A 40,903-nucleotide genomic window follows, 5' to 3' on the forward strand; every position below is an offset into this window, starting at 1 on the left:
CCACCATGCGCAAGCTACTCACAATCCTCAATGCAATCATTCGCGATCAACAACCATGGCAAACCGCTTGACATCCAAGACAGTCGCTCTCCCCGTAAACGGGGTGAGGAGGCTCGCGCGTTGAGCCTCATCTCCAACGCGACCGCTTCGCTCAACTCTTGAATTATCGCCCATGGACGAATGTCCGCGCTCCCCTTGCCTTCCTGCCCCGAACCCGGCAGGAAGGCGGCATGTCCTCTCCCCGACTCACTCTCGTCCTCGGCGGCGCGCGTTCCGGCAAGAGCCGGCATGCGGAGAGCCTGATTTCGGCCCATCCCGCGCCCTGGACCTATATCGCCACCGCACAAGCCTTCGACGACGAGATGCGTGAGCGCATCGGCGAGCACCAGGCCCGGCGCGACGCCAATTGGCACACGGTCGACGCGCCCCTGGCCCTGCCGGAAGCGCTGGTGGCGACGCAGGGTCCCGTGCTGGTCGACTGCCTGACGCTCTGGCTCACCAATCTCATGCTGGGCGGCCATGACCTCAAATCCGCCTTTCTCCGGCTGCAGGAAGCGATCGAGGCCGTATCCGGTCCGGTGGTGATGGTCAGCAATGAGGTGGGCCTGTCCATCGTGCCGGATAATGCCCTTGGCCGGGCCTTTCGCGACGAGCAGGGCCGGCTCAACCAACGGATCGCTGGCATCGCCGACCGGGTGATCTTCATGGTGGCCGGCCTGCCGATGATGGTGAAGTGATTGGATGCTGAGATGACCGACGATGCCGCACGCCACAAGGCGAAGATGGAAAAGCGCAAGGCCGTGCAGGATGCCGAAGTCGCTTCCAAGACCATCACCGAAAAGGGCCTGCTGATCGTCAACACCGGCCCCGGCAAGGGCAAGTCTACGGCCGCCTTCGGGCTGATCATGCGTGCGCTCGGCCATGGCTGGCCCATCGGCGTGGTGCAGTTCATCAAGGGTGCCTGGTCGACCGGCGAGCGCACGGCATTAGAGCGCTTCAACGATCTGGTGACCTGGAAGAGCATGGGCGAGGGCTTCACCTGGGAGACTCAGGACCGCGAGCGCGACGTCGCCGCCGCCGGGCGGGCCTGGGACGCGGCCAAGGCGATGCTGGCGGATCCCGCCATCCGCCTCGTGGTGCTCGACGAGATCAACATCGCCCTGCGCTACGATTATCTCGACCTCGCCGAGGTGGTGGAAACGCTGAAGGCGCGCCGGCCGGACCTGCATGTCGTGGTCACCGGCCGCAATGCCAAGCCTGAGCTGATCGAGGCGGCCGACCTGGTGACCGAGATGACGCTGGTGAAGCATCACTTCGCCGCCGGCGTGAAGGCCCAGCAGGGCATCGAGTTCTAGAGCAAAATGACTTTTTCCCGAAGCGTCATTTTGCTCTAACCATTTGTTTTGACGCGTTTTTTGATCGAAAAGTCTATCAGCTTTTTTGGAAAACGCTCTAAGGCCCGGCAGCTTTCATGATCCAGCCCCATCCCGAGCGCTCGGCGCTGGTCGCCATCCTCTGCGTCGCCGGCGCGGCCCTGATCTTCGCCGTGCTCGCCGGCCTGGTCATGCAGGGCGGCACGGAGGCCTTCGACCGCGCCATCCTCCTGATGATGCGCAATCCCGCCGACCTTACCGATCCGCTCGGGCCGGGCTGGCTCGAGGAGATGATGCGCGATTTCACCGGCCTGGGCGGCGTCGGCGTGCTGACGCTGACTACCCTCGCAGTGGCAGGTTTTCTCGCCCTTTCGGGATCGCCGCGCAGCGCGGTCTTCGTCATCCTCGCCATCGGCAGCGGCATCCTGATGAGCTCGCTTCTGAAATATGGCTTCGACCGGCCGAGGCCCGACCTGGTGGCGCATGGCTCGCGGGTCTACACGTCGAGCTTTCCGAGCGGCCACTCCTTCATGTCCGCCACCGTCTATTTCACGCTCGGTATCATGCTGGCCCGCAGCTTTCGCTCGCGCGCCCTGTCGGTCTACATCATGGTGGTGTGCACCCTGCTGACCTTCGGGGTCGGCGTCAGCCGTGTCTATCTCGGCGTGCATTGGCCCACCGACGTGATTGCCGGCTGGGTGATCGGGGCCGGCTGGGCGCTGTTCTGCTCACTCCTGGCACAGCGCCTGTCGGGTCATTGATCAGCTCGATTTTGCCGGCGGCGCAAAGACTTTGATGGCGTGGCGCTTGAGCTTGAAATGCGCCGGCGTCCAGGTGGTGAGTTCACCGTCGGTGTTCACAGGGCGCGGCCGGTTGGTGCGGATCACCAGTTCGGTGGTGCCGAAGGCGCGCACATCGTCCCACTGGCCATGGGTGCCCTTGCGCAGGCTGGGCAGCAGCTTGAGCAGGCGCCACCAATGGTCGACCTCCAGGCTGTAGAAATCGAGCTTGCCGTCGTCGGCCGTGGCGGTCTGCTCCACGCTCATGCCGCCACCGTAATATTTGCCGTTGCCGACCGAGACCTGCAGGGTCTTGATCTTCTCGGTAGTGCCGTCATGGTCGAGATAGGCGGTGAAGAGCTGCGAGCGCGCCAGCAGCCGGGCCGCCACGATGCCGTAACCGAGCTTGCCGAACATCTTCTTGGCCTTCTCGGAGAGTTCGGCGGCGAGATCGGCGCTGAAGCCGATGCTGGCCACGTTGAAATAGAGCTGGCCGTTGACCTCGCCCAGGTCCATTGGCCTCGGCTGCCCAGACACGATGAGCTCGGCGGCCTTCAGGGGGTCGGCGGGGATCTCGGCCGTACGGGCGAAATCGTTGGCCGTGCCGAGCGGCAGCACGCCGAGCGGCAGGCCCGTTTCCACCAGCCCCCGGGCGGCGGCGTTGAGGCTGCCGTCACCGCCTCCGACGATGACGAGATCGCATTCGTCCCGCCGCCGCAGGATCACATCGGCGATCTTCTCATCCCCTTCCGGGTTCGCTTCGATGAGATGGATGCCGCCCGTCTCCAGCACCTTGCGGATCGCTTCGGTGCCCTTGCCGCCATTGCGCGCGTTGGGATTGACGATGAAGAGCGCACGCCTGCCCTGCTGTGAACCAACCATACCCTGCCCCAATGCCCCTCGCGCCGAGCGCGAGACCCGAAGCGAAACTGCCTAATCGGCAATTGGGCGCATTCCATGGCCGTGGCACGGCAAGGTCGATGCAGGGCTCCGAATTCAGATTAGTGACGGCAGAGTTTGGAGTGCCTGGCGTGCGATCTTTCCGGGTGCACGGGCATCTTGCCCGTTCTTCCGATCCCGCAAGTACCGTGTTTCCAAGAACGGGCAAGATGCCCGTGCACCCGGAACCCGCCTGTCAGCGCCGGCGGTACCGCGCCTACTCCGCTGCTTCGACCTTCGTCGCCTCGTCTGCCTCGATATGGCCGGAACGAATGCGAATCATGCGGTCGCAGCGGGCAGCGAGGCTGAGGTCATGCGTCACCAGCACGAGGGTGGCGCCGCGCTCACGCTTCAGGCGGAACATCAATTCGACGATCCCCGTGCCCGTGCCCTCGTCGAGATTACCAGTCGGCTCGTCGGCGATCAGGATGGCCGGCTCGGGCGCCAGGGCGCGCGCCAGCGCCACGCGCTGCTGCTCGCCGCCCGAGAGCTGGGCTGGATAATGGGCCTTGCGGGCGCCGAGGCCCACGGCCTCCAGTTCAGCCTCCGCCCGGGCGAAGGCATCGCGCCGCCCGGCCAGTTCCAGCGGCACGGCGACGTTTTCGAGCGCCGTCATGGTGGGGATGAGATGGAAAGATTGGAAGACCACGCCGATGTGCCGGCCGCGAAACCTGGCGAGGCCGTCTTCGTCGAGGACGCCGAGATCCTGCCCGGCGATGCGGATGCTGCCGCTGTCGGGCCGCTCCAGCCCGCCCAGCGTCATCAGCAGGGTCGATTTGCCCGAGCCGGAGGGGCCGACGAGGCCGACCGCTTCCCCCTGCCTTATTTTCAGCGTAACGCCCTTGAGAATGTGAACGCGCGCCGCGCCGGTGCCGAGGCTGAGATGGACATCGGCCAAATCGATCGCTTCGTTCATTCGCATCCTGCCTGAAAGGTTCTCGTGATCGTGACCCGTATCTATGCATCGATTGTGGCAATTCTCTCATTGCTTGTCATGACTCCGTTGGCCGCGGAGCATGCCATGGCCGAGCCGCTGCGTATCGTGGCCTTCGGCGACAGCCTCACCGCCGGCCTCGGCCTGGAGGCCAGGGATGCCTATCCCGCCAAGCTGCAGGCAGCCCTCGCCAAGCTCGGCATCGAGGTCGTGATCGACAATGCCGGCGTCTCCGGCGATACCACCGATGGCGGCCTTGCCCGGCTCGACTGGTCGGTGCCCGACGGTACCAAGGCGGTGCTGCTCGAACTCGGCGCCAACGACATGCTGCGCGGGCTCGATCCCAAGCTTGCCCGGTCCAATCTTGCCGCCATCCTGGAGCGGCTCAACGAGCGCAAGATCCCGGTCCTGCTCATGGGTATGCGCGCCGCGCCCAATCTCGGCGCCGACTACCAGAAGGCGTTCGATGCCATCTATCCCGACCTCGCAAGCCAGTATGGGGCGGAACTCTATCCCTTCTTCCTCGATGGGGTCGCCGGCACGCCCGGCCTCAACCAGGCCGACGGCATGCATCCGACCGCCGCCGGCGCCGATGCCATCGTCGCCAGGCTGACGCCGGTGGTGGCTGAGTTCGTAAGGAAATTGCGATAAGGCTGTGAACCAAAGGTTGAGCGCGTCAGGCGCCGAAGCAAATTCAAGGGAGGCAGCACGAATGGGCATCGAGGGGCGAGCGAAAGGCGAATTGCGCCTCATCCCGGCACGCAAGGGCGTGGCGGAGCGGGTCAGGGCCGGGCAGACGGTGACCGTCATCAACACCCATGGCAGCCAGGTCGTCGACAGCTGGGCCTTCAATGCCCAGGATCCCGGCGAGTTCATGTCGATGGAGCACAGCCGCGGCGCCATGCTGCGCGTCAATCCCCAGCTCGGCGACACGCTGCGCAGCAATCGCCGGCGCCCCATGCTCACCCTGGTCGAAGACAATTCCGGCGGAATCCACGACACGCTGATCGCCGCCTGCGATCGCTATCGCTACGAACAGCTCGGCCATGTCGGCCATCACGACAGCTGCACCGACAATCTGGCGCACGCCCTGGCTTCGCTCGGCGTCACCGGCGCGGAGACACCCAGCCCGCTCAACCTGTTCATGAACATCCCGGTCGGCGCCGATGGCAGCGTCTCCTTCCAGCCGCCGGTGTCGACGCCGGGCTCCCATGTCCGTCTCAAGGCCGAGATGGACCTGATCGTCGTCTTCTCGGCCTGTCCCCAGGACCTGGTGCCGGTGAACGGCGCCGACTGCATGCCCCGGGATGCGCATTACACCATCGACTGATCGTCTCAGGCTCCCGGACAGGAACCAAAAAGTGAGCAGCAACCATCCCTTCCAGCCGCTCGATTCGGGGCTCGTGCCGCGCTTTGCCGGCCCCTCGACCTTCATGCGCCTACCCATGGCCCGACCGGACGAGATCGATATCGCCCTCGTCGGCATTCCCTTCGATGGCGGCGCGACCAACCGAACCGGCGCGCGGCATGGTCCCCGGGAGATTCGCAACCAGTCGAGCCTGGTGCGGCGGGTGCACCATGTCACCGGCATCTCGCCCTTTGACCGGATACGGGCCGGCGATTGCGGCGACGCACCGATCAACCCACTCGACCTGATGGCGAGCCTGGAAAGCATCGAGGCCTTTTATGCGCAGATCCAGGCCGCCGGCGCCCGCCCATTGACGGCGGGAGGCGACCATCTCACCACCCTGCCCATCCTGCGTGCCCTGGCGAAACAGGCGCCGGTCGGCCTCGTCCAGTTCGATGCCCATTCCGACACCTATGACAGCTTCTTCGGCAGCCGCTACAACCATGGCACGCCGTTCCGCCGCGCCATCGAGGAGGGGCTGGTCGATCCCAGGCGCATGATCCAGATCGGCATTCGCGGCGCGATCTCCGATGCCGCCAATTACGACTTCGCCCGGGCCGCCGGGGTCCGCATCGTCTTCATCGAGGAGTTCATGGCTCGCGGCGTGGCCGATGTCATGGCCGAAGCACGCGCCATCATCGGCGACCAGCCCGCCTATCTCAGCTTCGACATCGACGCGCTCGACCCTTCCTTCGCACCCGGCACCGGCACGCCGGAGATCGGCGGCATGTCGACGCGTGAGGCCCAGGCGATGATCCGCCTGATGGAAGGCGCCCATCTGGTCGGCGCGGACCTGGTGGAAGTCTCCCCGCCACTCGATCCGTCCGGCCTCACCGCTTTGACCGGCGCGACGCTGATGTTCGAACTGCTCTGCGTGATGGCGGGGCATAACGGACGGGCGGGTTGAAGTCCTCAAGGACGAGCAGCCACATCAAAGCCCCCCTCGCCCTGCAAAGCGGGGAGAGGGTAAGGGTGAGGGGCTACACAGCCTTGGCCAACCATAGCGCCGCCCCTCACCTTACCTCTCCCCGTAAGAACGGAGCGAGGAGGCCCAGGCGTTGCGGCTTGGCTGATTGCCGTTCACCCCACGCGAATCAAGAGCGCGCTCACACCACCACGCGCAGCGGCTTGTCGATGACCTGCAGCACGCGCGCCAGGTCATGTCCGCGCTTGAGTATCATGCCGGTCGGCGCCAGCACGCTATAGGCCCCCTGGCGCTGAGCCAGCGAGGGATCCTTGACGATACGGTAGAGCGGCATTTCCGAGGCGCGCCGGAAGATGGAGAACACCGCCTTGTCGCGCAGGAAATCGATGGCATAGTCACGCCATTCGCCATGGGAGACCATGCGCCCATAGAGATTCATGATCTGACGTAATTCATGCCTGTCGAAGGCGATGGCTGGGGGATCGGGGCGGCGCGAAGCGGAAAGTTGCGCGACATCTGCGCTTTCGCTTCGCGAAAACAGCGATCCCGGCGGATCGGCCTCCGTCATGACGCCTCCTGTGTAAACGGTTTGTCGTCACACTGTCATGATTGCGCCGATCCGCGTCGCGTTCAAGTTTTATCGCCTCACGAAACGGTCATCGCAGGGGAAGACTGCCATCTCCCGTAGCGATACGCCCGTAAAGCTCGGGCCTGCGGTCGCGGAACAGCCCCCAGGCTGCGCGTTCGGCGCGAATCGCCTCGAGATCGAAGCTTGCCGTCAGCACCGCCTCGCCGGAGCGCCCGGCTTCCGCCAGCAGTTCGCCGTGCTGGCCGGCAATGAAGGAGGAACCGTAGAAGGTCACCTCCTGCCCGCCGAAACGCTCGACGCCGATACGGTTGGAAGCCATTACGGGCATGATGTTGGCGCCGGCATGGCCGCGCATCACCGTGCGCCAATGCTCCATCGAATCAAAGCCGGTGGCGGGCTCCGAGCCGATCGCGGTGGGATAGAGCAGTGCATCCGCACCCATCAGGGCCATGGACCGGGCGGCCTCGGGAAACCACTGGTCCCAGCAGATGCCGACACCGATGGTACCGAAGCGGGTCGGCCAGACCTTGAAGCCGGTATCGCCGGGCCGGAAATAGAACTTCTCCTCATAACCCGGCCCATCCGGAATATGGGATTTGCGATAGAGGCCGAGGACGCCGCCATCGGCGTCGACCATGACGAGGCTGTTGTAATAGGCCTGGTTGGCGCGCTCGAACAGGCTGACGGGCAGGACCACGCCGAGCTCGGCGGCCAGGGCGCGCATGGCCTTGAGGGTCGGATGGTCCTGGTCCAGCGTGCGGGCCTTGGCGAAATGCTCGGCCTTCTCTTCCTGGCAGAAATAGAGATCCTCGAACAATTCCTGCACCAGCACGACCTGCGCGCCGGCCCCGGCGGCCTCGCGCACCAGGCGCGTCGCCGTGGCCACATTGTGGTCTACGCTGTCGGTGCAGGCGAACTGCACCACGCCGAATGTCGTGTTGGCCATCACACGCCCTCGAAGCCGGTGAGGACGCCGACGGCGTTCACCGCGATTTCGGCCACGGCATAGCCGCCTTCCATCACGAAGAGCGTCGGCAGGCCGAGCCTGGCGATGCGCGCGCCGATGAGCGGGTAATGCTCCGTCTTCAGCTTGAAGGCGCTGATCGGATCCTTCTCGAAGGTGTCGACCCCAAGCGAGACCAGCAGCACGTCGGGCTTGTAGGCCGCCGCCTTGGCGCAGGCATCCTCCAGCGCCGCGCCCCAGACCTCGAAGGTCGTGCCCGCCGGCATCGGATAATTGACGTTGAAGCCTTCGCCCCTTCCGGCACCCTTCTCGTCGGCAAAGCCGAGGAAGAAGGGATATTCATTGGCGGGGTCCCCGTGCAGATTGAGCACCAGCACGTCGTCGCGCTCGTAGAAGATCTCCTGCGTGCCGTTGCCGTGATGGTAGTCGACGTCGAGGATGGCAACCTTGCGGGCGCCATTGTCCAGGAACCATTGTGCTGCCACGGCCGCATTGTTGATGAAGCAATAGCCGCCCATGAAGCCGGAGCCGGCATGATGGCCGGGCGGGCGGCAGAGGGCGAAGGCCGATTTTTCCCCGCCCTGGACCAGGCCGGCCGCGGTGAGCGCCACCTCATAGGAGGATTTGATCGCGTCCCAGGTTCCCTCCACGAAGGTGGCGCCGGCATCGAAGGAATAATAGCCGAGCAGCGCCTCGATCGATTCCGGCGGCCTGTCGCCCCGCAGGCCGCGCGTCGGCCAGGTGAAGGGCATCGCCGTGCCTTCGCGCCCGGCGGCCTTCCACATTGGATAGGCCCGCCCGAGGAAATCGATGAAATCGGGTTTGTGCACCCGCCGGGCGGCATCGAGCGAATGGGTCTGCGGCGCCAGCACCGGGCCGAGCCCGACCTCATCGATGCGGGCACGGATGAACTCGGCGCGCGAGGGCATCTCGAAGGCCGGCACGATGGCGCCGGCCACCAGTTCGACATTGCCGGCATGGCCCTTGTGGCGCTCGGAATAGACGGATTTCATCGGACGGATCCCAGTGACTCATCCCGGAATTGTGATCACAAACACCCGGCCTTAGCAAGGGCAACGAAGCGAAAGCGACCATCGGGCGCGATCCCACCCCTATTGCTTTTGCCTGGGGGCGGTGTTTCATTCGCCCGACGGGATGACATTTGCACGACACCAGCCAAGAAGCATTCCGATACTATCCAGGGAGGTTTTATGCGTTTCGTAAAATTCGCCGCCGGTGCACTGGCGCTGATGGCCAGCATGGGCATGGCCCACGCCAAGGACTGGTCGACCATCAAGATCGGCACCGAGGGGGCCTATCCTCCCTTCAACAGCCTGACGCCTTCTGGCGAGATCGTCGGCTTCGACGTCGACATCGCCAAGGCTGTCTGCGAGAAGCTGAAAGCCAAGTGCACCGTCGTCGCCCAGGATTGGGACGGCATCATTCCGGGCCTGAAGGCCGGCAAATACGATGCCATCTTCGCTTCGATGTCGATCACGGACGAGCGCAAGAAACAGGTCGATTTTTCCAGGTCCTACTACCAGACGCCGGCCGTCTGGGTCGCCCCCAAGGACAGCAAGATTACGTCCTTCGACGCCGACGGCCTGAAGAGTTCCATCGTCGGCACCCAGTCCTCCACCATCCATTCCAACTTCCTGGAAGGTGAGATCGGCCCCGGCGGCGCGCAGGTGAAGCTCTATCCCGCCCAGGACGAGGCCAATGCCGACCTGGCCGCCGGACGTATCGACGCCGTGGAAGCCGACAAGAGCGCCATGATGGAGTGGCTCAAATCCGATGCCGGCAAATGCTGCGAGATCAAGGCCGAGATCGACATCAAGAAATATGTCAAATATTTCGGCCTCGGCGTCGGCGCGGCCGTGCGCAAGGAGGACACCGATCTTCGCGATGCCATCAGCAAGGCAATCGAGGAAATCCACGCCGACGGCACCTACAAGAAGCTGAACGAGAAATATTTCCCGTTCGACCTCTGGGTGCCCTGACGCCAGCGCCTGAGACGCGTCAGGCCTGGAGCAAAGCGCGCTTAGAAGGAAACGCTGCATTGCTCTAACTCTTTGGTCAGACGCGTTTTTTGCGATTCTTGGCGATTGCGCCAAATCACAAAACGCTTTTGGCCGGCGGCATCGAATGCAGCCACCGGCTTGAGCTGGCAGCGCTTTGATCGGCCTGGCACCGGCTTGGTGCCAGAGCCATATCCCGAAGGCTCAGCGGCGGGGGCATGGAATGGAACTTCTGGGATTTGGCGCAACGGGATGGGGCACCCCGCTGCTGCAGGGCGCCATGATGACCCTGGGCCTGGCCTTGTGTACCCTGCCCTTCGGCCTGCTGCTCGGGCTCGGCGTGGCGATGGCCAAGCATGGCGGCCCCATCTGGCTCGGCATCGTCTGCGGCATCTACACCTCGCTGTTCCGCGCCCTGCCCGAACTGCTCACCATCCTGATCGTCTATTTCCTCGGGCAGTCAGCCATCAATACGCTCCTAGCGGCGCTGGGGCTGGACATCCAGATCGAAGTCAGCGGTTTCGCTGCCGGTTTCGTGGCCCTCGGCCTGGTGCTCGGCGCCTTTTCCAGCGAGGTCTGGCTCGGCGCCCTGCGCAGCCTTTCCAGGGGGCAAAGCGAGGGCGCGGCGGCACTGGGCCTCAGCCGCGTTGTGACATTCCGCAAGATCATCCTGCCGCAGTTGATCCGCACGGCCCTGCCCGGCCTCGGCAACAATTGGATGGCGCTCCTCAAGGACACCTCGCTGGTCTCCGCCATCGCGGTCAGCGAATTGATGTACATGACCAACAGGGCCGTCTTCGCGACCAAGCAACCGCTGCTGTTCTACGCGGCCTGCTGCCTGCTCTATCTGGTAATGGCCATCCTGTCCGGCATCGCCCAGACAATGCTGGAAAGGCACTATAATCGCGGCCAGAAGCTGGCGAGGGCCTGAGCATGGAGACGCTCTGGTCCGGATTTCTTGCTCTAGTCGGCGATATCGGCCTCAACAGCGACCTGCTGGCGACCTATGGCCCGCGTTTCCTGGCCGGCCTGCGCCTGACACTGCTGCTGGTCGCCCTGGCCATGGTGCTGGGCGCCCTGCTGTCCTTTCCGATCGCAATGGCACGCATGTCGCGCAACCCGGTCCTGCGGGGGCTAGCCTTTGGCTATATCTACTTCTTTCGCGGCACGCCGCTGCTGGCTCAGGTCTATCTGATCTATAACGGCCTCGGCATCTTTCTCGGCGCCCACAAATCCCTCTTCGAGGACCTGGGCCTATGGTGGCTGCTGCGCGACGGCTTCTACTACGCAGTGATCGCCTTCACCCTGAACACTGCCGCCTACCAGGCCGAAATCCTGCGCGGCGGCATCGAGGCACTGCCTCGGGGCCAAACGGAGGGAGGCCTCGCCCTCGGCCTGCATTCAGGCCAGATCTTCCGCAAGATCATCCTGCCCCAGGCCCTGATGGTGAGCCTGCGCCCCTATGGCAACGAGTTGATCCTGATGCTCAAGGCGAGTTCGGTCGCCGCCCTCGTCGCGGTGCCGGAACTGATGGGCGTGACCCGTCTTGCCTTCTCGCGCACATTCGATTTCCAGGCCTATATGTGGACAGCAATACTCTATCTGATCATGGTCTTCGCCATCGCCCATGTCTGGAACCTGCTGGAGAAGCGACTGACCCGGCATCTGCACCGTACCATGCCGCAAACGGCGGCGACTGCGCAGGCGCATTGAGCCAGACCGGCACGCCAGACTAGATTCGGTCGACCAGGGTGGCTCCTGCCGCCTTCATGGCGGCAATCCCCGCCGCGACGGAACCGCCGAGGTCGATGCCCCGGCAGGCATCGAGCACGACGATGGTCTCGAAACCCAGCCGCCTGGCATCCTCGGCCGAGAATCGCACGCAGAAATCGGTGGCGAGGCCGACGCAGAACAAGCGACCGATGCCGCGCTCCCTGAGATAGCCGGCAAGCCCGGTCGGCGTCCGGCGGTCGTTCTCGAAAAAGGCCGAATAGCTGTCGATCGCAGGATTGTAGCCCTTGCGGATGATCATCTCGGCCCCGGGGAGGGCCAGGCCGGGATGGAACTCGGCCCCCTGACTGCCCTGTATGCAGTGATCGGGCCAGAGCGTCTGCTCGCCATAGGGCATGCTCACGGTCGTGAACGGCGCCTTGCCCGGATGGCTGGAAGCAAAGGAGGAATGGCCGGGGGGGTGCCAGTCCTGCGTCAGCACGCAATGGGCGAAATCATCAGCCATGCGGTTGATGCCGGGAACCACCGAGTCGCCGTCGGGCACGGCCAGCGCCCCACCTGGGCAGAAATCATTCTGCACATCGATCACCAGCAGGGCGTCGTTCGGACCGGTTTTCATGAAATCTCTCTCGTCATGCCTTTATGCCTCTATCTTGATCACGCAGGCAGGAAGATCAACTTGCCTTTGAATCTCAGGGAGCTACACAGAAGAACAGGCTGCGGATTGCGACTCGCGGCCGGCAAAGGCAGGACCCCATGCGTCCAGATTTCTCTCCCTCCATCGTCGGCGCCGAACACAGCTACTTGCTGCATGGCCAGCGGCTGACTGCTCCCTCCCTGCTGCCGGGGCTCCATGTGGTGGCGACGCCCATCGGCAATCTCCAGGACATCACGCTGCGGGCGCTGACCACGCTGGCCGCCGCCGATCTCATCGTCTGCGAGGATACGCGCGTCACCAGCCGCCTCACCAATCATTACGGCATCAGCGCCCAGCTCCTGGCCTACAACGACCACAATGCCCCTCGCGTGCGGCCCCAGATCCTGGAGCGCCTCACCAGCGGCCAGGGCGTGGCCCTGGTCTCGGACGCCGGCACGCCCATGGTCTCGGATCCCGGCTTCAAGTTGGTGCGCGAGGCGATCGAAGAGGAAATTCCCGTCTTCGCGGCGCCCGGCCCCTCCGCCGCGCTCGCGGCCCTGGCAGTCGCCGGCCTGCCGACCGACCGCTTTTTCTTCGAGGGCTTCCTGCCCAACAAGGACGGCGCGCGCTCCAATCGCCTCGCCGAGCTCAAGACCATCCCGGCCACGCTGATCTTCTACGAAAGCGGTCCGCGCCTCGCCGACAGCCTGGCCGCCATGGCGACGGCGCTCGGCGACCGGGCTGCAACCGTGGCGCGGGAACTGACCAAGGCCTATGAGACGGTTTATCGCGGCACGCTCGTATCACTGGCCACCGACTTCGCCATTGCGGACGAGCCGAGAGGCGAGATCGTCGTGGTGGTCGGACCGCCCGTCGAGGAAAAGGCCAGCGCCGACGACATCGAGGCTTCGCTGGCCGCAGCCCTCGAAACGCTTTCGGTCAAGGATGCCGCCGCCGCGGTTTCGGCCCGTCTCGGCCTGCCCAAGCGCGACGTCTATGCCCGCGCCGTCGAGATGGCCTCGGAGCGCCGTAGCAGGGCCTCTTGAGCAAGCCCGAACGCCAAGCCGCCTTCCGCGTCGGCCTCAATGCCGAGGCGCGGGCCGGCTGGCTGCTGCGCCTCAAGGGCTACCGCCTGCTCGCCCGCCGTTTCAAGGTGCCGGGCGGCGAGATCGACCTGATCGCCCGCCGCGGCGGCACGCTGGTCTTCGTCGAGGTAAAGGCGCGTGCGGATCTGGCGATGGCGCTCGAAGCGATCACGCCTGCCCAGCAGCGACGCATCGCCACCGCCGCCCGGGCCTGGCTGGCACGCCATCCCGACCAGGCCTTGCTGGTCCAGCGTTTCGATGCGGTCTTCGTGATGCCGCGGCGCTGGCCGCGCCACCAGGCCAACTGGTTCGAGATGGATCTGGGGTGATTTGGGGGGCGGGTCTTCGGACCCGCCTGAAACACAGCGCCTGAAGGCAAAGAAGGCGGGTCCGAAGACCCGCCCCCCAAAACTTACCGCCCCAGCACCCGGTTCAGCCAGTCGGCGATCGGCCGGCCGGTGTTGCGCGGCGCATTCGCCGTCATCACCGGCTCGACAGCCACAGGCTGGTCCTCCGGTGCGCCGTCGAATTGCGGCTGCGCCGCGATGACGTCCTCCGGCGGCGGCGCTTCGCGCACCCAGGGCCGGCCCGGCAGCGGCGCCGGCGACAGGCCCTTATGGGCCCCGCGCATGAAATCGTTCCAGATCTGCGCCGGCAGGCTGCCGCCGGTCATGCGGGCGGTGGAGGTGCCGTCGTCATTGCCGAGCCAGACGGCCGTTACCATGTGGCTGGTATAGCCGATGAACCAGGCATCGCGATAATTCTGGCTGGTGCCGCTCTTGCCGGCCGACTGCCAGCCGGGCAGGCCGTATTTGCGTGCCGTACCGACCGTGAGCGTCTGGCTCATCATCGCATTCATCATGCCGACCTTGTCGTCCTCGATGACACGCTGATTGCCGGGAGCCTGGCGCTGGAACAGCACCTTGCCCTTCTCGGTCTTGATGCTCTTGACCACATAGGGGATCACCAGCCGCCCGCCATTGGCGAAGGTGGCGTAGGCCGAGGTCATCTCCAGCGGCGTCACTTCCGAGGTGCCGAGGGCGATCGAAGGATTGGGTTCCAGGTTGGAATTGATGCCGAGGCTGTGGGCGACGGCCACCACCGCCTTCGGCCCCACTTCGGCGCACAGGCGCACCGCCACCGTGTTGAGCGAGAGGGCGAGCGCCGTGGTCAGGGACACCGGGCCGCGATATTCGCGCGAGAAGTCCTTCGGGCTCCAGCCCGCCAGGGTAATCGGGGCATCGTCACGCACGGTATCGGGGGTGGCGCCGTTCATCAGCGCGGCGAGATAGACGAAAGGCTTGAAGGTGGAACCGGGCTGGCGATTGGCCGAAATTGCCCGGTTGAACTGGCTCTCGGCATAGGAGCGCCCGCCGACCATGGCCTTGACGGCACCGTCGGGATCCATCGCCACCAGGGCGCCCTGGCTCACGCGCAGTTTGCCACCGGACTTGTCCAGGCCCTGGCGCAGCGACTGTTCGGCGAGATTCTGCAGCTTGGCATCGATGGTGGTCTCCACCACCACATCGGTGTCGAGCGGGCCGGTGAGGTCGCTGAGCTGGTTGGAGATCCAGTCGGCCGGATAATTGCCGGAGGAGCGGACCGCCAGTTTGGAAACCTTGACCGGCGTCGCCAGCGCCGTCTTCTCGTCCTGCGCAGTGATCGCCCCGGTGTCGACCATGGCGTCCAGCACGAGTTGGGAACGGTCATGCGCGCCCTTGGGATTCTTGGTCGGATCGAGCGAGGACGGAGCCTTGACCAGGCCGGCCAGGGTCGCGGCTTCGGCAATGGTGAGATTCTTGGCGGGCTTGCGGAAATAACGCTGTGCCGCCGCCTCGATGCCATAGGCGCCCGCGCCGAAATAGACGCGGTTGATATACATCTCCAGGATCTGGTTCTTGGAGAATTTGCGCTCGAGATAGACGGCGAGGATCGCCTCCTGGATCTTGCGCCGCAGGCTGCGTTCGGGGGTGAGGAAGACGTTCTTGGCGAGCTGCTGCGTCAGCGTCGAGCCACCCTGGGTCAGCCGATGGGTGGTGAGATAGACATAGCCGGCGCGGGCCAGGCCCTGCGGATCGACACCGTAGTGGGAATAGAAGCGCCGGTCCTCGATGGCGACGAAGGCCAGCGGCACATATTTCGGCAGGTCCTTGAGCGAGACCGCGGCGCCGCCCATTTCGCCCTGGTTGGCGAGTACGGTGCCATCGGCGGAGACGATCTTCACATTGGGCGGGCGCGGCGGCACTTCCAGATTCTGGATCGGCGGCAGGTTGGCGGCATACCAGGCAACGACGCCACCGACGCCGAGCAGGCCCCACATGCATAGCAGGAAGGACCAGTAGGTCAGGCGATAGAGCATGGAGCGCCGGCGCTTGGGCTTGCGCCCGCCGCCCGAACTGCCGCCGCCTCCCCCTCCGCCACGGCGGGAGGACCCGCCGCCACGCGAGGATCCGCCGAACAGGCTCCAGCCCTTCTTCGAGCGCGCGGTCTTGGCGCGGGAGGGCGAGCGCTCGCGCAACTCCAGCGGTACGGGCGCGGGGCGGTCTTCCCGGGTCAGGCGAAAACTATCGCCCTGATCGGCTTCCTCGCCCTTTTCGGGCTCGAAACGGGGTTCGACCCGCTCAACCATGCGCCGTTGGCCCTGCGCCATCCCAGCCTTCCAAAATCATTACAATCAGATCAGTCATATCAGCGCCGGGTTAAGCAAGGGCTACCGCAGCTTGCGACATTTGCTTTCCACTCAGGGAAAGGCATGAACAAGGCGTCAATCCGTCATTGTCGTGGCGTATTCAAGCCTCGAAGCCCTGTATCCGATGGAAAATCCGTGCAGGCGCCCTGCGGCAGGCCCTTTCGTAAAGTCTTCAGGCCCTGTAGAGGACGTGCGGCGAAAGGCTGGAGGACATATGGCGCTCATCTTCAAGATCCTGACGGCGCAGCAATGGCGCAACGCCGAGGCTGCCGGGCGTTTCGACGGCGCCCCCATCGACGTCCAGGACGGCTATATCCATTTCTCCTCCGCCGAGACGGCGCAGGAGACGGCGGCGCGGCATTTCGCCGGCCAGGACGATCTCGTCCTCGCCGCCGTCGAAGCCGACAGGCTCGGCGAAGCCCTCAAATGGGAAGTCTCGCGGGGCGGCGCCTTGTTCCCTCACCTTTATGCCGCCTTGCCCCTCGATTTGATCGAATGGACGGCCCCACTGCCGCTCGGGGCGGATGGCCGCCATGTCTTCCCGCTCGAATTTCTCTCGAGCCAGCAGCCATGATCGGCGCAGCCTTCGCCCTCATCCGCCCCCGCCTGTTTCGCATGGACCCCGAAGAGGCGCATGAGGCCACCCTCTCCGCCTTGCGCAGCCTGCCGATCCCGCCGTCCCTGCCCGATCCGGCCTCGCTCCGGGTGAAGGCGTTCGGGCTCGATTTCCCCAATCCGGTCGGCGTGGCCGCCGGCTTCGACAAGAATGCCGAAGTCGTCGATCCCCTGTTCAAGCTCGGCTTCGGCTTCGTGGAGATCGGCAGCGTCACGCCGAAGCCGCAGGACGGCAATCCTCGCCCCCGCCTGTTCCGCCTGCCGGCGGACGAGGGCGTGATCAATCGCTTCGGCTTCAACAATCAGGGCCATGCCGCCGTGCTGGCCCGGCTCAAGGCCCGCAAGGGTCGCGGCATCCTCGGCGTCAATGTCGGCGCCAACAAGGACAGCGAGGACAAGGCCGCCGACTATGCTGCCGGCATCATCGTCTTCGCCCCCGTTGCTTCCTATTTCACCCTCAACATCTCCTCGCCCAACACACCCGGCCTGCGCAATCTGCAGAAGCGCGAGGCGCTCGACGAATTGCTGGCCCGTGCGGTGGAGGCGCGCGATACGGCGGCGCTCATCGGGCCGCGCCGCCCGCTGCTTCTCAAGATCGCCCCCGACATCACCATGTTCGAGCTCGACGACATCGTCGACCGGGCACTCGCCCACAAGCTCGACGGCATGATCGTCTCCAACACCACGATATCGAGGCCCGAGTCGCTCAAGGAGCGTGAGACGGCCAAGGAAGCCGGCGGCCTGTCGGGCGCGCCTTTGTTCGACCTCTCGACCCAGGTGCTGGCCGAAACGGCACGACGCGTCGGCGGCCGTTTTCCCCTGATCGGGGTTGGCGGCATCCATTCGGCCGAGACCGCCAAAGCCAAGCTGGATGCCGGCGCCACGCTGGTCCAGCTCTATTCCAGCCTGGTTTACAAGGGCCCGGGCCTGATCAAGCAGATCAAGAAGGGAATCCGATAAATCCGTCAAAGGACGGGGCAGACAGGCAATAGCCTGCGGCAAGGAAGCGTAGTCGCCCGGCTCACCGGAGCACACCAAGGTGTTGGGATCCGTGCCCCCCGAAGGCGGATGAGGGATCGCGGTGTCCCGTCCCAGCCATTTCTGGGGTTCGTTCCAAATGCCTCGAGAAAGGCGGCCGTCAGGCTAGTACGGTTTATTTAAGAAGGAAGCGTTCCTAATTGTCGTAGCCGGGCTTGACCCGGCTATCTCGAAGCCCCCCGCGCAATACGGAGATCCAGGCTGGATTGCTGGGTCAAGCCCGGCAATGACAAAGGCCGAGCAGATCTGAAGACGCTTAAATGAACCACATTGGGCACTCAGGCGGCCTTCATGCGATCGTCAGGAATAGGCCGACTGTGGGGATATCCCCATCCGGCAACGGGTAGAGCCTCACGTTCAGTAAAGATGCGCCAACCTATGGCGTTGCTTTGGCATGAAGCCATCTGACTTGACGCCTCGGCGAAATTGCTTCTTTCAGGAATTCAGGGAAAGTGATAGCAGCATCGGAGATCTAGTTTTGGAGTTTCCAGGTGTCGAAATTCGTTCGTTCCCTAGTGCTTCTGGTGGTTTGCTCCGTTGCCGCCGGGTGCATGTCTATTTCCAGCATGCACGCACCAAATGCCGCTAAGGGTACTGGAGCGATAATATTTGACATATCCCTTCACAACGCTGGCTGCATTCCCAATGACATTGTCGTTGGAGAGCTTGAGCCTAGCAATAATATGTATAAATATAGTACAAATTTCAGCGTTTCGGACGGCGTTGACGCGCTTGTAGGCAAAACCTCCCCGGTCATGCGTGAAATCAAAGCCGGAAAATACGGAATCCTCCAGTATACATGTACATTCGGCGGCAAACGTCGCATGGTGCTTACTCACTCGGCACGCATGCAGGTAGGCAGGACGACCTATTGGCTCAAGCCAATTGCAACTTTTGAAGTGCAGGCCGGCGAAATCGTCAACATCGGTAAGCTACGCTCTATCCCCGACCCTAATGAAAAACCCAGTTTCTGGACGTTGTCGGCTCGCTACGGCACCCCTGTGCTGACCGATATCCCGCAGGCCGAATTACAGAAATTCGTCTCAGGCACTTCTTCGATCAAGCAGCCCGTTGTTACACGCTTGATGGTGCTGGAGCCGATCAGTGCCATCGGCGCAACGCCGCCGCGCCCTGGCGTCGCGGCAGCGACGCAATGAATGTCGCGACTTGCCGAGCGCGCTCGGAGTCGGCGGCATCCATTCGGCTCAGACCGCCAAGGCCAAGCTGGATGCCGGCGCCACGCTGGTCCAGCTCTATTCCACCCCGGTGGCCGCCGGGCTGGAGGCATCCACAAGCTAGGCTTTCAGGACTGGATTCAAATAGACAATCGCAGGCATCCCTGCCTGCTCTTGGAGACGCTGCGCTCGTAAAAAAGGAAAAGCAGGCAATCGCGACATGCAAGCATGTCGCTGAGATGCCTGCGATCCCAGAAGCCGTTACGCCGCCTTCTTCTCCGGCTTGAAGCGCTGATAGAAGCGCTCGTCCTTCACGGCCATGTCGCGCAGCAGCTTGTTGGGCGCAAAGCGCGGGCCATAGGCCGCCTCCAGCTTGTCGCACAGGGCCACGAAGGCCTTCGAGCCCATGCCGTCGATATAGGACAGGGCTCCCCCGGTGAAGGGCGCGAAGCCGAAACCGAGGATGGAGCCGACATCCGCCTCGCGCATATCGGTGATGATGCCGTCCTCGACCGTGCGGGCCGCCTCCAGGGCCTGCACCACCAGGAAGCGCTGCTTCAGCGTGTCCTTGTCGATGGTGTCGGGATCGAGCTTCACTGGCTGCAGGTCCGCCAGGCCCGGCCAGAGCCGCTTGGAGGCGCCGGCCGGATAATCGTAGAAGCCCTTGCCGTTCTTGCGGCCGAGCCGGCCATGCTGGTTGAGCAGGGCGTCGAGCAGCTTTTCCTGCATCGGATCGATGGCCGCCTCGCCGAGGTCCTTCTTGGTGGCCTGCAGGATCTTCCAGGCCAGATCGATGGCGATCTCGTCATTGAGCGAGAGCGGGCCGACCGGCATGCCGGCGGCGCGGGCGAGCGTCTCGATCATCGCCGGCGGCACGCCCTCGCCCAGCATCAGATGGCCTTCGCGAATATAGTTGAGCACGCAGCGATTGGCGAAGAAGCCGCGGCCGTCATTGACCAGGATCGGCGTCTTCCTGATGGCGCGCACGAAGTCGAGCGCGACGGCGATGGCCTTGTCGCCGGTCTTGGCGCCCTTGATCACCTCGACGAGCAGCATCTTGTCAACCGGCGAGAAGAAATGCACGCCGATGAACTGCTCGGGACGAGCCGAGTTCTCGGCCAGCGAGGTGATCGGCAGCGTGGAGGTGTTGGAGGCGAAGACGGTGTCCTTGCCGATCACCGCCTCGATCTTCCGGATCACCTCGGCCTTGACGGCGCGATCCTCGAACACGGCCTCGACGATCAGGTCGACGCCGGCAAGCGCACCGAAATCCGCCGTGGCGGTGATGCGGCCGAGCAGGGCCTCCTTGTCCGCCATCGAGGCGCGGCCCTTCTTGATCTGGCCGGTGATCAGGCCGTCGGAATGGGCCTTGCCCTTGTCGGCGGCTTCCTGGTCGCGGTCGACAAGCACCACCTCGAGCCCGGCCAGGGCAGAGACGTAAGCGATGCCCGCCCCCATGAAGCCGGCGCCGACCACGCCGACGCGCTTGAGGCTGGTCGGCGGCAGGGCCGGACGGCGCGCGCCCTTGTTGAGCTCCTGCATGGAGACGAACAAGGTACGGATCATCGAGCGCGCCTCGGTCGAGCGCAGCACATGGGCGAAATAGCGCGATTCCACCGTGAGGGCCCGGTCGAACGGCAGCTGCAGGCCCTCATAGACCGTCTGCAGGATGGCGCGGGCTGCCGGATAATTGTCGTAGGTCTCGCGGCGATAGAGCGCGTTGGCCGGCGGGAACACCATCATGCCGGCCTTGGAATAAACAGGGCCTGCAGGCAGGCGGAAACCTTCCACATCCCAGGGGGCCACGGGCGAGCCGCCGTCCCTGATCCACTCCTTGGCCTTGGCCACCAGCTCCTCGCGCGGGGCGACGGCGTGCAGCAGGCCCATCTTCTGGGCCTGGCTGATGCGCAACTGGTCGCCCTTGAGCAGCATCTGCAGGGCCTGGTCCGGTTTCATCAGGCGCGACACGCGGGTGGTGCCGCCGGCGCCGGGGAACAGGCCGACCTTGACTTCGGGCAGGCCGACGCGGGCCTTGTCATTGTCGGAGGCACCGATGCGGTAGTGACAGGCCAAGGTCAGCTCGAAGGCGCCGCCCAGGCAGACGCCGTTGATCGCGGCGGCGAAAGGCTTGCCTGAGGTTTCGATGCGGCGATAGAGCTGCGACAGGAAGCGACTTTCGGCGAAGAAGGTCTCCATCGCCTTCTCTTCGCCGAGCTCGGCCCGCGCCTTGGCATAGCGCTGGCCCATGCCCTCGAGCATGGTGAGGTCGGCGCCGCCGGAAAAGGCGTCCTTGCCCGAGGCGATGACGCAACCCTTGATGGCGGCATCGGCGGTGACGCGCTCGAGGATCTGGCCGAGTTCCTCCATCACCTCCACGGTGATGACGTTCATCGAGCGGCCGGGCATGTCCCAGGTGGCGAGGGCGATGCCGTCGCTGTCGACATCGAAGCGGAAATTGGTGAGGTTCATGGATGGCTCCAGCCAATTTCCTTCTCCCCTTGCGGGAGAAGGTGGCGCGCAGCGCCGGATGAGGGGTGGACGAAACCTCCCAAGGTTTCGAAGGCTCATTCGATTCCGGATGAACGGCCGCAAGACCCCTCATCCGCCCCTTTCAGGGGCACCTTCTCCCGCAAGGGGAGAAGGAAAAGAGGTCACACCCTCTCGATGATGGTGGCGGCACCCATGCCGGCGGCGACGCACAGCGTGATCAGGGCGGTCGACTTGCCGGTGCGCTCGAGTTCGTCCAGCGCCGTCCCCAGGATCATCGCGCCGGTGGCCCCGAGCGGATGGCCCATGGCAATGGCGCCGCCGCAGGGATTGACCTTTGCAGGATCGAGGTCGAAGGCCTGCATGTAGCGCAGCACCACCGAGGAGAAGGCTTCGTTGATCTCGTAGAGGTCGATATCAGCCTTGCTCATGCCGGCCTTCCGCAGCAGGAGCTCGGTGACGTCGACCGGGCCGGTCAGCATCAGCGCGGTATCCGAACCGATCGAGGCGGCGGCCCGCAGGCGCGCGCGCGGCTTGAGGCCAAGGCGCTTGCCGGCCTCCGCCGAACCGATCAGCACGGCCGAAGCACCGTCGACGATGCCGGAGGAATTGCCGGCATGATGAACATGGCTGACCTTCTCGACCTCCGGATGCGACTGCACCGCCACCGCATCGAAGCCGCCCATCTCGCCCATCTGCACGAAGGAAGCATTGAGGGCGGCCAGGGACTGCATGGTGGTGGACGGACGCATATGCTCGTCCTTGTCAAGGATGGTCAGGCCATTGATGTCCTTGACCGCGATCACCGACTTGGCGAAGCGCCCCTCGCTCCAGGACTGGGCGGTGCGGCGCTGCGATTCCACCGCATAGCCGTCGACGTCGTCACGCGAGAAGCCGTATTTGGTCGCGATCAAATCGGCGGAGATGCCCTGGGGCATGAACCAGGTCGGCACCGCGCTGGAGGGATCCAGTGCCCAGGCGCCGCCCGAGGCCATCATGCCGATGCGCGACATGCTCTCGACGCCCCCGGCGACGACGAGGTCCTTCTGGCCGCCGGCGATCTGGCCGGCCGCAAGGTTCACCGCATCCAGTCCCGAGGCGCAGAAGCGGTTGATCTGCACGCCCGGCACCTTCTCGCCGAGGCCGGCATGGAGCGCTGCGATGCGGGCGATGTCGCCGCCGGCCTCGCCGATCGGATCGACACAGCCGAGGATCACATCTTCAACCGCATTCTCCGGCAGCCCGTTGCGCTCGGCCACCGCCCGCAGCGTCTGGCTCGCCAGCGACAGGCTGGTGACCTCGTGCAGGGCGCCATCGGCCTTGCCCTTGCCGCGCGGCGTGCGCACGGCGTCGTAGATGAAGGCTTCGCTCATTGGGTCCTCCCCATTCCTGGGATCGCGGGCATCCCTGCCTGCTTCTTTTCGATAAACGCAACGGTTCCAGAAGAGCAGGCAATCGCGACATGCAAGCATGTCGCTGAGATGCCTGCGATCCCAGGAAAAAGCTCAGAACGCCTCGGCCGACAGGGCCATCACGTCGCCGGCACCGGCGGTCACGCGAGCCAGGCGCAGCCCGGTTTCCGGCAGCAGCCTGTCGGCGAAGAACTTCGCCGTAACCAGCTTGTTCTTGGCAAAATCGCTCTCCCCCTTCGCCAGGGCCGCCTTGGCCATCTGCGCCCACATATAGCCCAGCGCCACCAGGCCGAAGAGATGCAGATAATCGGTCGAGGCCGCGCCGGCATTGTCCGGCTTGGCCAGGGCATTCTGCATCAGCCACATCGTCGCCTGCTGCAGATGGCCGGCCGAAGCCTTCAAGGGCGCAATATAGGGTTTCAGGGCCTCATCCGCCTCATGCGCCTTGAGGAAGCCGTTCAATTCGCCGAGATAGGCCATCATGGCGCGGCCGCCGTCGCGCGGCAGCTTGCGGCCGACGAGGTCGAGAGCCTGGATGCCGTTGGCACCTTCATAGATCAGGGTGATGCGGGCATCGCGCACGAACTGTTCGACGCCGACCTCGGCGATATAGCCGTGGCCGCCGAACATTTGCTGGCTATTGATCGCATTCTGCAGGCCGTTCTCGGTGAGGATGGCCTTGGCGATCGGGGTCAGCAGGCCGAGGCGATCGTCGGCGGCCTGGCGGGCGGCCGCATCCGGCGAACGGCGGTGGATGTCGGCCTGCAGCGCGGTGGCAAGCGCGAGGGCGCGGCCGCCTTCGTTGAGGGCGCGGGCCGTCATCAGGGTGCGCCGGACATCGGGGTGCACGATGATGGGATCGGCCGCCTTGTCGGTTTCCTTGGCACCGGTGAGCGCACGGCCCTGCAGGCGGTCACGAGCATAGGAAGCCGCGTTCTGGGTGGCGACGTCGCCAAGCGCCAGGCCCTGCATGCCGACGGCCAGCCGCGCCTCGTTCATCATCACGAACATGGCGGCGAGGCCCTTGTTCTCGACGCCGACGAGATAGCCGGTCGCCTCCTCATAGTTCATCACGCAGGTCGCATTGGCGTGAATGCCCATCTTCTCCTCGATCTTGCCGCAGGAGACCTTGTTGCGGGCACCGAGGGAGCCATCGGCATTGACCAGATGTTTCGGGCAGACGAACAGCGAGATGCCCTTGGTGCCGGCCGGCGCGCCCTCGATACGGGCGAGCACCAGATGGACGATGTTGTCGGCAAGGTCATGCTCGCCGGCGGAAATGAAGATCTTGGTGCCGGAGATCTTGTAGGAACCATCGCCGGCGGGCACGGCCTTGGTGCGGATCAGGCCGAGATCGGTACCGCAATGCGGCTCGGTGAGGTTCATGGTGCCGGTCCATTCGCCGGCTATCATCTTGGGAAGATAGGTCTGCTTCTGCGCGTCGCTGCCATGCTCGAGCAGAGCCGCAATGGCGCCCTGGGTCAGGCCCGGATACATGCCGAAGGCCAGATTGGCGCCCGAGACGAATTCCTGCATCACCGAGTTGAGCACGGAGGGCAGGCCTGCCCCGCCATATTCCGCGGGCGCCGGCAGGCCGACCCAACCGCCTTCGCGATAGGCCTGGTAGGCCGGTTTGAAACCATCCGGCGTCGTCACCGTACCGTCGTCGGAACGGATGCAGCCTTCACGGTCTCCGCTGGCATTGAGGGGCTGGAGCAGTTCCTCGCACATCTTGGCGCCTTCGCCGAGAATGGCGCCGACGGTCTCCGGCGAGACGTCCTCGAAGCCGGGAAGATTGTTGTACCTGTTGATGTCGAGCACATCGTTGAGGAGGAACATCACATCCTCCACGGGAGCCTTGTAGCTGGGCATCGGTCTGCTCCTGTTGAACTATTTCTGCTGGCGGCCGAGACGGCCGCGCACGATGTCGCGCGCATGGCTGAGTTCGGCATAGGCGTGGTCGATGTCGCGGCGGCGACGGTCGAGCTCGGCGAGCTTCTCCTCGAACCGCTCGAGGGCGACGCGCAGCTGCGTGGCCTGTCCATCGCCGAGATCGTAGAGGTCGAGCATCGACTTGACCTCCTCCAGCGAGAAGCCCACGCTCTTGCCCATCAGGACGAGCTTGAGGCGCGCACGATCGCGACGGGAATAGATGCGCTCCTGCCCCCGCCTGGTGGGGATCAGCAGGCCCTTCTCTTCATAGAAACGCAGGGTACGCGAGGTCACCTCGAACTCGGTGACCAGTTCATGGATGGTGAACTGTTCCTTGCGCTGTCCACCCTTGCGCAGGTCGGCTGCTTCTTCGGCGAATGCCATCTCGCTCAGTGACATCGGAGACCCCCGCTTTGCAGATAATGGGGAGATACATTCAGTTTACGTTAACGTCAATACACGATCGCGAAAATGTGTAACCACCTGGCTCTGGCGACCGCAGCACGGCCCCGGCGGGCCTGGGCATGCCCGATGCGGCCGCCTCAATGTCCGCCGTCACCCCAGCCGCCATGCCCGCCGCCGATTTGAGCATCGGGGCCGCCGGGATCCCACTCCGACGCCGCAAAAATGAAAGAGAGCGGGCGCGAGCCCCGCCGCCTGGAAAGGCGCCGCCGCCTCTCCCAGGCCGCTGAACCCCACAGGATGGCAACCACCAGCCCCAGGCCGACGAGCAGCCCCCCCATGGCCAGCAAGGCCGTCGTGTAGATGTCGTTTTCCATGCTGCCTCCCGGTATCCCCCGAAAGCAAAGGCCGCTTCCGCAGGAAGCCTAGCTGAAATCGACACAAGGTCCACGCCGACGCCGCTCTACGGTACGGTGGCAACCTCGGCAAAGGTGACCCGGTCGCGTGCGACTTCCTGGCGTTGCGGCGGGGTCAATCCCGCCTCGGCCTTCTGCACCAGGCTTGGTCCGAACAGGCTCTCATCCGGCCAGTCGCGCCAGGGATTCGAGGCCATGTCCAGGCCGACGACCCCGCCCGACATATTGTAGACGAGGGGCCCGGAATTCTGGAACCCGTCAGGAATGGCGGCAAGATTCACCTTCCTGCCGGTGGCGAGTTCATACACAAAGCCGCCCTTGCGCCCGCTCAGATCCGTCGTCCGGACATAGCGCCCGCTTGGATCGAGCCCGTCGACCTTCTCGTTCGTCGTCTTGACTTCGGTCATCTCATCGCGGGCGAGATCCCAGATCTCCAGGAGCCCATCGCCCAAGCCGATGGAAGAAGCGCCGATCAGATATTTGCGTGTGGGATCGCACAACACGCGCTCGATGGACGCATCGATCGAGCGCAGATGGGTGGTGCGGCTCTCGCGCAGGTCGAATATAGCCACCGCATTCCCGCCGGGTGCCTTCTGCGCACGGATCAGGTCGGCCTGAAGCCTGAGGCAGATCGCATCATTGCCGCCGAAGACGGCGGAAGCCACTTTCGAGGCGTTGACCTTGCCAAGGCCAAGCGCACTTTCCTTGATGCGGATCATGGGCTTGCCCGTGGCGACGTCCGTGACCGTCAGGAACCCGGAATTGTCGCCCGCCAGCAGCAGACGGCTCTCATCCGGACTGAAATCCATCATGGAGACCGCGCCTTCGCGCGGCAGGTCGAACAGCTTGGTGCCATCAAGCCCGTTCAAGACCGAGACCTTGCCGGAGGAGCTCACGGCGAGGAACTTGCCGTGTGGGCTGAACAGCAGATTGCGGGCGCCCGTCTCAAGAGCCAACCTCGCCACGATCTTGCCCTTGTCCGTCGACCACAAATCGAGTTCCCCGGACTGGTAGTCGGCACTGGACGCCAGGAGGCCAACGCGGTCCAGCGGCGAGACGGCAGTCCAGAGGATGGTCTTGCCCGTGTCGACGGGCAGCTTGATCTGGCGGCTCTGAACGGCGGTGTAGAGCGCCAGATAGGCCTTGGGAAAGCGCTTCAGCGCAGTATCGTCCGACTGGGAAGGCAGCCCCTTCAGCGCCTCGATGATGGCCGCCTGCTTGTCACTGTCCTGGTAGAGCAGTTCCAGCGAACGGGTGGCATGATTGTTGGAGACCGACTGGGCCTCGGCCAGGGTCTGGCCGCCGCCGAGCTTGAGCTCGTCGGTCAGCGAGGACTTCATCCAGGGTGTCTGGGCCCAGTCGGTCTCCTCCCCCACCGCCTTGGTGACATCGCTCATGATGCGCTGGATCGAATAGCCGGAGGTGCCGACCGCCTTGACGAAGGCGCCGGTGAAGGGGCTGAGCTCACCCTTGCCGTCGAGCGCCACCGCATTGGGCGAGGTGGCATAGGCCACCATCAGCCCGCGCGCCTGCACGGCACCGGGCGCCGCCGCAGCCCCCGCCCCCTCGACCCGGGCAAGGCCGCGCCCGGTCGAGACCGAAAGCCCGGCCTGGCCGCCCTCGGCCATCGGATTGTTGCGGCAAGCATCGAGGAAGACCAGCGTCGCCTTGGCGCCCTTCTGCAGGGTATCGACGATCGGCTGCACCGGCACGAAGCCATGCTGGAGATCCTTCGAGGTGGCATCGGTGGCCACCAGATAGTTCTCGTCCCTGATCTGGATGCCGTGACCGGAATAATAGAACATCGCCACATCGGCCCCGGCCGCACCGGCATAGGCGGTGGCAAGGCAGTTCTGCAGGCTCGCGCTGTCGGCATCGCCGGCGAGGAAGACCTCGAAGCCGAGCGCCCCCATCGCCTTGGCCACGGCCTGCGCATCCCGAGCCGGATTGGGCAGGGCAGGAATGCCGTTGCCATAGACGCCATTGCCGACGATCACCGCCACCCGCTTGCCGCTCGCCCCAACCGGCGCGGCTCGGTGCTCGCAGGTGCCGGCGGCGTACGCGGAACCGCCCGGACCGGTTGAAAGAATCCCTAAGATCGCGATGAATGTGATGGCAATCAGGCCATGAACGCTCTTCATGATTCCCCCAGACTCACGCTTGCTTCCCTGAGGTCAGCGCGAAGTTTGACGTAAACACGGCGGAAGGTCGAGCCTCCGGATAGGCATGCAGGACTACGAGAAACGATACCGGGAACTGCGCGCAGCCGGCCTGCCGGGCTGGGCCGGCGACTGTCATGCCGGCAACCGGCTGAAGCTCGCTGCGATGTTGGACGACCTTCAGCAATCCGGTCTCCTGCCGCCTGCCCCGTGCCCTGCCCTCGAACTCGGCTGCGGCAATGCCGCCATGGCAGCCCTGCTGCTGGCCGAACGCGGCTACGGCGTGCACGGTATCGACATTTCGCCAACGGCCATCGGCTGGGCCCATCAGATCTTCAAGGCCGCCGGGCTTGGCGGCCATTTCATCCAGGGCGATGTGCGCGCCATGCCCGATTTCGGTACGGCGTCCTTCGCCCTGGTCTTCGACGGCGCCTGCCTGCATTGCCTGATTGGCGCAGACCGCGGCCTTTGTCTGGCAGAGGTTCGCCGCATTTTGGAGCCCGGCGGCATCTTCGTCGCCAGTACCATGTGCGGACCGCCGCGTTCGCCCGAAGCCCGCTCCCGCTATGATGCGGAACGCCAATGCCTCGTCGATGTCGGCATTCCCACACGCACGCTCAGGCCCCTGCCGGCCCTCCTGGCGGAACTGCGAGAGGCCGGATTCGACATCGTGGACCGCCGTATCCGCCGCAACCCCTGGTGGGATCACGCCACGATCGTCGCCCGCCCGGCCCCTCTCCTTCAGAACTTGTAGCTCACGCCGAGCAGGGCCGTGGTCTCGTGGAAACGGACCTTGCCCGGATTGGCCGCCCGGATCCGCCATTTGCCGAAATCGCTGTAGCGCACCTCGCCACGCACCGACCAATTGTCGTTGAGGGCATATTCGAGGCCGGCGCCGACGGTCCAGCCGGCCCGGGTGGTGCTGGCCGAAAAGGCCCCGAGGCCGGGCGCGTTGACGTTGTATTTCTGATTGGCGAAGGCGACGCCGGCGGTCAGATAAGGCAGGAAGCGGTCGAAGGCATAGCCGACCCGTCCGCGGATCGAGCCCTGCCAGTCGCTCTTGAAGCGGACGCTGTAGGGAACGGCACCGGCAACGCTATGATGCGTCTTCGACAGGGAGGTATAGTCGATGTCGCCTTCCAGGCCGATCACCAGATTGTTCTCGAACTGGTAGTTGTAGCCGGCATGCAGGCCGCCGATGAAACCGGTGCTGTTGAAATTCTGACGATAGCCGCCCGTATCGGCACTGATCTTGGCATTGCCGAACACGGCGCCGGCATGGGCACCGACATAAAAGCCGGTCCAGCTATAGGGGACGACCGGAGCGATCGGCTCGGCCGTGGTGTAGCCGAGGTCGGCGGCCAGGACCGGGGTGGCGCTCGCCAGGAGGGCGGCTAGGGCAAGACGCAGACGCATGGGACAGTTCCTGTTGGGCATTACTGTCCTGTTGATGGCATAGCCTGCGATTCCTGCCTGTATCGTCAGAAACAGGCCAGATCCGCCAGCGAAGAGGCTTATTTCGCCAGAACGAAGGCTTGCAGCGCCGCCAGCGTGTCGGCTCCGTAGCTGCCGTCGGGGGCACGATTGAGCAGGCCGGCCTTGGCCAGCCGCTGTTCGACGGCCTTGCGCAGTTGTGGCGTGAGCGAGGTCGAGGCCTTGTCGATCAGGAGACCCCGGGCCACCGGCGAGCCGCCCCGCAACGCTTCCAGGCCGTAATCGGCCGCCCTGCCGGGATCGCGCTTGATGCCGCCTGCGCCCGCCATCAGGAAAGGTATCAGGCTGGCCTTGGCATTGAGGTTGCCGATCGCCGCGGCCCTTTCGAAGAAATCCGCTGCCCTGCCGAAATCGCGCGGCCCGCCAATGCCGTTGGCCGCCATGTTTCCAAGCATGACGTTGCCATCGCCATCGCCCAGTTCGGCGGCGCGCTGGAACAGCTTGCGGGCCGTGGCGAAGTCCTTCACCGCGCCGGTCTGGCCGAGCAGCACATAGCCGACCCGCAGCATGGTCTGGGTGTGCTCGGTCTCGACGAGCCTGTCGATCCATTGCCGAGCCTCGGCGGCATTCTTGGGTACGCCCGTGCCCTGCAGATAGAGCACGGCCAGGAAGCCCATTGCCTGCGGGTCACCGGTGTCGGCGGCCTTCCGATACCATTGCGCCGCCTGCACGGCATCGCGCGGGCGACCGGTGCCGTTCTCGAACTCGATGGCGATATTGCGCATGGCCGAGATATTGCCGGCCGCGGCGGCCTGGTCGAACAGGGCCACGGCACGCGGCAGGTCCGCCGGCCCGCCTTCGCCCGTCTCCAGCATCAAGGCCAGGTCCGACATGGCCGAGACCGAGCCGGCGGCGGCGGCCTTGGTCAGCAGGTCCCGCGCTTCGGCATCGCTGCCGGCGACATCGAGCGCCCGCGCCAGCTGGAATTGCACCCGCCGATCCTCGGGAGCGGCCGCCAGGGCCGCCCGGCAGGCCTCGACGGCCAGCCGGGGCTGGATGCGGTTGAACTCGACACCGGGCACGCCGGAGGGGCGGTCCATGTCCTGCGGCGAAGCCGCCATCTTGTCGCATCCTTCCAGCGCGGCCCGGGCAGCCGCGTCCAGCGGCGCGGGAGCGGGCGCCTGCAGCGCGGGCGTGGGCAACACAGGCGGCGGAGTGGTGGCGGCTGCAGCCCCGCCGGCGAAATAGAAATCGCCGAGCAGCGAGAAGGTCACCTCTGGCAATTGACGTTCATTGGTGGCCTTGTAGACATTGGCCGCGACACGCCGGAACAGAGCCCCGATCTCGACCCCAGGCTTGCCCACCTCTCCCAGAAAGGCCGCGGCAAACGGGCTGTTGCGGCCACCGCCATCAGCCGCGACGGCACCGGGCTGGGTGGAATAGGCGATCACGCTGCCGGCCGTCTGCTGGATGCGGGCGAGGCCGCGGCTGATGCCGATCGAGCGGGTCGGGCTCGCCTTGGACAAAAGCTGCTGGGCGAGCGGATTGTCGCGGCAGGCATCGAGCATGACGATACGCACGCCACTGGCGCGCTGCAGATCGGACAGGATGTCGTCGACCCGCGCCATCTCGTAATTGACGTCGCCGACCCCGGTCAGCTTGGCGTCGACGGGCATCAGATAGTTCGCGCCCTGGAACTGGAAGCCGTGGCCGCCATAATAGAACAGCGCCGCATCAGCGCCATCGGCCTCGTTGGCGAAGCGCCTGAAGGCATCGTCCATGCCGCGCTTGTCGAGATCGTAGCCCTCGACCACCGTGAAGCCGACGGCCTTCAGGGCCTTGGCGACATCGGTGGCATCGTTGCGGGGATTGGGCAGCGGCACCGTATTGCGATAGGCCGAATTGCCGATCACCAGGGCAATGCGCTTGTCCGCCAGGGCCGGCGCCGACAGGGCCGTGCAGCAGACCAGCGCGAATGCGAGGCCGGCAAGCATCGGCCGGAGAGAAAATCGCATCGTCGAGGCTCCCTGTCGCTCTTGCGCCGGACCGTCGACCGAAGCCGTGCCATCGGCAATGCCCCAGGGAACAGATCGGGCAAGGCGGCGTCAAGGCCATCTTGCAAGGCTTGGGAAACACCGCGACTGGGACCGCGGACGACACAGCGACATGCTTGCATGTCGCGACGTCCGCCCTTGGAACCGCCTCGTTGGCCGGAGAGGAAGAGGCGAAGGGGACCTAGCCTGGCGACCCAAGGGCTGTTGCCTGAAATCAATATTGACATGACCACAGCGCCACTGACCATATGCCTACGATTGGAGACGTTATGAGCGAGCTTATCGGGGTCGGTCTTTACACACCTGCAGAGGCAGCGCGTTTAACGCGCGTGCCGGCGGCGAAGATCGTTCGCTGGCTGAACGGCCACACGATAAAGGGCCGACCCTACAAGCCGTTGTGGCAATCGCAGGTTGATCTGGAAGACGGTCACACTTACCTCGGGTTTCGAGACTTGATGGAAGTGAAGGTAGCGGCAGAATTCATCAAGCACGGTGTCTCCGCCGTGCGCATCCGGGCAGCTATTGAAGTCGCCCGGGACGTCTACGGTTACGACCATCCGCTTTCGACCGATCGGTTTAAAACCGATGGCAAAGACATATTTCTTCGAGTTATTGATGATATTGCCGATGGTTCGGAGCAAGAAAAGCTTCTGAACACATTTCATCGACAGTACGCGTTTGCGCATATTATTGAGCGCTCGCTGAAGGGCGTGGAGTTCGACGATAGCGGTGCACCATCGCTCTGGTGGCCTGTCGGTTATAGAGAGCGGATCATTGTCGATCCGGCTCGGTCGTTCGGGCAACCTATTGATGAAGCCTCCAGTGTACCGACAAGCGTTCTTGCTGCTGCTGCACGTGCCGAAGGCGCTGGACCAACTGCGCGGGCGTTTGACGTACCCCTCACGTCCGTAAAACGAGCGATGAAATTTGAAGCGCTGCTTGAGAAAGGCCTCGCTGCTTGAACGTCATGTTCGACAATTGCACTTCACCTGTGCTCGCGTCGACGTTGGACGGATATATTACGCACCTCGGCCATCGGGCATTTCACATAAAGGATGTCCCTGGATTGCCAGGTGGACGGAATGCGAAAGATGTCGATTGGATCAATCATCTTCGTAGCTCGCCCGAAGTGTGGATCTTCGTGACCGGGGATAGCCGAGTGCTAAAGAACCCGGCGGAAAGGGCTGCGCTGCGATCAGCGGGCTTACACGGCTTCGTGCTGGCACCAGCATATCAAAAATCGCCAAGCCATTTGATCGCTTCCACCATCGTTTTGAAGTGGCCAGAGCTTGAGCAGTTTACCAAACTGGTTGCGGCGCCTTCAATGTTTGAAATTCCCATTGGGAAGAATACAAAGCTCAAGCAGATCAAGTGGTGAGTATCTGCTTTGGATCGAGGCTAGATCCAGTATGAGCAGCCAGACAGCTGACAGGAGCAGGCAAGCTGCCGAAATCTACGGCAGACAAAATGTCTACGACAATTTGTCTGCCAAAGTGCTCCATGAACTTTCATCCTCCAAGACTCCAATGGAAGCCAGGGAAGAGGTCGATCCTCTGATCGCAAGGAGCGAAATGATGTCGGAGCAAACAGGCATCTAACTGCGGTTGGGCAGCGGCAATATCCACGTTGCAACCAGGCTATCCGGAAAGTTGGCGGCGTTACAAGATTTCGGCAACACCCTGACTGGGACTGCGAACGTATCGCTGTCGGTGCACTATCGCAAGCCGTCCTCGCCCTTGATCTCGGCCTTGGTCAGGCCGCCGACACGCGGGAGGGGGCGCCCGCTGTCGGTGACGACGATGGCGACCAGGATCTCGTCGGCACGGGGGGCATCGGGCACGCGCACTTCCATGGCGTCGAAATGGCTGCGCACATAGGCCGCGTCCTTGTGGCCGAGCGGCACGTCGAGGACGCCACCGAGGCCGCAGCGCTTCTTGGCCGACGGGATCAGGGCCGCGCCCTTGCCGAGCACCTTGCGCACCGGCGTGCCCATCCTGGGGTGCAGGATGGCAGCGGCATGTTCGAGCTCGCCATTCTCACCCACGGCCGCAGCCTTGCCATAGCTCTCGGCATCGGGCCCTTCGATGCCGAGGGCGTCGACCGCGCGCTGCGTGAGCAAGGCGCCGAGTTCCTCGCCGATCTCCACCAGCGGCGTGAGATCCTCGACGTAGCGGCCGGCGAAGGGATTGGCGATCACCGCGATCGCCGCCGCCCGCCTCGTCGGCGGGTCGACGGGACGGTCCATCTCGCGCCTGGTTTCCTCGACGAAGGTGACGAGCTTGCGGATGCTGGCGGGCATGGCGGCGTTTCCTTTCCAGATTGGATTGTGCAGGTCGCGACGGCTTACCGCAGCCCGTCCAGGCCCTTGACATCCTTGGCCGCGAGGCCGCCGACGCGGGCATGGATGCGTGCCCCCGTGGTCATCACCAGCACCAGCAGGAGTTCGTCGGCCTTGGGCCCATCGGCGAGGCCGACTTCCAGGGCGTCGAAATGGCTGCGCACATAGGAGGCGTTGATATGGGTGACGGGCACGTCAAGCCGGGTGCCGGGACCGCCGAGCTTCTTGGCCGACGGCACGATCGCCTTGGCGTCCCCCAGGATCTCGCGCATGGCGTAGCCGCCGGGCACATGCCAGAGCGCGCCATGCTCGAGCTCGCCGGCAGAGCCGACGATGGCGCCTTTGCCATAGCCCTGGACATCCCCGGCCTTGCCGCCGAGCGCCGCCAGCAGGGCGCCAGCCATCTCGACGCCGAGCGGCTTGAGCTCCTCCATGAAGGGCGCGATCTCCTCGACATAGCGGCCCGCAAAGGGGTTGTGGATCACGCTCAGAATGGCGCCGCGCTTCAGCGGCACGGCGCTGACGGGACCGCCTTCATGAAAAATATCTTCGACGATGACGGCACGCTTGCGCAGGACGATTTCGGGCATGTCAGGCGGCTTTCGGTTGCAGCAAAGTGTTGGCAGTCGACACCAGCGCGGTGACGCCGGCAAGATGAAGGGCACCGGCGCGGATCAGCCCGCTGTCGATGAGGTTGCGGGCCTTCGCTTCCCCCGCCCGCAGGGCCGTGGCGATGTCCCCGTCCGAGAGAGGCCCGACGGCACGCGTCACCGGGCGCTCGCCGAGATCGCTGTCGGGCTGAAGGGAGGAAGCCGGAACCCGCAGGATGCCGGGATGGCCGGGGATATCGACGGCATTGGCGATGATGGTGGCGGCCGCATCCGCCGCCGCGGCATCCACGGCCAGCACGGTGACGGCATCGGCGATGCCAAGCGAAAAGCTGCGCCCGCGCCAGCCGGAGGTGGCGATGCCGCCGATCCCCTCGCCCGCCGTGATATGGCTGCGGGCGAACAGACCAGGCCTGTCGGGGCGGTCGACCAGGCCGATGGCGAAGTCCTCTCCCTCGGCGAGATACAGGGCAATGTCGCCGCCATTGTTGACGAAGGCGCGGCGCAGCGGCGCCGCCGCGCACATCGCCGCCAGGATCTCGTCTGCCACGGCACCAGCCACCGCCGCCATCGGGGTGATGAAATGGCTGCCGGCATGGGGCGCGACCGCGGCCTGCATGCGCCGCGCAACCACGCCCTGCGCGGGCACGCTGTCTACCGCCTGGGGCGCCCGCAGCAGCGGAAGTTCCTCGCAGAGCGTCTCGAGCAGCCCGTCGAAACGCTGGATCGCGGCGCCATAGGCCGCCTGCACCGCTGCGGGCTCGGCCTGCGCCTCGATGATGAGGTCGATGGGCCCGTGCTGCAAATGCAGGCGCCTGTTATCGCTCAGGAGCGACGCCTGCGGCCCGGCCCTCATCCGTGCGACCTCCGGGCCGCATGGGGCGCGAAGGGCCAGGGATTGTCGGCGCGCTGGGCGAGGTCGACCCCCTGGCGCAGGCTGGAGAGCGGCCTGACATGGCCCATATGGCCCCCCATCGCCTCGTAATCGTCGAGCCGCAGGGTGAATTCGATCGGCGCCACCAGAGCCGGCGTCGGCACATAGCCGAAGGCATTGTCCGGCAGGCGGGTGACGTCGACCATGAAGGTGATGCCGCCACCGGGCCAGACATAGACGGGGGCGCCGCCGCAGGTGACATAGGTCAGCGCATCCTTGACCGAGCGCGTCAGCCGCACCGGATTTTCGGTGACGCCGGCCCGCAGCGATCCGCCGGCGCCGCCGATGAACAGGACCGTGGAAAGGGCCGGCTCGCAATTCTCGGCAATGCGCTCCACGGATTCGACTAGGGCCCCCGGCAGATCCCGTCGCACCGGTTGCAGCGCCTCGTCGAGCTCGTAATAGCCGTGATGCTCGCCGGTGGTGCTCACCATGAGAAGGCGCAGGCCGGGCCAGGCGGTCTTGGGATCGAACGGGCCGAGAATGGCAAGAGGATCGTCGATATTGGTGCCGCCCCAGCCCGTGCCCGGTTCCGCCACCTGGAAATAGCGCCCGGGGGTGGAGCGCCGCCCCTTGAGCTTGATGCCCGTATCCGGAATGTCGAGCAGCTTGCCGGCCTGGTGCTCGGACAGCACGCCGGTGATGTGGTCGTCGACCACCACCACCTCGTCGGCCTTGCCGAGCCACTGCCGCGCGAAGATGCCGATGGTGGCCGAACCGCAGCCCACCCGCATGCGCTGTTCGAGCTGCCCGTTGACGACGGGCGCCTTGCCGGCCTCGATCACCAGCGTGGCGCCGCCATCCACGGTCATCTCGACCGGTTTGCGATTGCACAGATCGAGCAGGGCATCGCAGGTGACGCGCCCTTCCTTCTTCGAGCCGCCGGTCAGGTGATGCACGCCGCCCAGCGACAGCATCTGAGAGCCATATTCGCCGGTGGTGACGTGGCCGACCGCCTCCCCGTTCACCCGCACCGTGCTCTGCTCGGGGCCGACGAAGCGATCGGTGTCGATCTTCACCTTGACGCCGCAATAGGAGAAGATGCCTTCGGTCACCACCGTAACCATGTCGACGCCCTCGACCTCGGAGGAGACGATGAAGGGGGCCGGCTTGTAGTCGGGATAGGTGGTGCCCGCGCCGATGGCGGTGACGAATTTCTCCGGATTCGGGACCAGGGAGCCGTCCCAGCCCTTGGTGCCGCCGAAGGGCACGAGATCGCCACCTTCGGAAACGGTGCGTTCCAGGAGAATATGCGGATCGACTCGCACCAGCGTGCCGTTGTCGTTGGCATAGCGGTCGCAGGCCCCGGCCAAGCCCGGCTTGATGTAGCACATCACCGGGCAGGCATCGCAGCGGATCTTGCCATCCGCCGAGACCGCCGGAGCCGGTGCCTCGAACTCGCTATGGGCGGAAAACTCACTATAGGATGGCATGGAGCGAGCTCCCGAAGGCGGGTCAAATTCGTTTGTATACTAACAATATTCGACCCGGTATCCCCGTTTGTCAAGGCTGCCGGCAAGGCGTTTATACCTCGGGGCGGGATTGCCCCTATTGTCCGAAGCCGCTTTCCTGAACGGAAATCTCCCTGCAGACCCCACGGTCCTTCTCTCCCACCATCCTCTTGTCACGGATGACTGCCCGTTTGGAGCGATCGATCTCCCATGCCACCGCCCCCTCATTCGCCGTGACCCTGTCGGTCCCGAACTCCGCCTTCACCCTTCGCTCGCTGCCCGTTTCGGGAACATGGACACCGAGCGTTCCCGAAGAGGCGTCGAGTGCGAAATTGAAGATCTGGGGCTCCCCCCGGGGATTGGGAAAACGGCACGACAGATAGGTCGGCGCCGCCCAGGCAGCGGAGAGCGGCAGCAGTGCCAGACAGGTGATCAAGCCGGCTCGCGAAAGCAGTTTCATGCCATGGACTCTCGATTGAGCGGCGCTGCGGCCGCATTAGGCGTTGGGGAATGCGCGCGCCTCGTCATTGCCGGGCTTGCCCCCGACAATCCAGCTCCAAATCCGGCCGCGCCAGGAGCTTTTGGATAGCCGGGTCACGGCCCGGCTATGACAAGTTGAGGATGTTTGCCTCCCATAGAACCGCATTGGGTTGGGCCGGATGTTTCAGGAAGCAGCCGTCACTGCGTTTTTCTCCGGTCCCTTTTCGATCAAGGTGGTGACGTCCTGCAGGATGTGCGGCAGGGCAAAACCGGCCGTACAGGCCAGGTAGCGCGGCTCGAAGCGGGGATTGAAGCGCGCCTTGAAACCGCGCAGCGCGTCGAAATTGGCGATGTGGTCGCCGAAACGGAACAGCAGCGGCGTGACGCGCTGCCAGGCCGGACCGAGATTTTCCCCGGCCTGAGCCGGGTTGGGCGTGAGGCCGAGATCGAAGCGCTTCGCTCCCCGTGCCTTGGCGAGGCGGATGAGGCGAAGCAGCATGAAATCGAGCGTCGAGATGCCGAGCTCCGGCAGATAGCGCAGGATGTCGACGGCCCATTCCTCATTGTCGGCACTGCGCATCACCACGGCAAAGCCGACCACCGCGCCGGCCCGGCGCAGGATGGCGCAATCATTGGTCCGGATCCAGCCGGGCGAGAAACGCCCGACGACGAAGTGGCCTTCGCTTCGCCCGGTACCGGCAAGCCAGGAGCGGGACACGGCCTCCAGCGTCGGCATGATGGTGGCCGTGGCACCGGCCGGAACCAGATCCAGACTGAGGGCATGGATATCGGCCCAGGAGAAGATGGCATTGGCACCGGCATAGGGTTCGTCCGCCAAGCCGGTGAGATCGAGGCTGGCATGGTCGCCGATCGGCGTCAGCGTCAGGCCGGCCTCGAGATAATCGGCCCGCATCCGCGGCGAGGCGGACAGGATCACCGGCCACAGCCTTTGCTGCTCGGCCCTTTCGCCGAAGACCCAGAGCAGGTCCTGCACCATGGCAGGGTCGCCCATCGGATCGCCCAGCGCGATCGAGGAGGCCCCGGCGCGGGCCACCACCATGGCGGCATTGCCCTGGTCGTTGGCGAGCAGCATCTGCCCTGGCAGCAAAGCGAGCCGGGCCTCCGCCGAGGGCACCCGCGCAACCAGGCCCGATATGTCGATCGAAGCGGCCGGCACCAGGGCGATGCCGCCCTTCCAATAAGCGCTGAGGATACCGATGACGACGGCGGCTGCCACGGCCAGGCTGGTCGAGCGCAGGAAGCGCGACATCTCATCGCCATAGCCGAAGGTAACCCACAGCTCCGGCGTGTAGTCGACGAAGCGGAAGGCGAAGAAGCCGATCCATACCGTCACGGCCAGCATGGCGGCGATGGCACCGAGCAGGAGCGGCGAATAATCGATGCCGAACAGCCAGGCACCACGCGGAAAGGCCGGCCGGCTGAGCGCCAGCACCATGAGTGCGCAGCACAGGGTCAGCATGAAGCGCCAGTCCGCGCTGCGCAGCAGGGTGGCGACGGTGGCGATCACCAGGACGATCATCGCGGTACGCCAGGCGGCTTCCATGCGCCGGATCAGGCCGCGCGCCAGGAACAGCAGCGCCACGCCCGAGAGCGATGCGATGATATGGGCCGTTTCCACCACCGGCAGCGGCACCAGAGTGGTGAGCAGGATGCGCCGGGCTTCGGTGGCCGGCACCGCGCCGGTGATCAGCAGGGCGCCACCGGCCAGGAACATGGCGCCCGCCACCAGGATCGGGGCGAGCGGCTTCATGATGCCGGCGACCTGGTCGACCATCTTGCCGACGACATGGCGGCGACGCGCCAGCTCATAGGCCCCCAGGATCGCCAAAGCGAGGGCAAAGGGCACGAAATAATAGATGACGCGATAGAGGATGATGCGGCCGAGCAGATCGTCCTTGGCGATGGTCGGCAGTGCGATCAGCATCGTGGTCTCGAACACGCCGATGCCGCCGGGCGCATGGCTGAGCACGCCGAGGAATGCGGCCAGCACATAGATCACCATGAAGGTGAAGAAGGGTACGTTCGCCGCCTGGTCCGGCAGCAGGATGTAGAGCGCGCCCGCACCGGCGCAGACGTCGAACACCCCGAGCACGATCTGCGCGACGGTGACCTTGCCGCCCGGCAGCGGCATCGACCATCCCTCGACCGCGACCACGCGCCGGCCGGTGGAGACATAGAAGACATAACCGACGATCACCGCGATGATGGCGACGCCGATCGACATGTTGAGCGAGAGCGGCAAATGGTCGACGCCGGCCACCGATCCCGGCACCAGCACCAGGCCGAGCGCCAGCACCGCGCCCATGCCGAGCCAGAAGGTCAGCGTGCATACCAGGGTCAGGGCGGCGATCTGCGGGGCGGAGAGACCGGCCCCGCCGTAAACCCGGTAACGCACGGCGCCGGCGGTCAGCAGCGGCACACCGAGCGTGTAGCTGATCGCATAGGAGGTGAAGGAGCCGATGGCCGCCGTGGAATAGGGAATGTCCTTGGCGCCGATCTGGCGCAGGGCCAGGCCGTCATAGCCGGTCAAGGCGAGATAGGAGAGCGCGGTGAACAGGATCGAGAGGGCGATCGCCACCGTAGGCGTGGCGGTGAAGGCGGCCACCACCTTTTCCGGTTCGACACCGCGCAGGATCGAGGCCAGCACGACGAGTGCACCGACGAACAGGCCGATCGACAGGATCGGCCCGACATAGCGCCAGGGCACGCGACGCAGCAGGCGCCGCACGGTGGAGAGCCTCTCATTCTCAGGCGGCAGGACGAGCAATCTCGCGGTCTGCTTGTTCTCGTCCTTGTTCGCCGTCACACACCAACTCCCGAAATACCGGCTCTTGTCGAACGGCTTGCCTTATGCGCGCAGGAAGACCGAATTGTGAAGAGGGACGCGGTGCGATTTGGCACGCCTGGAGTTCCAGCCTTCATGCGCCATCGATCGCCTTCAATCTTGCCAGCATCGCCTCGACCTCCACCTCGGGCAGTTTCGCGATGTCCTGGGCCAACCGGTTGGCAAGCTCCGTGGCCTGCGGCGTCAGGCCGGCGGTGTCGACCACGACACGCGGATCGGACAGCGCGGCCAGGCGCTGCAGATCCTCGGCCTCGTCCCAGATGATGTTGAAATGAGTGATGATCCGCTGCAGCAGGATCCAGGTCGGCTGCCCGCGCTTGCCATGCTCGAGGGCCGACAGATAGGCCGCCGAGACGCCAAGCGCCTCCGCCATCGCCTTGAGGCTCTGGCCGCGGGCCGCGCGCAGGGCGCGCAATCTGGCACCGAAGGGGGTCATCGCTCGCCGAGCCTGCGGATGCGGCGAAGCCGGACATAGAGGGCGCCGCTGCCGCCATGCCCGTGATGCGCCTCCTCGAAGCCGAGGATCAGCGGCCTGAGATCGGCCATACGCAGCCATTGCGGCACCACGCGGCGCAGCACCCCGCGCTCGTCGCCCGAAAACGCCATGTCACCGCCTCCGCCACCACCCTTGCCGGTGATGACCAGCACCATGGAATAGCCGCGCATCTGGGCAATGGCGAGGAAGCCGCGCAAGGCGCCGTGGGCCTCGGCCTGCCGCATGCCGTGCAAGTCGATCCTGGCGTCGATGGCGCGTGTGCCGCGCACGACCTGGCGCCGCTCGCGCTTGTCGATGGGCGCTATCGGCGGTATCGGCGGCGCGGGCGGCGGCTTGACCGGACGGCTGGCCGCGGATTTCGGCTTCGCGGGCGATTTGACGGGCGTCTTCTCCGGCTCGGGCAGCGTTTCCGCTGCCTTCGTCGCGGCCTTGGCGACGGCCAGCTTGCGGCGACGGCGTTTCAGCGGGGTGATTTCCCGGGTGACGAAGGCCCAGAGCTCACTGTCTTCGGCGGTCAGTCCCTTACGGCGGGGCA

At 65.0% G+C, this 40,903-nt stretch carries 41 protein-coding genes; 18 read left to right on the plus strand and 23 right to left on the minus strand.

Features of this window, described 5'->3' with window-relative positions:
• Positions 1-230 precede the first annotated feature (230 nt).
• From cobU to BA190_RS34155, 3 genes are all read left to right on the plus strand, one after another.
• Positions 231-737: a bifunctional adenosylcobinamide kinase/adenosylcobinamide-phosphate guanylyltransferase gene (cobU, locus tag BA190_RS34145; RefSeq protein WP_068299428.1), complete on the plus strand. Its 507-nt coding sequence runs from the start codon at positions 231-233 to the stop codon at positions 735-737.
• 12 nt (positions 738-749) lie between these two features.
• Entirely contained in the window at positions 750-1,355 is a 606-nt protein-coding gene (cobO, locus tag BA190_RS34150) for a cob(I)yrinic acid a,c-diamide adenosyltransferase (RefSeq protein WP_068299434.1), read from the plus strand.
• A 116-nt stretch (positions 1,356-1,471) separates the two neighbouring features.
• Positions 1,472-2,134: a phosphatase PAP2 family protein gene (locus tag BA190_RS34155; RefSeq protein WP_068299437.1), complete on the plus strand. Its 663-nt coding sequence runs from the start codon at positions 1,472-1,474 to the stop codon at positions 2,132-2,134.
• On the opposite strand, the gene BA190_RS34160 is transcribed toward BA190_RS34155, so the two are convergent.
• Complete coding sequence (locus BA190_RS34160) at positions 2,135-3,034, minus strand: lipid kinase (RefSeq protein WP_068299440.1); 900 nt, start codon at positions 3,032-3,034, stop codon at positions 2,135-2,137. It lies immediately after the preceding gene.
• A gap of 274 nt (positions 3,035-3,308) precedes the next feature.
• Positions 3,309-4,007 carry an ABC transporter ATP-binding protein gene (locus BA190_RS34165; protein WP_082980256.1) on the minus strand — a complete coding sequence of 233 codons (699 nt, stop codon included), beginning with the start codon at positions 4,005-4,007 and terminating at the stop codon, positions 3,309-3,311.
• A gap of 105 nt (positions 4,008-4,112) precedes the next feature.
• On the opposite strand from BA190_RS34165, the gene BA190_RS34170 reads away from it, so the two are divergent.
• From BA190_RS34170 to speB, 3 genes are all read left to right on the plus strand, one after another.
• Positions 4,113-4,676: an arylesterase gene (locus BA190_RS34170; RefSeq protein WP_371260457.1), complete on the plus strand. Its 564-nt coding sequence runs from the start codon at positions 4,113-4,115 to the stop codon at positions 4,674-4,676.
• A 61-nt stretch (positions 4,677-4,737) separates the two neighbouring features.
• The gene (locus BA190_RS34175) at positions 4,738-5,355 is read left to right on the plus strand and encodes a DUF1989 domain-containing protein (protein ID WP_068299446.1); all 618 of its coding nucleotides are present in this window, start codon (positions 4,738-4,740) and stop codon (positions 5,353-5,355) included.
• A gap of 103 nt (positions 5,356-5,458) precedes the next feature.
• Complete coding sequence (gene speB, locus BA190_RS34180; RefSeq protein ID WP_245315045.1) at positions 5,459-6,340, plus strand: agmatinase; 882 nt, start codon at positions 5,459-5,461, stop codon at positions 6,338-6,340.
• A gap of 199 nt (positions 6,341-6,539) precedes the next feature.
• Here the strand turns inward: speB and BA190_RS34185 are convergent, their stop codons facing one another.
• The 3 genes from BA190_RS34185 to BA190_RS34195 form a co-directional block, all read right to left on the minus strand.
• A complete protein-coding gene (locus tag BA190_RS34185) occupies positions 6,540-6,926 on the minus strand; it encodes a DUF2794 domain-containing protein (protein WP_068299451.1) in 387 nt (128 codons plus the stop codon).
• An 88-nt stretch (positions 6,927-7,014) separates the two neighbouring features.
• Entirely contained in the window at positions 7,015-7,893 is an 879-nt protein-coding gene (gene aguB / locus BA190_RS34190) for an N-carbamoylputrescine amidase (protein WP_068299454.1), read from the minus strand.
• Positions 7,893-8,924 carry a histone deacetylase family protein gene (locus BA190_RS34195; RefSeq protein ID WP_068299461.1) on the minus strand — a complete coding sequence of 344 codons (1,032 nt, stop codon included), beginning with the start codon at positions 8,922-8,924 and terminating at the stop codon, positions 7,893-7,895. The genes aguB and BA190_RS34195 overlap by 1 nt, the downstream gene beginning before the upstream one ends.
• Before the next feature lie 198 nt (positions 8,925-9,122).
• Here BA190_RS34195 and BA190_RS34200 point away from each other — a divergent pair, with 198 nt between their 5' ends.
• The 3 genes from BA190_RS34200 to BA190_RS34210 all read left to right on the plus strand — a co-directional run bounded on the left by BA190_RS34200 (position 9,123) and on the right by BA190_RS34210 (position 11,642).
• The gene (locus BA190_RS34200) at positions 9,123-9,911 is read left to right on the plus strand and encodes a transporter substrate-binding domain-containing protein (protein WP_068299463.1); all 789 of its coding nucleotides are present in this window, start codon (positions 9,123-9,125) and stop codon (positions 9,909-9,911) included.
• Between the two features lie 241 nt (positions 9,912-10,152).
• On the plus strand, positions 10,153-10,860 hold the full coding sequence (locus tag BA190_RS34205; RefSeq protein ID WP_068299465.1) for an ABC transporter permease: 708 nt from the start codon (positions 10,153-10,155) through the stop codon (positions 10,858-10,860).
• A gap of 2 nt (positions 10,861-10,862) precedes the next feature.
• Positions 10,863-11,642, plus strand: a complete 780-nt coding sequence (locus BA190_RS34210; RefSeq protein WP_068299469.1) for an ABC transporter permease — start codon at positions 10,863-10,865, stop codon at positions 11,640-11,642.
• Positions 11,643-11,661: 19 nt separating this feature from the next.
• Here the strand turns inward: BA190_RS34210 and pncA are convergent, their stop codons facing one another.
• On the minus strand, positions 11,662-12,279 hold the full coding sequence (pncA, locus tag BA190_RS34215; protein WP_068299472.1) for a bifunctional nicotinamidase/pyrazinamidase: 618 nt from the start codon (positions 12,277-12,279) through the stop codon (positions 11,662-11,664).
• Between the two features lie 137 nt (positions 12,280-12,416).
• Here pncA and rsmI point away from each other — a divergent pair, with 137 nt between their 5' ends.
• Both rsmI and BA190_RS34225 read left to right on the plus strand, forming a co-directional pair.
• Positions 12,417-13,343 carry a 16S rRNA (cytidine(1402)-2'-O)-methyltransferase gene (gene rsmI, locus BA190_RS34220; protein ID WP_068299474.1) on the plus strand — a complete coding sequence of 309 codons (927 nt, stop codon included), beginning with the start codon at positions 12,417-12,419 and terminating at the stop codon, positions 13,341-13,343.
• Entirely contained in the window at positions 13,340-13,711 is a 372-nt protein-coding gene (locus BA190_RS34225; RefSeq protein WP_068299476.1) for a YraN family protein, read from the plus strand. The genes rsmI and BA190_RS34225 overlap by 4 nt, the downstream gene beginning before the upstream one ends.
• Positions 13,712-13,794: 83 nt before the next feature.
• Here the strand turns inward: BA190_RS34225 and BA190_RS34230 are convergent, their stop codons facing one another.
• Positions 13,795-16,032, minus strand: coding sequence for a transglycosylase domain-containing protein (locus BA190_RS34230; RefSeq protein ID WP_068299480.1), 2,238 nt, complete (start codon positions 16,030-16,032; stop codon positions 13,795-13,797).
• A gap of 253 nt (positions 16,033-16,285) precedes the next feature.
• Here BA190_RS34230 and BA190_RS34235 point away from each other — a divergent pair, with 253 nt between their 5' ends.
• The 4 genes from BA190_RS34235 to BA190_RS37015 all read left to right on the plus strand — a co-directional run bounded on the left by BA190_RS34235 (position 16,286) and on the right by BA190_RS37015 (position 19,023).
• Positions 16,286-16,645 carry a DUF952 domain-containing protein gene (locus BA190_RS34235; protein ID WP_068299482.1) on the plus strand — a complete coding sequence of 120 codons (360 nt, stop codon included), beginning with the start codon at positions 16,286-16,288 and terminating at the stop codon, positions 16,643-16,645.
• Positions 16,642-17,646: a quinone-dependent dihydroorotate dehydrogenase gene (locus tag BA190_RS34240; RefSeq protein WP_068299486.1), complete on the plus strand. Its 1,005-nt coding sequence runs from the start codon at positions 16,642-16,644 to the stop codon at positions 17,644-17,646. Before BA190_RS34235 ends, BA190_RS34240 begins: the two co-directional genes overlap by 4 nt.
• A gap of 569 nt (positions 17,647-18,215) precedes the next feature.
• Positions 18,216-18,881 (plus strand): hypothetical protein, encoded by a 666-nt coding sequence (locus BA190_RS34245; RefSeq protein WP_156771835.1) that lies wholly within the window; start codon positions 18,216-18,218, stop codon positions 18,879-18,881.
• A 10-nt stretch (positions 18,882-18,891) separates the two neighbouring features.
• Positions 18,892-19,023 (plus strand): hypothetical protein, encoded by a 132-nt coding sequence (locus tag BA190_RS37015; RefSeq protein WP_371260458.1) that lies wholly within the window; start codon positions 18,892-18,894, stop codon positions 19,021-19,023.
• 137 nt (positions 19,024-19,160) lie between these two features.
• Here BA190_RS37015 and BA190_RS34250 read toward each other — a convergent pair whose 3' ends face one another.
• The 6 genes from BA190_RS34250 to BA190_RS34275 form a co-directional block, all read right to left on the minus strand.
• Positions 19,161-21,368 (minus strand): FAD-dependent oxidoreductase, encoded by a 2,208-nt coding sequence (locus BA190_RS34250; RefSeq protein WP_068299492.1) that lies wholly within the window; start codon positions 21,366-21,368, stop codon positions 19,161-19,163.
• A gap of 182 nt (positions 21,369-21,550) precedes the next feature.
• Positions 21,551-22,759 (minus strand): acetyl-CoA C-acetyltransferase, encoded by a 1,209-nt coding sequence (locus BA190_RS34255; RefSeq protein WP_068299494.1) that lies wholly within the window; start codon positions 22,757-22,759, stop codon positions 21,551-21,553.
• A gap of 132 nt (positions 22,760-22,891) precedes the next feature.
• Positions 22,892-24,670, minus strand: coding sequence for an acyl-CoA dehydrogenase C-terminal domain-containing protein (locus tag BA190_RS34260; RefSeq protein WP_068299498.1), 1,779 nt, complete (start codon positions 24,668-24,670; stop codon positions 22,892-22,894).
• A gap of 18 nt (positions 24,671-24,688) precedes the next feature.
• Positions 24,689-25,129, minus strand: coding sequence for a MerR family DNA-binding transcriptional regulator (locus BA190_RS34265; protein ID WP_082980258.1), 441 nt, complete (start codon positions 25,127-25,129; stop codon positions 24,689-24,691).
• A 143-nt stretch (positions 25,130-25,272) separates the two neighbouring features.
• Positions 25,273-25,509, minus strand: coding sequence for a hypothetical protein (locus BA190_RS34270; protein WP_068299502.1), 237 nt, complete (start codon positions 25,507-25,509; stop codon positions 25,273-25,275).
• Between the two features lie 86 nt (positions 25,510-25,595).
• A complete protein-coding gene (locus BA190_RS34275; protein ID WP_068299503.1) occupies positions 25,596-27,689 on the minus strand; it encodes a caspase family protein in 2,094 nt (697 codons plus the stop codon).
• Positions 27,690-27,774: 85 nt separating this feature from the next.
• Here BA190_RS34275 and BA190_RS34280 point away from each other — a divergent pair, with 85 nt between their 5' ends.
• Positions 27,775-28,461, plus strand: a complete 687-nt coding sequence (locus BA190_RS34280; RefSeq protein WP_068299506.1) for a class I SAM-dependent methyltransferase — start codon at positions 27,775-27,777, stop codon at positions 28,459-28,461.
• Here BA190_RS34280 and BA190_RS36370 read toward each other — a convergent pair.
• Entirely contained in the window at positions 28,449-29,123 is a 675-nt protein-coding gene (locus BA190_RS36370) for an outer membrane protein (protein WP_068299507.1), read from the minus strand. The genes BA190_RS34280 and BA190_RS36370 overlap by 13 nt on opposite strands.
• 98 nt (positions 29,124-29,221) lie before the next feature.
• Entirely contained in the window at positions 29,222-31,156 is a 1,935-nt protein-coding gene (locus tag BA190_RS34290; protein WP_082980259.1) for a caspase family protein, read from the minus strand.
• Positions 31,157-31,464: 308 nt separating this feature from the next.
• On the opposite strand from BA190_RS34290, the gene BA190_RS34295 reads away from it, so the two are divergent.
• Both BA190_RS34295 and BA190_RS34300 read left to right on the plus strand, forming a co-directional pair.
• Positions 31,465-32,157: a hypothetical protein gene (locus tag BA190_RS34295; RefSeq protein ID WP_082980260.1), complete on the plus strand. Its 693-nt coding sequence runs from the start codon at positions 31,465-31,467 to the stop codon at positions 32,155-32,157.
• A 5-nt stretch (positions 32,158-32,162) separates the two neighbouring features.
• A complete protein-coding gene (locus tag BA190_RS34300) occupies positions 32,163-32,573 on the plus strand; it encodes a hypothetical protein (protein ID WP_068299556.1) in 411 nt (136 codons plus the stop codon).
• A gap of 336 nt (positions 32,574-32,909) precedes the next feature.
• Here BA190_RS34300 and BA190_RS34310 read toward each other — a convergent pair whose 3' ends face one another.
• The 8 genes from BA190_RS34310 to BA190_RS34345 all read right to left on the minus strand — a co-directional run.
• Positions 32,910-33,494, minus strand: coding sequence for an amino acid synthesis family protein (locus BA190_RS34310; RefSeq protein WP_068299523.1), 585 nt, complete (start codon positions 33,492-33,494; stop codon positions 32,910-32,912).
• Between the two features lie 44 nt (positions 33,495-33,538).
• Complete coding sequence (locus tag BA190_RS34315) at positions 33,539-34,123, minus strand: amino acid synthesis family protein (protein ID WP_068299527.1); 585 nt, start codon at positions 34,121-34,123, stop codon at positions 33,539-33,541.
• A 1-nt stretch (position 34,124) separates the two neighbouring features.
• Positions 34,125-34,997, minus strand: a complete 873-nt coding sequence (locus tag BA190_RS34320) for a UPF0280 family protein (RefSeq protein ID WP_068299530.1) — start codon at positions 34,995-34,997, stop codon at positions 34,125-34,127.
• Complete coding sequence (locus tag BA190_RS34325; RefSeq protein WP_068299533.1) at positions 34,994-36,508, minus strand: 6-hydroxynicotinate reductase; 1,515 nt, start codon at positions 36,506-36,508, stop codon at positions 34,994-34,996. The genes BA190_RS34320 and BA190_RS34325 overlap by 4 nt, the downstream gene beginning before the upstream one ends.
• 115 nt (positions 36,509-36,623) lie before the next feature.
• Positions 36,624-36,986, minus strand: coding sequence for a hypothetical protein (locus tag BA190_RS34330; RefSeq protein ID WP_068299537.1), 363 nt, complete (start codon positions 36,984-36,986; stop codon positions 36,624-36,626).
• 204 nt (positions 36,987-37,190) lie between these two features.
• On the minus strand, positions 37,191-39,833 hold the full coding sequence (gene mprF, locus BA190_RS34335; protein WP_068299540.1) for a bifunctional lysylphosphatidylglycerol flippase/synthetase MprF: 2,643 nt from the start codon (positions 39,831-39,833) through the stop codon (positions 37,191-37,193).
• Between the two features lie 112 nt (positions 39,834-39,945).
• Entirely contained in the window at positions 39,946-40,308 is a 363-nt protein-coding gene (locus BA190_RS34340) for a helix-turn-helix transcriptional regulator (RefSeq protein ID WP_068299543.1), read from the minus strand.
• The coding region (locus BA190_RS34345; RefSeq protein WP_068299546.1) for a Smr/MutS family protein at positions 40,305-40,903 on the minus strand (599 nt) is incomplete at its 5' end. The genes BA190_RS34345 and BA190_RS34340, both read right to left, overlap by 4 nt.

This window comes from Labrys sp. WJW, from assembly GCF_001676615.1.
GTDB lineage: Bacteria > Pseudomonadota > Alphaproteobacteria > Rhizobiales > Labraceae > Labrys > Labrys sedimenti.

Excerpts from the sequence above, each read along its gene's own strand:
- cobU (WP_068299428.1), top strand. The coding sequence starts at position 231 with ATGTCCTCTCCCCGACTCACTCTCGTCCTCGGCGGCGCGCGTTCCGGC.
- cobO (WP_068299434.1), top strand. The coding sequence starts at position 750 with ATGACCGACGATGCCGCACGCCACAAGGCGAAGATGGAAAAGCGCAAG.
- BA190_RS34155 (WP_068299437.1), top strand. The coding sequence starts at position 1,472 with ATGATCCAGCCCCATCCCGAGCGCTCGGCGCTGGTCGCCATCCTCTGC.
- BA190_RS34160 (WP_068299440.1), bottom strand. The coding sequence starts at position 3,034 with ATGGTTGGTTCACAGCAGGGCAGGCGTGCGCTCTTCATCGTCAATCCC.
- BA190_RS34165 (WP_082980256.1), bottom strand. The coding sequence starts at position 4,007 with ATGAACGAAGCGATCGATTTGGCCGATGTCCATCTCAGCCTCGGCACC.
- BA190_RS34170 (WP_371260457.1), top strand. The coding sequence starts at position 4,113 with ATGGCCGAGCCGCTGCGTATCGTGGCCTTCGGCGACAGCCTCACCGCC.
- BA190_RS34175 (WP_068299446.1), top strand. The coding sequence starts at position 4,738 with ATGGGCATCGAGGGGCGAGCGAAAGGCGAATTGCGCCTCATCCCGGCA.
- speB (WP_245315045.1), top strand. The coding sequence starts at position 5,459 with ATGCGCCTACCCATGGCCCGACCGGACGAGATCGATATCGCCCTCGTC.
- BA190_RS34185 (WP_068299451.1), bottom strand. The coding sequence starts at position 6,926 with ATGACGGAGGCCGATCCGCCGGGATCGCTGTTTTCGCGAAGCGAAAGC.
- aguB (WP_068299454.1), bottom strand. The coding sequence starts at position 7,893 with ATGGCCAACACGACATTCGGCGTGGTGCAGTTCGCCTGCACCGACAGC.
- BA190_RS34195 (WP_068299461.1), bottom strand. The coding sequence starts at position 8,924 with ATGAAATCCGTCTATTCCGAGCGCCACAAGGGCCATGCCGGCAATGTC.
- BA190_RS34200 (WP_068299463.1), top strand. The coding sequence starts at position 9,123 with ATGCGTTTCGTAAAATTCGCCGCCGGTGCACTGGCGCTGATGGCCAGC.
- BA190_RS34205 (WP_068299465.1), top strand. The coding sequence starts at position 10,153 with ATGGAACTTCTGGGATTTGGCGCAACGGGATGGGGCACCCCGCTGCTG.
- BA190_RS34210 (WP_068299469.1), top strand. The coding sequence starts at position 10,863 with ATGGAGACGCTCTGGTCCGGATTTCTTGCTCTAGTCGGCGATATCGGC.
- pncA (WP_068299472.1), bottom strand. The coding sequence starts at position 12,279 with ATGAAAACCGGTCCGAACGACGCCCTGCTGGTGATCGATGTGCAGAAT.
- rsmI (WP_068299474.1), top strand. The coding sequence starts at position 12,417 with ATGCGTCCAGATTTCTCTCCCTCCATCGTCGGCGCCGAACACAGCTAC.
- BA190_RS34230 (WP_068299480.1), bottom strand. The coding sequence starts at position 16,032 with ATGGCGCAGGGCCAACGGCGCATGGTTGAGCGGGTCGAACCCCGTTTC.
- BA190_RS34235 (WP_068299482.1), top strand. The coding sequence starts at position 16,286 with ATGGCGCTCATCTTCAAGATCCTGACGGCGCAGCAATGGCGCAACGCC.
- BA190_RS34240 (WP_068299486.1), top strand. The coding sequence starts at position 16,642 with ATGATCGGCGCAGCCTTCGCCCTCATCCGCCCCCGCCTGTTTCGCATG.
- BA190_RS34250 (WP_068299492.1), bottom strand. The coding sequence starts at position 21,368 with ATGAACCTCACCAATTTCCGCTTCGATGTCGACAGCGACGGCATCGCC.
- BA190_RS34255 (WP_068299494.1), bottom strand. The coding sequence starts at position 22,759 with ATGAGCGAAGCCTTCATCTACGACGCCGTGCGCACGCCGCGCGGCAAG.
- BA190_RS34260 (WP_068299498.1), bottom strand. The coding sequence starts at position 24,670 with ATGCCCAGCTACAAGGCTCCCGTGGAGGATGTGATGTTCCTCCTCAAC.
- BA190_RS34265 (WP_082980258.1), bottom strand. The coding sequence starts at position 25,129 with ATGTCACTGAGCGAGATGGCATTCGCCGAAGAAGCAGCCGACCTGCGC.
- BA190_RS34270 (WP_068299502.1), bottom strand. The coding sequence starts at position 25,509 with ATGGAAAACGACATCTACACGACGGCCTTGCTGGCCATGGGGGGGCTG.
- BA190_RS34275 (WP_068299503.1), bottom strand. The coding sequence starts at position 27,689 with ATGAAGAGCGTTCATGGCCTGATTGCCATCACATTCATCGCGATCTTA.
- BA190_RS34280 (WP_068299506.1), top strand. The coding sequence starts at position 27,775 with ATGCAGGACTACGAGAAACGATACCGGGAACTGCGCGCAGCCGGCCTG.
- BA190_RS36370 (WP_068299507.1), bottom strand. The coding sequence starts at position 29,123 with ATGCGTCTGCGTCTTGCCCTAGCCGCCCTCCTGGCGAGCGCCACCCCG.
- BA190_RS34290 (WP_082980259.1), bottom strand. The coding sequence starts at position 31,156 with ATGCGATTTTCTCTCCGGCCGATGCTTGCCGGCCTCGCATTCGCGCTG.
- BA190_RS34295 (WP_082980260.1), top strand. The coding sequence starts at position 31,465 with ATGAGCGAGCTTATCGGGGTCGGTCTTTACACACCTGCAGAGGCAGCG.
- BA190_RS34300 (WP_068299556.1), top strand. The coding sequence starts at position 32,163 with ATGTTCGACAATTGCACTTCACCTGTGCTCGCGTCGACGTTGGACGGA.
- BA190_RS34310 (WP_068299523.1), bottom strand. The coding sequence starts at position 33,494 with ATGCCCGCCAGCATCCGCAAGCTCGTCACCTTCGTCGAGGAAACCAGG.
- BA190_RS34315 (WP_068299527.1), bottom strand. The coding sequence starts at position 34,123 with ATGCCCGAAATCGTCCTGCGCAAGCGTGCCGTCATCGTCGAAGATATT.
- BA190_RS34320 (WP_068299530.1), bottom strand. The coding sequence starts at position 34,997 with ATGAGGGCCGGGCCGCAGGCGTCGCTCCTGAGCGATAACAGGCGCCTG.
- BA190_RS34325 (WP_068299533.1), bottom strand. The coding sequence starts at position 36,508 with ATGCCATCCTATAGTGAGTTTTCCGCCCATAGCGAGTTCGAGGCACCG.
- BA190_RS34330 (WP_068299537.1), bottom strand. The coding sequence starts at position 36,986 with ATGAAACTGCTTTCGCGAGCCGGCTTGATCACCTGTCTGGCACTGCTG.
- BA190_RS34340 (WP_068299543.1), bottom strand. The coding sequence starts at position 40,308 with ATGACCCCCTTCGGTGCCAGATTGCGCGCCCTGCGCGCGGCCCGCGGC.